Origin of the sequence: Paenalicyclobacillus ferrooxydans (assembly GCF_001399675.1) — a bacterium.
GTDB lineage: Bacteria > Bacillota > Bacilli > Alicyclobacillales > Alicyclobacillaceae > Alicyclobacillus_B > Alicyclobacillus_B ferrooxydans.
This window is the reverse complement of record NZ_LJCO01000079.1, coordinates 57,672-115,342: the sequence shown is the minus strand read 5'-3', so window position 1 is coordinate 115,342 and position 57,671 is coordinate 57,672. Positions and strand designations below refer to the sequence as shown.

Genomic DNA, 57,671 nt, shown 5'->3' with positions numbered 1-57,671 from the left:
ATCACGCTCATCACGTGCCTAACACTCGTTCCTGCCTTGATGAGCCTGCTTGGTCGTGCCCTGTATTGGCCGCGTCATCCAAAACCGGGGTCAGAACACCGCCCGTCACGAATCTGGGGATGGACTGGTACCATATCCACGAAACATCCGTGGATCACGTTGTTGATACTCGCCGTCATTCTCACTCCGATCGGGCTTTTGTTCAGCAACGACAGAACTTTCAACCCCATGATTGACATCCCGAATTCTGCTTCCGTGAGTGGATTTAACGTGGTTGCCAAAGCGTTCGGTGAAGGTCAGGCAATGCCGACTACCGTGGTTGTGCAGACAGATGTAAACCTCCGGACACCGGATGGCATGGCAACAATTAGCCAGATCTCCAAGACGCTTGCCGCTGTTAAAGGCGTCAAAGAGGTGGACAGCGCCACGCAGCCGGTTGGAAAGGTTGTCCAGGGCTTTCAGTTGGCTTATCAGAATGATCAGGCCTCATCCGGGCTGAAACAAGTAGCCAGTGGACTATCCACTCTCTCCTCGAGCCTTGGGGGCGGTACGGGGAAAGGCGGGACTTCTCAGGTCAGCAAACTGCAGAACGGATCTGCTCAAGTCACATCCGGAATCACTGGTATCGCCAATGGGGCTTCACAACTCGCCACGAACAGCAATCAACTGGTTTCCGGGGCCAAGGGCCTGTCTCAGGGCATCTCCAAAGTGGGCTCAGGGGTGTCTTCCCTGTCTTCAGGGGTGTCAAAAGTGGCCGCATCGGATCAACAAGTCGCAGGCGTTGCAAGCACGCTGGCGAACGCCATCGCAGCGTGGGCAAAGCAAAACCCATCCGCGGCACAGTCACCCTCGTGGCAACAGATCGAGCAACTCGCTGTAGCCGTAAGTCAGGGTACGAGCAAGACTGCACAAGCCACAGCTCAATTGGCGGCAGGTGCCAAACAAACAGCAGCCGCCATGCCTAGCTTACAGGGCGGTGCGAGCAAACTGGCTGGCGGTGCACAGCAGTTCTCGCAGGGTGCAAGCCAGTTGGCATCGGGCGCAAATCGGTTAGCCCCAGGCAGCCAGCAAGTCACAAACGGGATCGCAGCGCTGAATGCCGCAATGGGCACTGAGGTATCTGGTCTTAGCAAGGCATCTTCCGGGGCTTCAAAACTGGAGACCGGTGTCACCAAGGTGCAGAGCTTTTTGCATCAATCCAGACTGGCGAGCGACCCTGGTTTCTACATTCCACAAAGTACGCTCAACAACAACAGCGGTCTGAAACAGGCGATGGATTCGTACATCTCGCCAAACGGTCACATCGCAAAGTTCAACGTCATTTTGAACTCGAATCCGTACTCAATGACGGCGATTAACACCATGACCCCATTGCAGCAAGCTGCGCAGACCGCACTTGCCTCGAGCCCCATTGGGCATGGCACTGTTTATATCGGCGGTACAACGGGTATTCAGTCCAACATGAACCAACTGTCCAGTCAAGACTTTGTTCGAACGATGGCCATCGTGTTCATTGCTATCTTCATCCTGCTCGCGTTGATGCTACGCTCCATTCTGACACCTTTGTTCACGCTCATCTCGCTCGCTGCAACCTATTTCGTCACGATGGGCATTGTTCAAAACGTGGCGGTTCACCTGTTGCATCACGCAGGCGTGGCGTGGGCTGTGCCCTTCTTCGCATTCTTGTTGTTAGTGGCCCTCGGCGTGGATTACAGTATCTTCCTAACATCGCGGTTTGATGAAGAATATCGTGCCGGACACGGCCCAATTACCGCCATCCGCCAGGCCATGCGCAGTATGGGTAATGTCGTCTTTTCGGCAGCATTGATTATGGCCGGTACCTTTGGCTCAATGACCATCACAAACATGTCAACACTCGTGGAGATCGGTCTGTCAATTGTCATTGGGCTGTTTCTCTATACGTTCGTGTTGCTGGCATTCTTCACACCAGCAGTGATCGGCATCATCGGCCGTGCACACGCCTGGCCGTTCATCCGCGTAACGGACGACGCGGACCACGAAGCCGCAGACAGGCTGTCACACGGAGGGGCAGGGTCTGGACGGCGAGGCGGTTCCGGGGGTACTCCTGAACCTGAAACAACATGATGGATTCAGGAAAAAAAGATCATTCTCACATGTATAAACTTCGGCTCTGCGGACATGATATGTATCGTAAGGGAGGCTGATGTGGCATGGCGGCGATGACCTCGTAAGTGAACAGTCACAATCGTCATCTGGCTACCGTTAGGAGGCTGATGTGCGATGGCGGCCAAACTTCGAAGTTAGTAGTCACTTCTGCAACATCGTAATTCCTTACCAAAAAGAGGACGGCTTCGGCCGTCTTCTTTCTTTTTGTATGTTATTTGACGTTTGTATGGGCCTTTCACCCCGCGGCATGTACCCTTACGGATCGAGATGCACGCGCATTGTATACCCACGAGTGCAACTCTGTGAGTGCCCCAATTTGGGAGGTGAAAGCCGTTGTACACCTACACTGCGTTGGGTGATTCCATAACAGCTGGGTATAGTGCGACGTCACCATGCCTCGCGTATCCTTCACGAGTCACTGAAATGTTACGTGCTCACCGAAGTCGCTCAGTTGGAGAAGTCCTGGCCGAGGCAGGGTGGACGAGCGCAGACCTGCGATCCGCGGTTTTTGCAGCCGGCTTCGGCCCACTTGTTGCCGCTGATGCCATTAGTGTGTGGGTCGGCGGAGATGACCTCGTAGATGCCGCTCTCGGGATGCTCCAAACGGGGGGAATAAGGCGGGCTGGAACGGTGATTCCAGCAACGCTCAAACACTACGGAATGAACCTCGCTGGAATGATAGCTGGGATTCGCAAGGTCAGTAAAGCGAAGCTAATCGTGTGTACACAGTATAATCCTTTTCCAAACAGTCCTATAGCCGTTGAATCCATTCAAGGGCTGAACACAGTGACAGCTGAAGTGGCGCAGAAAACAGGCTGCCTCGTCGCGCCAGTTCACGAGTGGTTTGCCGGCCGCCAAGCGGCGCTCATCGCGGGATACCGTACAGGACAAATCGAGGACGTCTTACGCGGCAGCACCGCTGTTCATCCCAATAACCGTGGTCATAACGTCATCGCGACCAACCTACTGCCCCTTGTTATGAACTAATCGGATTGGCATCGCTCGTATCTGTTCTGCCTCGGACTGGGTTATTTGCCCATCGTCCACCATGTTATCGATCACGATTTGCTGTCGCTGACGGGCAAGGCTCAGGTTCCGAAATGGATCGTAAAGCGAAGGTTCATTCGGAATGCCCGCCAGCATGGCAAGTTCACCGGCATTGCACTGCGTTGGCGTTTGTCCAAAATATGTCTCAGCCGCATTGTACAATCCGTATGCACCGTGTCCGAAATAAATCACATTTGCGTACATGGCGAGTGTATCTTCCTTGCTAAACGTGTCATAGATACCGACAGCATAAGCGAGTTGTTTCACTTTTCGAGTGATGGTCTTCTTTTTATTGAGAATCGTGTTGTCTACCAGTTGCTGCGTAATGGTCGATCCACCCTCAACATAGCCATCTTTCTCCACATCGACAATGAAGGAACGAACAATCCCGACGGGGTCAAACCCGGGATCCCAACTGAAGCGGCGGTCTTCGGTTGCAATGACGGCCTCTCTATAGGCGGCCGGAATCGCCGTGTAGGACAACGGATGAATATGATGAAGCGCCACTTTTGCCTCGACACTGGCCTGAACACGTTGCCGAATTGGAATCCAGTGATGGAATGCGTAGTTTGCCAAGAACATCAGCACCCCTGTGAGCAGAGCCAACTCGACAAGAACCTTCAGGACCCACGCAACAATTCTCCTGAAAAATCTTACCAAGATTACCTCCCCTCCCCTATCCGCTAGTGTAACAGATGTCGCCCTGTCCAGCTCTTCTTATTGCAGCACTTGTAATCGCAGTCGCTGCAACAAAAAAACAGAGCGTCACCGGTGTTATCGAACCGGACTACTCTGTTCTTCTGCAAGTCACAACTTTGAGTTCTAACGCCACTATCGATTCGGCGTTCCTGTCCGGGACTGATTCATGCTTGGCACTAACACGAACAGCAGGACAAAGACAATCAGAAACACAATCGCGTATTTGTTTAATTGGTTCAGCCCCATCACCTCCTAGGTATGCCCACGATATAGGCTATGCCCCAAGTAAGGTAATTGGTGCTTGATACACGTGTCGAGATGTTCCCATAGCGGAATTTTCTCAGCGCGTGATTGTGCCGGTGTCCAAGTGAATCTTCATGTGTGCAATGTGAACAAAACGAACGCCGGTGTCTCGACGGCGTGCTTGCAGTGCAGCCAAACCGTTGAGAATTAACCAGCGCTCTGTCATGGTTAGATTTTTCCATCTTCCTGCGTTGACCATCATCTCGTCTACACTCCTTCGATCTTCGGACAAGCTAGTTGTAATCAGCCTATGCCGTCTAGTCGAAAAGTAGACCTCAATGGTGTTCTGCAGTCGATATCATTTTATGCGAGAGCCTGATTAGGTCCCCGCGTACACCCAGTGTCCGCTTGCATCTTTCTGAATCACAGCTGTCTGTGTTTGTGCTGAGCCGCCGTCGGTCTGTGGCACGCTTAACGTGACGAGGTATCCGTTGCCTTGCGGCAGAGCACTCTTCACCGTTGCCTTAAACCAATTATTTGTATCACCACTTGATGTCATGGACTGGAATACGTAGTCCCCACCCTTTAACGACACGTGAGAAAAGAGATTGTTCACCTGTGCCTGTGTCAGGAAGTCTAAGTACGACTGCTCCAGGTCATTCAAGTCACTCTTCGATGTAGCAACAACGGAATAAGTTGTTCCGCCAATGGTTTTTGTACTCATCGGGCCGAGCAAAGATTTTCCGGTAGTAAAATCGTCAATGGCGGTTTGCGCCGAAGCTGTAACCGAGACAAACTGATCTTTCATATCCGTCGTCACAGTCGAACTTACGCTATTTGATGCACTGTTGCTCCCAGTAGTGCTGTTTGTAGACGTATTATTTGGTGTTCCACAACCAGCTAACAGTGCAACCAATCCGATTGCAGCCGCGCCAGCTACTATAGTTTTTTTCACAGTACTTCCCCCCCGGCATGATACAAGTCCACAGTCATTCTATGGTTCCGCCGAGAAGATGTCAATAAATAGGAGAAAAGAACTAAGATTCCCTTTTCTCACAGTAATCAAAATAGGCACACTAGTTTGCTCAAAGCAAAACACCGATGATCTACGTCAATCGACTAATCGATGTCAGTCAAAAATGGATTGACCTGCCGCTCGAATCCAATCGTGCTTGTCCCCATATGTCCCGGGTAGATGCGTACGTTGTCTGCGAGCGTTAATAGGCGTTTTAAAGAATGGGACAGTTCTGTGAAGCTCCCTCCAGGAAGGTCGGTTCGTCCAACTCCCTGCGCAAACAGGGTATCTCCTGTGATCGCAACCTCTTCCTCAATTAAGCAGACGCTGCCACGGGAATGCCCGGGTGTATGCCATACTGTAAAGGAAAGGTTTCCGCATGCCAGTGTATCGCCCTCTTCCAGAAAGCCGTCCGGAGCGTTTAAAGCGGGAACCTGTTTTCCGAGCCATCGTGCCGCATCGTTCGGCAAGCTCTGCCACAAATCCATATCGGCCGCATGGACATATGCCGGGACATCGTAGGCCTTGCGAATGACATCAACGCCCATTACGTGGTCGACATGGCCATGTGTAAGCCAGACCGCTTGCACCTGATATTGATGCTCGCTGACGTAATCCATCACACGTTTGACATCGAGATCGCCTGGGTCAATGACCACAGTCGGAGCACCGTTTTCATCTGTTTCAGATAATACGTAGCAGTTTGATTGAAAAGGAGAGAGTACAAACGTCTGCAGCTTCATGTGCGTCCTCCTTTGACATGATGGTAGAACCTCTATCTCAAAGCCCTTAGAACTTCCGTTCACTATCCAGCAATATAGTCACGGGTCCGTCGTTCACAAGGTGAACATCCATCATCGCGCCAAACGTGCCTGTAGCCACTTCAATACCTAGTTCTCGAAGTGTCTGATTAAACGCTTCGTACAGAGGCTCAGCTTCACCAGGAGGCGCGGCCTCCATGTAATTGGGCCGCCGTCCTTTTCGTACATCGCCATAGAGCGTAAACTGGGACACGGATAAAACGGCTCCGCCAACGGTCAACAGATCGTAGTTCATCTTACCTTCCGCATCCTCGAAAATACGCAGATGAGCAACTTTGTCGGCGAGATAGCGAGCATCGTCGACCCCGTCACCCGCCTTGACACCCACCAGTATGACAAGCCCTTTCTCAATCTGTCCTACTGCTTGTCCCGCAACGACAACTGAAGCGGGGCCGCTTCGCTGGACTACCAATCGCACAAAGCCACCCCCGGTTTACTGGATCACACGACGCACGCTGTGTATGTCCTTAATTCTCTTTAATCGTTCGACAATGCTGCGCAGATGATCGAGGTTGCGAATCCGAATCGTCAGGCTCACGTGCGCCAAGCGTTTCTGATCGACACGCCCGCTGACCGCCGTAATCTCTGTCTTCGTCTCTGCCACCGCATTCATCACTTCATTGATAAGACCATGCCGGTCAAGACCCGTAATCTCCAGTTCGACCTGATAGGACAGATCCGGGGCCCCTGCCCACTCCACTTCCATGATGCGCCCGTGATCATTCTCAAGGGCTGTTGCGTTTGGACAGTCTGTCCGATGAACCGACACACCGCGGCCGCGGGTCACGAACCCGACGATATCATCACCAGGCACCGGATTACAGCAACGTGCAAATCGGATGAGTAAGTTGTCTATGCCTCGCACACGTACCCCGCTTGATGACGGCTGCTTTCTGTCCCGAAGTTCAAGTGTGACAGGATCGACTGTAGCTGCAGCCGGGGCATCTCGGCGACCACGCTCTACGAGTCTCGTAACGACCTGCGCCGCGCTGAGCCCACCGTATCCAACAGCAGCAAACATCTCATCCTCACGAGCAAAGTTGAACTTGTGCAAGACATCACTGAGCATCACCGGGGTCATCAATTCCTTCGGGTCAAGTCGTTGGCGAAGAATTTCTTTCTCCACCATCTCTTTTCCCCGTGTGACGTTTTCTTCACGCTTCTCCTTTTTGAACCATTGGCGAATTTTGCTCTTGGCTTGGGAGGACTGAACAATCTTCAACCAGTCCCGACTCGGACCATAACTGTGTTTGGACGTCAGGACTTCAATGATGTCCCCTGTGCGCAAACGATAATCAAGCGGCACGATTTTTCCGTTGATTTTCGCCCCAATACAGCGGTTTCCTACGTCGGTGTGAATTTTATATGCAAAGTCTATGGGCACACTGCCTGCCGGCAACCCGACGACATCCCCTTTTGGCGTGAAGACAAAGACCTCATCAGAGAACAAATCGAGTTTTAAGGTCTCCATGAATTCCTGGGCATCTTTGAAATCCTGTTGCCACTCCAGGACTTCGCGAAACCAGGCCAGTTTTTGGGAGAACTTACTATCTGCCCGACCTCCGCCTTCCTTGTAGACCCAGTGCGCTGCAATACCATACTCTGCGGTTTGGTGCATGTCCCAAGTCCGAATCTGAATCTCCAGCGGTTCGCCACGGGGACCCACAACTGTCGTATGAAGGCTCTGGTACATGTTGTACTTTGGCATCGCGATGTAGTCCTTAAAACGTCCCGGCATCGGTTTCCACATCGTGTGAATCACGCCAAGGACACCGTAACAGTCCTTGATGCTGTTGACGATAATCCGCACCGCAAACAGGTCGTAAATCTCATTGAACTCTTTGTGTTGTGTCACCATTTTACGGTAGATACTATATATGTGTTTTGCGCGCCCAGTAACCTCGACTTGAATCTCGAGTTCCTTGCATTTGTCATGGATCATCTCCATGACTTCGTTGACGTAGCTCTCACGCTCTTTGCGCTTTTGAGCCATCAGATGGACAATTCGGTAGTATTGCTGCGGATTGAGGTAGCGAAGGGCTGTATCTTCGAGTTCCCATTTGACCGAATACATACCAAGACGATGGGCAAGCGGTGCAAAGATTTCGAGAGTTTCCCGTGCTGTCTGCTGCTGTTTCTCCGACGGTTGGTAACGCAGTGTCCGCATGTTGTGCAGACGGTCCGCTAATTTTATCAAGAGAACCCGGATGTCCTTTGCCATGGCCATAAACATTTTACGGAGATTTTCCGCCTGTTGCTCTTCTGACGAGTCAAACTTGATCCGTTTGAGCTTCGTGACACCGTCGACCAAAGCAGCAACCTCGGCTCCAAACTGCCGAACAATCTCCTCGTCGGTGACCTTGGTATCTTCAACCACATCATGCAGTAAAGCAGCGGCCAGCGTTGTCGCATCCAGTTGCAGTTCGGCCAAAATCATAGCCACTGCGACAGGGTGTGTAATATAGGGCTCGCCTGACCTCCGTAACTGTCCAAGGTGCGCGGTCTGTGCGTATTCAAAGGCCCGACGGATGAATTCAGCGTCACTTTGTTTTCCATATGTCAGGTATTGCTCGACCACTTCGTCAATTGTTTTCATCGTCTGCACGCCGGCACCCCCTCTTCCGGGTTCTCTTTCTTCAATGAAAGAACTGCTCATACAAGAACTGAAGAACTGCTGATCAAGAACAGCGTGCTTAATATTGAACCAGTGTAAACACATCTAAATCGCCGAGTTTATTCCGTCCGCCAAGTTCCATCAATTCAATCAAAAATGCTCCGCCCACAACATTGCCGCCAAGCTTTTTCACTAAGTCAATCGTAGCACTCATAGTACCGCCTGTTGCAAGGAGGTCATCTGCGACAACGACACGTTGACCCGGCTGGATTGCATCAACGTGAATCTCCAGAACATCGTTCCCGTACTCAAGCCCGTATTGCACAGCAAGTGTCTGACCGGGCAACTTGCCTTTTTTACGAACGGGTACAAACCCTGCCGTCAAGGCGTACGCTAACGGTGCGCCCACGACATACCCGCGCGCCTCTGGCCCGACAATCAACTCTGCTCCCTTTTCCTTTGCAAACACAGCTAATTTATTGATGGCTTTTTGATACGCCTCGCCGTCCGCAAGCAATGGTGTAATATCTCGAAACAAAATTCCTGGCTGTGGAAAATCCGGAATTTCACGAATCAATGTCTTAAAGTCCATGCTTTCGCTCCTCATTTTACCCTGTACGCTCACTGACCCATTGTCTCTGGTCGAACTGCAACCTGCCGCAGATGACTTTGATAGGCAATGGACTCTCTCAGGTCTCGCGCCTGTGCTTGTTCAACAACATGATATTCGCTCTCATGCAAGTACGCAAATCCCAAGTCAACAAACGTGTCGAAAATTGTCTGAATCGGCATCTGGTCACTCGTCGGAAGGGACTCACGGACATCCGCTTCGACAACCTTGCGGCGCGCTTGTAATAACCGGTACACCATGGCGAAGTCTTCTCTGAGTACCGGTTTCGACAACACCACAACCGTCTCCGCCCGCAGTTGCGCTTGCTGCCGGCCCTGCCAAGTGTTCACCTCAAGATTCACGATGGCAGCAAGTGTTGTACCGGAAGACAAGTGAAATGCCCATTTTGGTGGACTGAACCAAATGAGTTTGGCACTGTTTCGTCCTTCCCTAATGGTCAGACGCAGATGTCTACCTTGGCCCATTGGCGTCACATCGACCAGTTCAACAGGGCCGACATAGAATCGATACGGCACATAGCCAGGTCCGTAAGGCCCCAACTGAACTAACCAGTTCGCGGTTTCTAAGGTCGCCTCGTGGAGCGGTAAGTAGTCGTCGGCAATCGTCTTTAAGTCCTCGGCAGGTCCGCTCAGGTTGAACTGCAAGTCATGACTACTGTCTTCTCCATCAACTAATTGACCATGTTCAGATGTAACGATGTCAGATGCCGCTCCATTTGTGTGTTCTCCAGTTTGCATCGTTTCTATCAAGGCCGTTCGAAAGGAATCGAGGTTTTCCCGCGAGACGCCGCACCCGAGTGCCGTGCTGTGGCCCCCGAAATGTTCAAGCAGATATGAGCACCGACTCACCGCCTCATGCAAGGGGATTCCCTCCGGTGACCTGCCAGAGCCACGCAATAGATGGTTCCCATCGTCTGCAAACACAATCGCCGGGCGGCCGTAGGTGTCTGACAGTTTGGCTGCGACAATACCAACTACGCCAAGCGGCCATTCTCCAGCTACAACAACCACGGGCGGTACCCCAGTGTCCGCATAGGTTGCTTCAATCGCGGCCTGTGCAGCTGCTGTCGCACGGGTCGTTTCTCTGCGCCGCTCTTCGTTTTTTAGCTCTACCTCGCCTGCCAAACGCATCGCTTCCGATTCGGTAGTCGCCAGCAACAACGCGAGGGCAAGTTCAGCACTGTCCATCCTGCCTGCGGCATTGATACGCGGTGTAATGGACCACAAAATGGACGTTTCTGTCAGCGATGAGGGGTTCACTCCTGCGACTTGGCACAAAGCCAGCCAGCCGGGTTTACTGGCACTCCGCAGAACTTCGAGCCCTTCCCGGACCAGACGTCGATTCTCCGCTCGCATTGGCATAACATCCGCAAATGCCCCAAGTGCAGCGAGTCCAAGATGCCATCGTTGCAGATCGCTGTGATTGGTCTCCTCAAGCAGTGCTTCAGCGAACTTCCATGCCACACCAGCGCCTGACAGAACAGACAGTTCGCGGTCGTCAGACAACGCATGATGTAACACAGCGATCGCTTCGTCAGGCCAGTCATCCCCTGGTTCGTGATGATCCGTCACAATCACGTCGATTCCCTGCTGCCTTGCATAACGAACGGCTTCTACCGCACGAATGCCATTGTCAACGGTGACAACCAGTTGACATCCACCTGCAATCGCCCGATCGATGAGGTCCTCTGACAGCCCATATCCATCATCAACGCGGTGAGGAATATAACAACGATAGTCTGCACCAAGCGCTTCAAGCGTTGTCGCCAGAATCGTTGTCGCAGTCACACCATCTACATCATAATCGCCTATCACAGCAATACGTTGCGACGCCGCGATGGCTTTATGCACACGGGTTACAGCAGGCGTCATTTCGGAGAATAAATAGGGACTGCGAAAGGGGATCGTTTCAGGCCTGAGCCAGTGAGGTATTTCGTCTTCTCCAACACGGGAGCAAAGCACTCTTGCAACGCGCACCGGCATCTTGTATGTATCGGCTACCCTTTTCACTGTATCGATATCTATCCCAGCCGAACTCCAGAGCGGAACAACCACGACCCATCAACCTCCAATTCACTCTTCGTTGCCACGACGGGCCTGTTGACGATAATACGGATTGACATGCACCAAGACATCGCTGACGCGGGGAAACTCTCTGATCATCCGATTTTTCACATCCGTTGCAATTTCGTGCCCTTCTGCCACGCTGATATCTGCATCAACACTGATTTTAACGTCCACAATCACATATTGGCCGTGGTCCCGAGCCCGCAACTCATCAATCCGCTCCACACCTTCAACTCGGGTGATGAATTCAACATACGGCTGGAGCTCATGGGGTTCTGTCCGATCCATTAGGAGTTGTGTGGCGTCCGCTGCAATTTCGATACCGAGCTTTAAGATGAGGACAGCAACGAGCGCACTTGAAGCTGCATCTCCATACAGCATCCAACCAACGCCAAGCCGTTTACCCGTAATCGATACGACGATCCCGATGAGTGCCGCAGCGGAGGATATAACGTCCGATCTATGGTCCATGGCTGCAGCCATCAGGCTGCGACTGTGCAGTTTTTTTCCAAGTCGTGCATTATACCGGTAAAGAACTTCCTTCGCGACAATGGCGGCGCCGGCGGCAAATGCTGCCAGTACATCTGGTTCCTCAGCCGGCCCAAACAGCGCCTTGATACCACTTACACCGACTTGCACTGCGGCACCAATCAACAGAACCGATACTGCCGCAGAAGAAATGAGTTCGGCTTTTCCGTGTCCATATGGATGGTCTGCATCCGGGGGGCGTTGTGCCACACGCAGGCCAATCATGACTGCAACAGAGCCGACCAGGTCAGCGGCAGAGTGTATGGCATCGGCAACGAGAGCTCGGCTGCCGCCCAATATCCCAATGGCCCCTTTCCCGACCATTAAAATGATATTTGCGACCAGACTCACCCAGGCCGCAACCCTGCCGCTTCTCTCGTCCGTGCTGCGTAAGTCAAAATCGGCCACAAGCGAACCTCCCTCGATCAGAAAGGCGCCCCCGAAGGAGCGCGCTTCGTTGTTGTTCGTTCATCCACTCATCAAACGGTCTCAGCCACAGGCTTCTTCGGCTTCTTTTTGAACTCCCGTGACTTCCATACAACCCAAATGGGGCTTGCAATAAAGATGGAACTGTACGCACCGCTAATCAGACCGATAATCAAGGCAAAGGTGAACGTCCGAATTGACTGACCGCCAAACAGGTACAAAAGGAGCGCAGCGATTAAAACAGTAACAACGGTGTTGATAGACCGTGTCATCGTTTGCCACAAACTCTTATTGACCATACGCTCGAGTTCTTCAAAGGAACGCGGCTTGGCTAACTTCTGATTTTCTCTGATGCGGTCAAAGATAACTATCGTATCGTTGATGGAGTAACCAACGATGGTTAAAATCGCAGCCACAAAAGTCAAGTCGACTTCGCGCCGCAACAATGCGAACACGGACATGACGATGAACGCATCGTGAAGCAGTGCAATGATGGCGGCAATAGCAAATCGGTACTCAAATCGGATCGCCACATACACGACGATAAACAGAGAAGCCAACAAAACAGCATACACGGCCTTATGAGACGTCTGGGTCGCAACGATTGGGTCGACCATCTGCGTCTGATTGCCCTGAGACTTCGGGAAGTACTGCTTCTCCAGTGCGTCGATCTTGGCGACTTGTGCAGGAGTCAACCTCTCGCCAAAACGAACAACGGCAGTGTTATTCGGAGACCCTGCGGTAGCGCTCGCGAGTGTAATCGCATTCGGACCGATAGGAAAACCATTTTGTGCAAACATGTCCCGAACCTGGCTCGTGGTGACCGGCTGGCCGAGGTCCATCTGGACTCGACTGCCTGCCTTAAAGTCTGTACCCAAGTTGAATCCAAAGAAGGCAAAGGCAAGTATACCAAGCACTGTGATGGTACCAGACAGCGCGAAAAACCATCTGCGATACTTAATGATATCAAACCACTGGTTCACTTTTGCACCACCCCTTTGCCAATTCCAAACCACCAGGGGCGGCCGACGACATTCGACTTCGTGAAGAGCAGCAACATGACACGACTGAGCAACACTGCCGTAATCAAGCTGATGACAATACTGAGCATGAGTGAAATCGCAAATCCGCGAATATCACCCTGGCCGAACCAGTACATTACGGCTCCCGCGATAAATGTCGTTGCGTTCGAGTCAATGATGGTTCGAAGAGCTCTCTTGTTCCCTGCAACGACACTCGATTGCAAACTCTTCCCGTTTCTCACCTCATCCTTGATGCGTTCATACGTAATGATGTTGGCATCAACGGCCATGCCAACACCGAGAATCAGCGCGGCCAAGCCCGATAAAGTGAGGACAACGTGGAGCCCTGAAAACGTCACCAGGACCAGGTAGAGATAGGCAACCAGTGCAACATCTGCAATCAACCCGGCTAAGCGGTACAGGCTGAGCATGAACAGGAAGATGACGATGATTGCCGCCAGACCTGCGATCATCGTAGCTTTCAGTGACGACATCCCAAGCGATGGACCAACGTTCATGGAACTCACGAGCTTCAGAGGATACGGCAACGCACCTGCGTTCAGTTCGTGTGCCAGCGTAATACATTCCTGTGGAGTCGTCAGTCCTGGCCCGTAAATTTCAGACTGTCCGTTTGACATCACGGAATCAATCTTCGGCGCCGACAAAAGGCTGCCATTCAGGAAAATGTAGACCGGCTTCTGTAAATACTTTGTCGTAATACTCTGCCACAAAGCCGGATCTTTAAAATCCAGTGTGACAACATTGTTTCCGGTCTGCGGGTCTTGCGCCCATTTGGAGTTACTCTTCAAATCTTTGCCTGATGCCAGCAGCGTCTTTGGATCTGGCGTCCATGTCCCATTCTTGTTTTGGGTGGCTTGTCCATAGAATTTCAAGTCCGCTGTAGTACCGATAACCTGTGTGTACTGTTGCTGGTTGAAGTTCCCTGCCAAATCCACACGGATAAAATCCTTGCCTTCTAATTCAATTTGAGGCGAAGAAACCCCTAGTGAATTGACGCGCAGTTCAACCGCCTGCAGGGCCGCATCGATTCCAGTCTTGGTGAGTGGTTGGCTCGGTGTGGCCTCAATTTGGTACAACAGGTCCATCCCACCCTTGAGGTCGAGTCCAAGAGGAATGGTCTTCCACAATCGGACTGACGTCCCGCCTGTCAGGCCGAGGATTACGACAACAAAGAGTAGGAAGGCGAAAAACCTGCCCCAATTCCGTTTCGTCTTCTTCAAACTTCCAGTCTCCCAACCATTGAGTCTACCCAATTCACTAGGCATTAGTATAATCAACGCGAAAAACAAGCGTCAAACCATTCCGCTTCAGTCCACGTGACGCTTCTCCAATACATGACAGAATCGCAAATGAGCCTCGCCCCGGCAATTCCTCAAAGCTTAAAGGGAGAATCGTCTCCAGTGAGCGTACCGCGATACGCTTGCATGGTCATCCAATTCATAAACTTACCAACCTGAAGCCCTAGCACGCCCGCAACCACGTCGTGTAAGCGAACTTGGCCTTTTAGTGAACTGTTTACACATTCCCATATTTCCGCAGGCTCGACTTCTTCGTAGCCGAGCAAGTGGAAATCATCAGCCTTCATTTCGCAGAGTCGTCGAATTTCATCCGTGTAATCCTCCCAAACTGCTGCCTTACCCACTTCTGGTTGCAATCCCGTTAGCTCCGTGTCCACACCTTTCTCCCCCAATTCGTACCGACGGTTGCCTACGATGGTCAGCTTACCATTTGGCGCGCTTCATGTCGATGCCTGTTAGGACTAACCCACCTAAGGTGTGCATACGTTGTAAAGACAAGCTCCGGAGGGACTGAAGATGTCACAAAGATCCTTTTTTCACGGCGCAATGGTTTTGATTGCGGCCAGTCTTGTTACCCGAGTTATGGGATTCGCGTACCGTATTGTTCTAACCCGCATGATTGGCGCGGCCGGCATGGGCCTGTTCCAAATGGTGTTCTCCGTTCTGAGTTTGGTTTTAACCTTTGTGACCGCCGGACTTCCAACGGCCATCTCAAAACTGGTTGCTGAAGCAGTGGTCCAACGCGATCGCGTTCGCGTTGAGCGCATTCTTAAGGTCAGCGCTGCTGTGATTCTCACCATGGCTGCCCTCTTCACAGCGCTCATGTGGTTTGGGCGGCGTATCATCTTTCACTATTGGCTGACCGATCCAAGGGCGTACCCAACCTATCTATGCATGATCCCGATTGTCGCCGTCATTGCGGTCTCAAGTATCTATCGGGGGTACTTCCAGGGACTGCAGGACATGTCGCCTCCGGCGTGGGCATCCATTTTGGAGCAAACCGTTCGCATCATCAGCGTTTGGATCCTCGCCGCCTACTTCATTCACTACAGTCTGTCCTATGCAGCAGCGGCTGCCATGATGGGCATGGTACTCGGGGAACTTGCTGGGCTCCTCTTTATGATTGTGTCCCAACGGTACCGTGGAAGGCTGTCAGTGATTCTGGCAGACGCCCCGACACGCAGCCTTGAAACCGCTCGGCAGACACTGCACGCCATTGTAGATATTGCAGGGCCCGTCACACTGAGCCGTCTAATTGGTTCTCTCTTATTTGCAGTCGAGCCTGTCTTGGTAACGCGCTCTTTGCTTGCGGCGGGTATCACCACGGATGCAGCCACTGCTCTGTACGGACAATATGGTGGCATGGCCATTCCACTCTTGGTGTTTCCGACGGTATTCACGTCCTCCCTTGCAGTGAACCTGGTCCCAGCAGTATCAGAGGCGATTGCAGATAACCACCGAAGTCGGGTCGGATCGAGACTGAATCAATCTTTCCTGGCAACAGCCCTCGTGGGGTTTCCCGCTTCTGTGGTGCTCACCCTGTTTGCAGAGCCTCTGTGTCGAATTATTTTTGGTGAATCGAGTGTGGGACCGATTTTAACCGTGATGGCTCCATCCGGGTTTCTGCTCTACCTCCAGGGCCCACTCACGGGTATCTTGCAGGGACTGAATCGGGCAGGAACAGTCACCATCAATCATACCGTCGGAGGCGTTTTGCGGCTCGTGCTGGTCTATCTGCTCGCCTCACAGCCTCGCTTTGGTATCTTGGGCGTAGCGCTTGCCGTAACCATCTCGATTGCCGTAACAACAGGGTTGGACATCTGGTCCATTCAACGAATGATTGGCTTCCCGGTCAACTGGATGGACACGTGGAAAAGTGCAGTTGCCACACTGGTCACATTAGCTGTACTGACAATTCTTGTCCGCAACCCGGGTACCGTCACCGCTGGCCCGCTCGCCGCGGCAATTTTTGCCGCAGCAATGGTCTATTTTGTACTCCTTTGCGCATTCGGAGTACTGACGGTGGCACGAGCGAAACGCCTGCCAAAAATCGGGAACCGGCTTGCTCGCCTGGTCTCGTGGATGCCGTTTGCGCATTAAGCAGTGACCTCTGCAGGGTGTTCTACACGTCGGATGCGACATTCAGCGCGAATGCCCGTTTTTCGTATTGGACGGATCATCTTTCGGATCGATGTACATGTATCCCAAACTATCGATAGACGCAAAAAACACCTGGTCGAGGTCAGGATAGCCACGTTGTTTCAGCTGCTGTGTGAGCCAGTCCGTATCGCGGCCGATATTGTTTAAGCTCTTCTCAACTGGTGTCCCATCAATGACAAGCGGCAGGGGAATCGTCTCCTGCTGCACGGGCTGCATTAAGTCTGCTGCAGTTAATGGACGTTTGTCTGCTTTTGGCAACACACTCAGTTTTCCTGAGTTCTCTAGGATGGCGAACTCAACGTCAGCCACCGTGGCTACGCCTTTTTCTCGCAACTGCAACAATAAGTCACTGACTGAGTAACGCATTCGCTTCATTTCTGCATCACGAATTTTGCCGTGCTCCACTAACACGACCGGCTCCCCTTCGACCAGGTGTCGAAACCGATGGTATTTCAATTGCAAAAGAGCTACAGCGATTTGCAACAACACGAGGATACCGACAGAAAGAATGGATACGTACAGTGGAATTTTCGTATCCTCCATCGGAAGGGTGGACAACTCGGCAATCATCATGGACACAACAAAGTCAAACACCGAGAGTTGCCCAATCTCGCGTTTTCCCATCAGTCGCAACGCGATCATTACAGTGACGTACAAAACCGCGATGCGCACCAAAAATTCCCACCATGGGATGTTCAAAAAAACCAGCCCCCTGTTCGCGAGTTATTATGGCCGCAAACAGGGGGCTTTAACGGTAAATCATCATCGGATAAACTCTATGAGGACGAAAAGCTGCACAAACGGTTTGCAGTGTTTGGTGCGTTGAAGGCCACTGACTGACCTTTGCTCTGTCGGAGGAACTTCTATACAGACGGTAACTCAGAAACTACATGATCGTTCAGCGTTGCAAACATTTGGCCCACAAGCTCAAATACAGCACCCGACTCCCCGACGTCTTCAACAACGTCAAGTTTCTGTCGTATGCGGACTGAAATGACAACATTGTTCGCGAACTCAAAGCGAAAGCTCTGGACGGCCCGTTTCAGACGCAGCGCAATCGCTGCCAACTCGTGGGCTGATACACCTGGCAATAAGACAAGAAACTCGTCCCCGCCAAAGCGACACGCCAATTCGTTTGTACGGAGGCACTCTGTCAGAATCAAGCTGACTCGGCGAAGGATCTCATCACCCACACCAAAACCAAAAGCAGAATTGATGAATGAAAAGTTCTCGACGTCTATGCACAAAGCGCCCCAGGACTGAATTCCCTTTTCCATTTCTTCACGTAAACGAATATTGACAAAATGGTATGTATAGAGTCCCGTCAGTTGATCGACAAACAACTGAGCGTCGAACTCCGGACTGTAACACGCCACACGGTTCCTGCCTCGTTCTTTTGCTCCCCAGTACATCGCGGAGTCCGCTTTCAAGAGCAGGTCACGGTCATCCATTGCATGATCCGGGTAACTGGCAATCCCCGCACTGACGCTAATACCCTGCAACTGGTAACCTTGAAAGTCGACAACGTGTCGGGCAATGGCAACTCGCATGGCCTCTACACGCTCATTTGCTAGTTCTGGACCGACCGGCATGAGGACTGCAAATTCCTCACCGCCATAACGAGCAACAATGGAGTCGCTTCCAGCCATTCCGCTGAGGAGGACACCAACTGAGCGCAGGACTGCATCGCCAGCAAGGTGTCCATACGTATCATTAAATTTTTTAAAGTAATCGAGATCGAGCACCGCCAAGGAAAGATGTTTTTGTGTTTTCTCTGCATCACGAATCCAACGTTCGAGTTCCTCGTAGAGGAATCTGTAATTGTAAAGACCTGTCGCTCCGTCATGCCAGGACTGCTCCTGCAGTTGCTGATAGAGCTTCGCATTCTCAATCAATACCGCCACTTGCCCAGACAACACCTGCAGGTACTCTTGATACTCACCGAACGCGTATGGGCGCAACGAATACAGTACGATGGCCCCTTGGGTCTCCCCTCTCGTCTGCATGGGAAAGACAGCGAGACTCAAATACTCTCGACCGTTTGCACCGTCGTCCTTGACCCTCACGTCATGCTTCGTGTGCGGTACGTACCCCCAGGTACCAGATTCGACAATCGACCAGATTACGCCGCCAGCGGACTTTGGGATCCCTTCGAGGTTAAAATCGTGTATCGCGGTGGTCGGATAAATAATGCTTGGCATTAAGACATCCTTTTCTTCGGACAGGGTATACACGCTCACGGCATCTGCATAGGTCACTCTGGCTGCGGTAGAAGCAGCTTGTTCGCAGATTGTGTCAATATCAAACTCGCTGGTCAGTTTAAGCACGGCTGTATGAATATCTCTGAGAACCGTCATCCGCCTGTACAAACGAAACAGTTGGCCGATGAACGCAAGTGGAGTCATCAAGACGGGGGCCAATACCGGCAACGGCCCGGCCGCCACAATGAAGAACAAAACAAACGGGAACGAGGCCAGCAGGCTCAGCCCATCGTTAGTGACTAAGGCGACGAGGTCAGAACGTACAAAGTTACGCCGAACACGAAGAATAGTTGTAATAAACAGGTGATTGACAATCATAAGTGTCAGACCACTTACGATAACGGCCACGACAACTCGCCAGTTCAACGAATCGGCAGCAACCCTCGACTGTCCAGCGACAAGGTGAAACACAAGTGCCATCACATAGGCACTCAGCGCGTACTGCCCTGCGTTAAACAGCCACGTCGACCATTTTCTTCGTTTCTGCACCAAAAACGGTGTCAGGAGCTCGGCGGCCGCTAATACGCAAATGGCAGCAGATGAAGAATACGCTGCGACGAGCCCGAGGGGAATGACAAAGATCAGAGTAGCTTCCGTTTTTCCGATCGGCACTGGTATTGCTTCCAGCACAATCGCGAGAACCAGCAGAAATAGGACTGTCCAGATGGAGAGTCGGGTGAGCCCGGGAAGATACCAGACAGCTACGAATACACCAAGTATACCAATCGCCCACTCGAGCGACGACGACCATTTTGACGTGTCACGCTGCAACATGCTCACCCACTCTATCATTTCTGACCGCCGAGGAAATTTGCTTACAATTCTAACACAGTGCACCACATGAATGAAGGACAACCTGAATAGAGATAGGGTAAAGAGAGTTTCCGTGCAGAGCTTACTGAAACTCACTTTTGAAAGAGGCCAAACGCTGATATCTCGCATATCTGCGTTCGCAGACGGTTGGAGGTGATGGAAATGAGCGGTGCAGTTCGGGGTGCGATGTCTGTCGTAAGAAGAGTACCTGTGTTATTTGGGTTGACCTATGCCCTCTTCTGGGCTGTCATCGGGGCAATTGTAATGACCCTGTGGGCGCACTTTGGCAATCTCAGCAACAGCGGGCTGGTGATTGGTGCCTATGTTGTGCACTGCATTTCAGTACTGATTGGGGCGATTGCGGGAAGTCGCGCGGCTTCGGAACGCGGTTGGTACTACGGTGGACTCATTGGCTTGATTTACGCTCTCATCATGGTCGCGTTGAGCCTCTTAGTGTACAGTTCCTTCTCGTTTGACGCTTCAGGCTTGTTCCGAGTCCTCATTATGGCCCTCATTGGGGCATTCGGCGGCATTCTCGGTGTTGCCACCCAAAGTGAGTGACGAATCAACAGACATCGGTCCCGGTACGTAGCAACGATTCCCGGGACCGATATGCTGTGCTCTACAACTGCTCGTCCTTCTGAACCTCATCATCAGGTTCTTCCACGTGACCGTGCGCATCATCCGGTTCTTCTACATATTCCGCTTGGACTGGAGCCGCCTCAACAACTCGCAGAATGGCCCGCGGATCAAGTTCTATTTCAACATCCGGAGCAATCGTGACAAATACACGATCATCCGCAATCTCAACGACGTTACCGTAGATTCCCGAAGTGGTGACCACTTTGGCTCCCGGACCGAGTTGTTTCATCATTGCCGTGCGTTGTTTGGCTTGCCGACGTTGTGGAAGGATCATCAGCGCATAAAAGACAGCCAAAACAATGACAATCAGAAAAATATTTCCCAAGTTTACACTTCCTCTCCTGCGTTTGTCTCATTATAACCGTAACGCGCATAAAATTCCTGCTTGTACAAGAGGAACCTGCCTTCGTCAAGAGATTGCCGAATCTGTTTCATCAGGTCAAGCATGAAATAGACGTTGTGGTATGTAGTCAGTCGAATGCCCAGCACCTCATCCGCCTTAAGCAAGTGTCGAATGTATGCCCTGGAGAATGTTTGGCAGACTTTGCACTGGCAATTCGGATCAAGCGGCAGAAAATCGTCGCCGTAGCGCGCATTTTTCATGACACGCTTGCCCTCCGACGTGAGCACGGTGCCGTTGCGAGCAATTCGGGTCGGCAACACACAGTCAAACATGTCGACGCCTCGCTCGACCCCTTCAAATAGATCGTCGGGTGAACCGACCCCCATCAAGTAACGAGGTTTGTCTGCTGGCAACCATGGTGTCGTCGCACTCAAGATCTCGTACATCAAAGGCTTCGGTTCTCCAACACTCAATCCGCCGATTGCGTAACCAGGGAAATCCAGTTCCACAAGCCGCTGGGCCGATTCTTTGCGCAGGTCAATATGTTCACCACCCTGTACAATGCCAAACAACCCTTGTTCATCAGGGCGGCGGTGGGCGGCTTTACAGCGGGCAGCCCAATCCAAAGTCCGACGCAATGACGTCTCGACGTACTCGCGGGTGGCCGGATAGGGCGGGCACTCGTCAAAGGCCATAATGATGTCAGCACCAAGGGCATTTTCAATCTCCATCACAGACTCCGGAGTGAACGAATGGAGACTGCCATCGAGATGAGAGCGAAAGGTCACGCCATCATCGGTGATTTTGCGCAAATCGGCCAGACTAAAGACTTGGAACCCTCCACTGTCTGTCAGGACTGCACCATCCCAGTGCATAAAACCATGCAGTCCACCGGCTTTACGGACTAACTCCTCACCAGGCCGAAGGTGGAGGTGATATGTATTCGAAAGAATAATTCCCGCACCGACCTCTGCCAGTTCCCACGGGGCCATCGTTTTTACGGTGGCTTGTGTCCCGACAGGCATAAAAACCGGGGTCTCAATCACGCCGTGCGGCGTCGTAAGGCGCCCGCGCCGTGCAAGGCTGTGTTCATCGCGGCGCAGTAGTTCGTATCGAATCGGTTGTGTCATTCGGACTGTCCTTTCCTCGTAATAAACATTGCATCTCCGAAACTGAAGAATCGGTAGCGCTCCCGAACAGCCGCTTCGTAAACGCGTTTTGTGAACTCGGTCCCCATTAGAGCCGAAACTAACATGATGAGTGTCGACTTTGGCAGGTGAAAGTTTGTGATTAACGCATCGATGACCTGAAACTGGTAACCAGGATAAATGAATATGTCAGTGTCGCCGTGACCAGGATGCACCTCCCCGCTCTGCCCCGCACTCTCCAGAGTTCGTAAAGCCGTAGTCCCGACCGCGATAACACGGCGCCCCTCCCGTTTCGCCCGATTGACAGCATCTGCAACAGTCGGATCCACATAGTACGTTTCACTGTGCATATGGTGGTCTTCCACCCTGTCCACGGTCACGGGCCGAAAAGTCCCAATCCCAACGTGCAAGGTTACAAACTGTAGGTCAACACCCTTCTCCCGCAAAGAATCAAGCAGTGATTCCGTGAAATGGAGACCGGCTGTGGGCGCAGCGACAGAGCCTTCGTCCTTTGCGTAAACCGTTTGATAGCGATCTGCCTCCCGAAGGGGTTCGTGGATGTACGGTGGCAACGGCATTTGGCCAATCTCGTATAAAAATTCTTCCATAGAACCGGACAAGGTGAAGCGCAGTCGTCGAATACCGTCTTCCTCCACACCTGCAACAACCGCTTGTCCAAGCACGTCAGTTCCTGACCCTTCCAAACCGTGATTGCTGGGAAAGATAACGACATGCCCCTCGCGAAGTCGTTTTGCTGGCTTAGCCATGGCTTCCCACTCATACGGACCAAGACGCTTTGTCAGCAACAACTCTACGTTTGCCCCTGTATCCTCTTTTTTACCGTAAAGTCGGGCTGGCAGCACTTTCGAGTTATTAAAGACCAATACGTCTCCAGCATTCAAATATCGAACAATATCTCGAAACGTACGATGTTCGATCGTTTCCACGACCGGATCCAATACCATTAACCGCGATGCGTCACGGTCCTCAAGCGGATGTTGGGCAATTAATTCATCTGGCAGTGCATAATCAAAGTCTTCTACACGTAAGTCGCTTGTCTTCCTTTGGTACAACAAAGTCCACCTCACCTAAACTGTTTCCGCTCCAATCGCGTAGCCTTCATTATACGACATAAAAGGTCAGTGCCCAAACGCACTGACCTTATCGTTTCTCTCAATATTGGAAGTTAAGAGTCCGAATGACGCTTTAGCGTGTCGCGGTGCCTAATTTCCCTGACTCCACCAATGGGAGTCCCCCTGTGAATGTTTGAACCCCTGTGTTCCGGTAAATCCCCTTGTTTGGCTGAACCCCTTTGCTCCGGTGAATCCCTTTGTTTGGTTGAACCCCTGTGTTCCGCTGAATTCCTTTGTTTCGTTGAACTCCTGTGTTCCCTTGAGCCCCTGTGTTCCGCTAAAATCCTGTGATCGATTCTGGGTCTCCAATGGTATGACGATGGTTTGATTCCCAATACGAATGGTGATGCTGTTGTTATTGGCAGACACTTTCGTGTTTCCATGACCCCCGTTCCCCTTAGCCAGCCCCGGGGGTGGTCCTGTCTTTTTCAAGGTACCATGGCCACTGACTTCTACCGTCGTCGATGGACTGTGATGACTCGGCGGCCGACTTGAACTATGACTCGTATTTTGACTAGGACTTACAGCATGATTGGTCTTTACGACATCGCTTCCATGCGGTGAACCGGATTTCGCATCGGTACTGTTGTTCGTACTGGTTGCGCCCTGCTGACCCTTGCCACTGGACGGCTGCAAGCCCGGTACAGGGTTTGACAGCGATTGTAAGACCTTTGCCAAATCAGCCGGGTTACTTGAGTCAATCTTCGACACGGCTGTTTGCGCCATCGGATCGCTCCACACTTGAACCATCTCTGAACCGACGAGGTCCAGCAGCCCTGTTTTTCGGCCTTCCTGTGCTGCGACAAGCACAGACATCAACCGTCCTGGAGGAATATCCGCTTGACTCGCCGCCTGCCAGATATCCTGTGGAACCACCACAGAAAACACCGACGGCTTGAGAGACAGAATGGCTTTATCTGCCTGAATCGCAGACTTTACGGCTGCAGTGGCTGCAGACTCTACTCTCGTTCCAGATGCCTGCTGCGCAATCGGAGAAACCGCGACAAGGATACCTGGTTGAGGTGATAAATCTTGGTGCGTACCCGCGTACGATAACACGCTTTCCGCCGCGTGCGACAACGTCATACCTTCCAGATGAAGCGAGTTGATGGCGGATACCGCATCTGACCCGATTGCATCGACTGCCTGTACACGCAAGTTCTTATCCACTTTCAGAGCAACACTTGGCTTGACATCCAAGGACACCCATGCGTAGGCTTCGGCCGTCTGCGGATGGAGTACTCCTGAGTACATCCAAACACCAGCAGCAACGACCGCCACAGCCGCCACTCCACTCGCAACAGAGCCTAGGCTGTTCCGCCACGCGGTTCGCCGTCGCCGTCTGCCGGTCTGTATTGGCACGACTCCAAATAACCGGTCGCGCCACGTGACCTCCAGTCCGACCTCCATGTCACTCTTGCGAGGGATACGGCAGAAGTCACCGTCCGGGGTCAGCACGATGGCGTCCCGGGAATTCAATTCCAACACCAAACCTCGGCGCTTCATAAACCGCACCTCCTCTATCTGGCACTTCTCTCTATCTCTTTATCACTGTATGTAATCTTGAAGATAATGGTAATCCCCGCACAACAAGATTACAATGGCAATGATATATTTTCGTTGTCGTTCGAGGGTCTTCCGAGATACAGTCACGCGTTCTTCAAGTTCCTTAAGCGGCAATGAGTTTTTGCGAAACACAAACTCTCGCAACTGCTCCTCTGCTGCAATCAGCTTTGCCACCGCCATTGCGTTCGCCCTGGCATCAGCATGCTTTGGCGCCAAATCAACCAACTCCGAGAATTCAAGGCCAAATCGCGTGAGGTCCTTGGCAAATTCGACGATCTCGTCACGACGGTCACGCTGTTCCACGATCTTGGCATGAGCGCTCACCGCTGACTCGATTTCCGCGTAGTTCACAACGTTGTCCTCTTCGTCCTGTAAATCAAATTCTGACCAAACAGCGACAGATGGATTTGGCTGCTGAGATCGAAAATAATCAATCAACCTTCGCCGGATAACCGTTTCTGCGAAGTTCAAAAAGCTTGCGTTTTTACTCGGGTCGAAGCGGTCAAGGGCTTCATTCATTGCGGTCATTGCGATGCTGAACTCATCATCGTGTTCTTTATGAATGAAGCGCTTTGCAGTTTGGGACGCGACTCGCAAAATAAACGGTGTATAGGCACTCAACAATTCGGAACGCGCCTCGTCATCACCGGTACGAGCCCGCTCAACTAAGGCATCGAGTTGCGCATGAGCTGCTGCGTTTTTTCTTCGGGTAAAAAAACCCTGCACTCGATCCACCTCGTTTCATAGGTATTCGCGACCGGACGCGTACGTTATGGGGGTTCATTCCCGGCTCTACAGACTATATCTATCCAAATTCCAGATCCAATTTGCAAAAACATTAAATTTACGTAAAACGCGAATGATTCACCGATGATCTTCGTCGAATTGTCCTTCATGGAACAGCTCAAGCAGCCTGCCGGACACCGGAAGGCCAAGGTGACGATAAGCACGTTCTGTCGCAATTCTCCCCCGTGGGGTGCGTTGAATGAACCCCATTTGAATCAAATAGGGCTCGTACACATCTTCAATGGTACCCGATTCTTCGCCGACAGCGGCCGCTAAGGTGTCGAGTCCGACTGGCCCCCCGGCAAACTTCTGGATGATGGCTTTCAGCACTTTGTAGTCGAGTTCATCGAGGCCAAGTTCATCCACATGCAATTTGGAAAGTGCAAATTGTGTTGTTTCCATACGGATCAGTGATTCTTGGCCAATCTGAACAAAATCACGAACGCGCTTGAGCAACCGGTTTGCGACTCGGGGAGTCCCCCGTGACCGGCGTGCGATTTCAACAGCAGCATCCTGGTCAATCGGCATACGTAAGATATCGGCAGTCCGCCGGACGATCTTTGCTAACTCTTCGGGTTTATAGTAGTCAAGATGTGCGATGACGCCAAACCTGTCCCGCAAAGGTGCCGACAGTAATCCCGCCCTTGTCGTAGCGCCGACCAGCGTAAACGGTGGTACGTCGAGTCGAACTGTTTGCGCGTGCGGCCCTTTGCCAATGATGATATCAATGGCAAAGTCCTCCATTGCTGAATACAGGACTTCCTCAACTGGCTTCGGCAATCGATGAATCTCGTCGATGAACAGTACGTCACCCGCTTGCAGGTTTGTAACGAGTGCTGCCAAGTCTCCCGGTCGTTCGATGGCTGGTCCGGACGTCTGTCGAAGCTGAACACCGAGTTCATTGGCAATGATCATCGACAAGGATGTCTTGCCTAGCCCCGGAGGGCCGTACAAGAGAACGTGATCGAGCGCTTCCTGCCGTTCCTTGGCGGCCTGAATGAAGACCTTCAGATTCTGTTTGACGGATTCCTGTCCGATATAATCGTCGAGGAATCGGGGCCGAATGGAATCCATGGACGCATCTTCAAGACTCCAATCCGCTGATACCATTCTATCCGTCATGGGTGTTGCCCCTCTCTAAATTCATTGCACAACCTCATGGTACCAACTGCTGTAAGGCAGCCCGAATCACTTCAGTCACGCTTTCATATCGACCTTGGGACAAAACTGCCTTTACTTTCTCTATCGCAAACTTTTCCGGATATCCGAGAGAAACAAGCGCAGCGGCAGCATCCTCCTCAAATGGATGCTGTTTCAGTTGCGTCGGGCGCATAGGTTTGGTCTGATTGACACCCAACTTGGACCATTCCAGTTTTCCAACCTTCTCCTTAAGTTCGACGACCAGCCGCTGTGCAGTCTTTTTCCCGATACCTGGGAGTTTGCACAGCGTATCCACATCTTCCTCCTGAATTGCAACAGCAAATTCGTTTACTGAGGCTCCAGACAGAATTTGCAGTGCCCCTTTTGGTCCAATACCGGAAACGCCAATCAAAAGTTCAAACCAATCCCGCAGCGATTCAGATTCAAATCCAAACAACTGTACAGTGTCCTCGCGAACATGATGGTACGTATAAACAAATGTTTCCTCTCCGGAGATGAGACTCTTCGCGTGCGGCTCCGTGATAAACACGCGGTAGCCGACTCCACTCACGTCCAAGTCTGCACTCGCAGAACTGAGATGTCTAACAATGCCGCGGAGAAATACAATCACGGCTTGACTCCCCTTCCATACCGGATCGACGGCCGCTTTACATTTTCACTGCTCTGCCTCGACACGACTTTGCGCGAAGCATGTGCATGTGTGATGGCGATGGCTAACGCGTCCGCGGTATCGTCAGGTTCTGGACGTTCCGCCAGCCTGAGCAGTAATTGTACCATATCCTGAACCTGCGTTTTGACCGCCTTGCCGTAACCCGTTACTGCGAGCTTGACTTGCATCGGTGTATATTCAACAGCTTCAATTCCCGCCTGAACGCCAGCTAGCAGTGCAACACCCCGGGCCTGCCCAACAACAAATGCCGTTGTTACGTTTTTATAGAAAAACAACTGTTCAACAGCCATCACGGAAGGCTGATATTGTTCGATGATTTTCTTCAGTTCCTCGTACAGAAATGCCAATCTCCTCGGTGTGGACCAGTCTGCGGGCGTTTCAAGACAACCATAATGAACAGGGAGCAGACGGTTTTCCTCCAGGTCAATCAAGCCAAAACCAAGTCGGGCTAGACCTGGGTCGATACCTAGAATGCGAAATCCAGACATAAAAAAATCCTCCCCCGCGACATTCTTTCGCCATGGGGAGGGGAATTTCCTACTTGTTAGTTATGGAAGTCGCCCAAACTTGGACGTGCCTATACTGTACTACCACCGGTTTGCGTGTCCTGAATAGACAGTTGACGGACGTACACCGGCATTTGCACGAACCATGTAAGGCTATGGTCGAGCTGCCAAGAAGGATGTTCAGACAAAAGCGTGTTCTCCGCGTCATCCCTCACGCCGCGAACTTCAGACTTGCCGCTGCCGTCTGGATACAGGGTAACAAAAACGGCTTGTCTCCAGCCATTTTCTCGCATCATAGATGCAGGTACGACATCAGCCTGGCCGAAGTCTGTCACCGCGGGCGTATCTGCTAAGGCTACAAAGCCATGAACGGACAGCGTCATCGCCGCTAAGGAGCCGAAGAGCACACCAAGAAGAGCTTGAACCAACCAGCTTTTTCGCGGCCAAAGACGAAATCTAAAGTGCGCTTTCATAGCACTCACCTCAATTTGATTCTGAGGGTAGGATGCCGCGCTGACTGTGAAATATGCGGAAAGACTGTACAACATTTGTGTCTGTACCGTGAAATTTGGGATCGAGGCTACTCTACAGGTTCAACCGGCTCAAAGTTCGCATAGACGTCCTGTACGTCATCGTGCGCTTCCAAAGCATCGACCAGCTCCAGCACTTGATCAAGGGTTTCCCCGGACACTGGAACCAGGTTTTCCGGCTCGTAACTGAGATTGGCTTCAGAAAGGACCAGGCCTTGCTCCTCCAACTGATTTCTGACGGCCGCAAATGATTCTGGCGCTGTCGTTATGACATACTGGTCTTCACTTTCCTTGAGGTCATCGGCACCGGCTTCGAGCGCCAACATCATTAAGTCGTCATACGACAAACTGCAATCTGACTTGTCGATGGCAATTTCACCAACTCGGCGAAACATCCACGCAACACACCCAGATTCACCGAGGTTTCCGCCGCGTTTTGCGAAAATGTGGCGAACGTCCGCCGCAGTCCGATTTCGGTTGTCAGTTACAATCTCCATCATGATGGCAGTCCCAGCTGGTCCGTAGCCTTCATAGATGAGTTCCTCATAATGAGCACCTTCGAGGGTTCCCGTCGCCTTCGCAATCGTCCGAGCAATGCTTTCCGAAGGCAGGTTACTCTGCCTGGCCCGTTCGATCGCTGTCTTTAGCCGGAAATTGGTATCGGGGTTGCCCCCACCCTCCTTAGCGGCCTGATAGACGTCCTTTGACAGCTTCGTGAACAACTGGCCGCGCACCGCGTCCTGCTTGCCTTTACGGCGCTGAATGTTGTGCCATTTCGAGTGTCCAGACATGTATTGTCCCCCCATGATTTCGTAGCAAACCCGTGTTTTGGATGAGCCGTTTGCTCAGTTCCCCCAGTCACGCAGATAGCGAAAGTCGATACCAACTGTCCTGCTCGAAATTTTAGCAATCACTGGCGGCTTTCGCTTGTATTGATTCAAGCGCATTCTTCGGACGATCAACCCCAACAACTTAGAGTCATACCCAAAGGTGGCAAGCTCATCGGGATTGATGCGTGCGTCAACCAGTTGGTACAGAATCTCATCGGCCGTATCATAGTCAAACCCAAGCTCCTGCTCATCGGTTTGGTTCTCCCAAAGGTCTGCGCTCGGCGCCTTTTCAAGAATGGAATTCGGAACACCGATGGCTTTCGATAACTGACGAACTTGTATCTTATAGAGGTCACCAATCGGATTAATCGCACTCGCTAGGTCTCCAAACTGAGTCCCGTATCCGAGCAGAAGCTCTGTTTTATTGCTGGTTCCAAGGACCAACGCATTCTGAATGGCAGATATGTCAAACAAAGTACACATCCGTTCCCGAGCCATGCGGTTTCCTCGGCGCAGATTGGATGCGGGTTCCCCAAAGATGCTGTCCATGTTCTGGAAAAATGCATCAACTGGGGCACTGATAGGCACAACGAGTGGTTTTAAGTTCAAATCCGTACAGACCTCTTCAGCGTCCTTCAGGCTGTTCGCACTGCTTGTCTTGTACGGCATCATGACAACCTGTACGTTCTCTTGACCGAGTGCATGCACGGCTAGATACGCCACCAGCGCTGAGTCAATGCCTCCAGACAGCCCCATCACAATCCGGGAAAACCCGGCCTTGGTCACCTCTTCCCGAACGAACGCAGTCAGTACGTCCAGTGTCAGCTTCGCGTTGAGATGCAGTTTTTTCTCGATAGCCTGTTTCACTCTGCATCCCGCCTTTCCCTGTGCTCGAGCAGCCGTTCAAGCTCCCGTAAGACCAAATGTTTCTTTTCGTCGCGCAAGATCGGTGTGATGTAGCGAGCCCGGCGAATCACAGACAAATCAAGCTCTGCGTAACACAGCGTCTCCGTGAGTTCAGGCGCCTCAACCAGCCACTCGCCTTCAGGGGAGATCACTCCGGAACCACCAAAGAAGTTCACACCGTCTTCAAACCCGGTTCGATTGACGAAAATGAAATATGTACCAAACAATCTTGCATACACCTGAAGTAAATCACGCCAGAACACGTGAGAACCGAAACGGTCTTGTTCAGCTACACTTCGAGCCGGGCCGGAGGCCGGAACACAGATAAGATCAGCCCCGCCAAGAGCGAGCAGATACGGACTGGAGACATGCCAGGCGTCTTCACAGATCATGAGACCGGATCGGCCGAAATCAGTAGGCACAGTCCGAAACTCCTCACCGCAGGCGAAATATCTGCCTTCGTCAAACATCCCGTAGGTTGGGAGGTAGACCTTGCGATGTTTTGCGGCAATTTGGCCGCGACGGGCATAAATCGCCGTGATATAAAACAGGTGCTGCTCGGATTCCTCAACGAAGCTGAATACCACGTCAATGTCTTGACTTGCAGCGACGAGACGTTGAATGTCGGGGTGTTTTGTTGTTCTCGCGACATCTAAGGTCAGGTCTTGCACCTGGTACCCGGTCAAGCCGAGTTCCGGAAAAACGATGAGCGCAGCATGGTTCGTTTTGGCTTGTTCAATCCACGCCAAGTGCTGCTCAAGATTAGCACTCACGTCACCCAAACGTGGTCTCAACTGACCTAGGGCCACGGTAACACGGTCTGTCACGTCTCTACACTCCCCTTTTCACAAAAGCCACCGGGTAAACCTGTCTGAAGTATCCCGACTACCACTAAGGTGCCTTGAATCCACAAGAAATACCGTTATTAGTATACTTTTGTCGAACCAAAAGTAAAAGCCACCAGCAGCGGCTTCTGGTGGCCTGTGTTTTGTACTTTGGATTCTCAAATCACTTACCCGAGCTGCCGGATAAAATCTTGGCGCTTTATTTCGCATTCCATCGCGTGATGCAGGAGTGTTCCATGTGTTGGGTGCCCTGCATGCAGCCAGTCGGTTATGGCTCGAACGAGCGTCTCTGGAAATTGTAGAAGACCCTTCATCCGAGACCGCTCATCCTCGGACATGGACGTTGATACCGCGTACAGATGAACCATCTGAAACCACTCTGACGCATCCCTGACGGCCCCAAGGTACAGCGCATGGTTACAGATCTGCAGCAGGTCACCGAGCGGATCGTCAATGGCAGCGAGATCAAAATCAATCATACCAATCCGTTGGCCGTCCCAAAGCAAGTTGTGGGGCGCCAGATCCCGATGACACCAACTGCGAGGTGACACCAAACGAAGTCGGTCACGATTGGCTGACTCGATAGCCCTTGCCATGCCATCCATGACGGGTACACTCATCGTTTGCCACTCTGGGAACTGTTCAAGAAGTTGCGACCAGACTCGTATGACGAGTTGTCGTTTGTATACCATACGGTGAACGAGCAGCGACGGACGGCTCAGCACCGAAGGCTTTCCGGCATTCATCTGTGCTGGCCCGTCTGGAATCGCTGTGATGGTATGCATACGACTCACGGTCGAGATGGCCGCAAACCGTTCCTTATCTTCACGAAGGTCCAGATGCTGCCCAGGAAGCCAGGGTTGCAGGTAGCCGATACGGTTCTCTTCTACCCGACAAAACAGGTGCTGTTGGTTGGTCATAATCGGCCCCGCCGCAAGCACCCCGCCGTCATTGAGTCGCGTAACCAACCATTCAATCTCAGGCAACTTGGTTACAGCATCACGCTGCTTAACTGGCTTCCAGACGTAACGGGTGCCATCCTCGGCTATCACACCTGTTGCAGACCGAAGCTGTTGATAGGCCTGCACGGATATGCCGTAGTGCAAGCCTAAAGCGCTTGTCAGCGCCATGTCACTATCAGCCGATTCGACGGAGTCGTCCTGGCGCCAATCGTGTCCTCGACGTGACTGGGTCAATCTCTGTGGCCGATTCCACCACTCAATGTCCCATATCGGCTGATCCTTCATCAGGCTCTCCTAGGAACACAGAAATCTCGCCCGCCTTGGCGTCTGGCCATTTGAACTCCTTCTTCGGCCAAACATCCTGTTCCTCTGCAGTGCGCCAACTGTTACCAAACGTTCCATCCTCAACGTCCCACGAAGAACTCTCGCCCCAAACGTCATTGACGGCGCCCTCGGCATCAGTTCGAAACGGGTGATGTTGGTGCGGGCCATAAGGGTCAGTCCACTCGGACGCCGCCATGGGCAATTGACCCGTGCCAGGCATCTCAGGGCTGGTTGCTCCTGTCCCATAAGGTATTGGCGCAGTAACAGATGGGTAGGCCTGCCCTGGTGTGAATGCTTCCCCGGATGTTGGTGAGATACCGGCACCCGGTGCAGCGCCTTGGCCTGGCGCGTAGCCTTGACCCGGTGCGGCGCCTTGACCCGGTGCGTAGCCTTGACCCGGTGCGTAGCCTTGACCCGGTGCGTAGCCTTGACCCGGTGCGTAGCCTTGGCCTGGCGCGTAACCTTGACCCGGTGCGTAGCCTTGACCCGGTGCGTAGCCTTGACCCGGCTCGTAGCCTTGGCCTGGCGCGTAGCCTTGACCCGGTGCGTAGCCTTGACCCGGCTCGTAGCCTTGGCCTGGCGCGTAACCTTGACCCGGCGCGGCGCCTTGACCCGGTGCGTAGCCTTGACCCGGTGTATAGGCTTCCCCTGGTGTCGGCGCGACCTCCGGAGTTGTTGGACCAGCACCGAAAGCCCCTACAGGTCCCATTTCAGAGCCCGCACTGCCTGGTGTCGTGGAACCCGCCCAGGATGGCAGCTGCGCTGGAGGTACCATGCCTGGGACGTAAAGCAGGTCACCTGGTCGCAAGGCGCGATGTGCAAGACCTGGATTCATTTGCAACAAGTGACTCATCGGCACGTTATACTTTTTTTGAATGCTTTCCCAGTTTTCCCCCGGTTTCACAGCGTGCGGCCAGACAAATCCAAAGAATGGCGGCATTGCCGGCTTGCTTTGTCCCGCTCCTGCGTCGCTGTGTCCTGCTGGCATCTGAGTTGGCGCAGCCACGCCAGTTGGGGTCCCTGTCGGAGCCATCGTTTGCATTTGTGGCGAAACATCCTGCACACCAGTCTCGCCCGCTGCATCTGCTGCTGGCTGGGTCGTGCCCATCCCGCCTTTGGCGTTTGACTTGCTCTTCGTGAGTTCGGGCACAACGATGATACTGCCCGGCTTTAACTGATTCGGGTTTCGGATCTGTGGGTTTGCCGCCAACAACAACTTGGGTCGCACCCCAGTCGCCTCAGCGATGCTCCACATTGTATCGCCGTCGCGCACCACGTACTTCTTCATGTAGTGTTACCTCCTTTACTCGCCACCGCCTGATGACGAAAAACGTGCACCGCCGATCCCGGTATACATTGATGGGCGTCTGTTACCAGCCTTGGCCTTGGGCGTTTCGTCCCTGCCAGTATATGCAGGAGCCCAGGGAGTGGTTTAAACACAACAAAAATGGGCGGTCTACCGACCGTCCACAAGGGCACTCTCGTTGTCAAAACTTTGGATAAACCGGTTCGCCAATCAGGGGGACTTTGCAGGCGGCAGCACTGGCAGTGCCCCATCCCCCTTTGCCACATACGTGCTGGGGATTTCACCATTCAGCACCACGTACGCAAGCGGGACACTCGTTTGCACTTCGACAGGCTTCGTGACAAGAGGAGCCACAGCCTGTACCTCAGCATCTACGTTCAGATACAAAGCGTGCACGCTCTGGTTAATGCCGATGGATTTTACCTCCATGTGAATACTCGAATGGGCAGAACCTACGAGGTGAATTCGAACGGGCAGTTCTGGACTAAACGGACTAAGCAAGGCACCTCCAAGGGTTTGTCCTATTGGCAAGGGAAATGTTTCGCGTGACAGGGCTCCGAGCGTTTCCTCGGATTCTTTGGTCACCTCGGCTTGCAGAATGCTGACGGCATGAAAGTCAAACGAGGTCATTCTAACGTTCCCTTCACGGTCTGTAGCCACATGCAGCATTTTCCCGGTGTCAGGAGAATGCGAAATTGCGCTCTGCAATGCGTCATTCATTGCCTCTGTAGCAGCCCGCCGTGCAACGGTATCCGCAATAGCGGCAATAGAAGGACGAACCCGTGTATCAATCAGTATCACAAGTAACAATACTACGGCAAAGATTCCCCCGGATATTTTGATTCCAAGATAACGCCGCCGCGGCCCTGAAGGCGTTTGCGACTCCCACTCAATGGAGGCACCGGAACTGCGGCTGCCACGTGAACGTCGTGGTCGAAATGTCTGCGGCAAGATTTCACACTCCTAAACGGCGAAAGGACAACTTCTGACGCGAAGAACTGGCGCAAAGAAAAAGACAACTTCCCGGTTAGTTCCGCAGGATACAATTCCGGCAAAGCTGAATGATGGCAGGTAGGCACCACTCTGCTAGCCTGTCCTTGCCACATGTATATGTAGGACCTGTGCTTGTCAGCACCGTCCTGTCGGTCGAAACCTGTCGAAAATGGACAACCAAGCCAGTTTCTTTGCTATAATCAGTGCGAATGAGAGGAGTGACCGACATGGCCGACCGCTCTAACCCGCCAAAAGGCCCAAAGAAGCGGCAAAACAAGGCGGACAAGAAGCGTGCCAAGGCAGAGGTACGACGCGGGCGCTGGGTATGGCGAATTATTGGCTACACCTTCATGTTTATCGGAGGTGTCGTCGTAATTGGCATTGGCGCTGGGGTTGGGTACGCCACAGCGTTACTAAAGGGTCTGCCCACCGTCACTGCCGCCACCTTCATTAATAACAGGGCGCCGACCGTGGTCTATGACCGAACCGGAAAAGTCATTGGGCAGTTTGCAGCGGACGGGGATCGCCAGCCGATTGCCTCAGTGAATGACGTCTCACCGTACTTGACCAAGGCATTTATCGCAGCTGAAGACAAAACGTTCTATACAAATATTGGAATAAACCCGCTGTCGATGGCCCGTGCGTTTGTGCAAGACCTCGTGCATCACCATATTCAAAGTGGAGCAAGTACGATAACACAGGAAACTGTCAAGCTTGCTATCTTTCCAGACCAGCAACGAACCATGAAACGCAAGATTCAGGAAATCGCCCTTGCAATTCACGTGAACCAAATACTTTCTAAGAATGAAATTCTCACGGACTATATGAACTGGTTGTATATGGGTCGCATGGGTAACCTCGACGTGTACGGGGTGAAAACCTCATCAAACATCCTCTTTCACAAGGACCCGAAAAACCTGAATCTGGCAGAAGCAGCTTTTCTCGCAGCAATACCCAATAACCCATCTCTGTTTTCGCCATATCAGTACCCGAGCAACACCGTGAAGCGGCAACACCTGATCTTACAACACATGCTGGCAAATGGGATGATAACTCAATCCCAATACAATCAAGCCCTGTCATTTAACATTCTGAAAGACATTCATCAACCGCAACAAGCTACATCGCAGCAGTACCCGTATCTGATGAATGACGATATTCGGCCTTTGATCGCACAGTACCTCGTCAAGCAAGGAATTTACAGTTCAGTTACTGATGCAGAAGATGCCCTGCCTACAGCAGGCTATAAAGTCTATACAACCATTGACCTGACCAAGCAAAATGACGTGGATAAAGTCCTTTCGGACAATCAGCTGTTTGGCAATACGACAAAAGACGTGTATATCAACGGAAAACTGCTCAAGGACCAAAATGGAAAACCTGTACAAGACCTCTATGAAGCTGGCGTCACGATGATTGACAATGCGACGGGAGGAATTCTTGCCATCGGCGGTGGGCGTGATTATTACAAAGATTACTACGACCACTCCGATCTGCCACGTCAACCAGGGTCTTCAATCAAACCTCTGCTCGACTACGGTCCCGCCATCCAAATGGGGAAAGTCACCGCTGCAACACCGATCATGGATGGTCCGATCTCGATGCCAGCCGGTCCAGGCCAACCACCGTGGAAGCCGCAGGACGACGAAAATTATTGGCACGGGATTGTCACAGCGCGAGAAGCACTGACCCAGTCTCTAAACGTCCCGGCAATTAAGGTTTTACAGTACATTACGCCTCAAGCAGCCGGGAAGTACTTAGAAAAAATGGGCATCACGCCACAGTCAAAGACCATCGACGGACGTTCAACGCTGGCTGCATCGGATTTGCAACAGTTGCCAACTGCCATCGGCGGTATGGCGAATGGACTGACCGTTCAGCAGATGACCAGTGCCTACACTACCTTCCCGAACCAGGGGGTATGGCGTCAGTCTTATCTGATTTCACAGATCACCGACAGCAAAGGTGACACGTTGTATCAAGCGCACCCGACGCAGACAACTGTGTTTTCATCTCAGACGGCTTATGTTATTGACAGCATGCTTCGCGATGTCGTGACCAACCCGACCGGTACAGCTTACTACGGAATCGGTACGGCGTTCCCAAAGAATTACTACATCTATGGTAAGACCGGTACCACTGATAAACAGCGCGATGGTTGGTTCGTCGGGTATACCGAGAAGTACACGATGGGCATTTGGATGGGATACAACCACCACGAGCAAATTGAAGTCTACCCGGTGAACTGGTACAACCTCAAGTTCACCTTATGGAGCAAAATTATGGCACCGGTGTTTAAAGCGGATCCGCCAACCATGCCGATTGCAGAACCACCAGGCATTGTTCAAATGGCTGTGTGCCGTGATTCAGGAGAACTGCCATCACCACTGTGTCAACAAGCCGGAGCTGTTGACAAGGAGATCTTCGTGCAAGGAACGGAGCCGACAGCGACAGACAATGTATATGTACAGGCCCTGTACACGATATTGAACGGTAAAAAGTACCTGGCTACGACGAACACACCGCAAAACGAGGTCAAACAAGGCGTGTTTGTCGACCCGTCAAAGATTCAGTTGAACCAGCCATGGCCGCTTCCATCCGGCGCCACTACACTGGACAGCAACACGTACGTGCCGACTCAACCAGACCCACGCGGCGGCACCGTACTGCAAGCGCCAAGTTCATCCCCAATGCCGACGTTGGCAGCACCAAGCAACGTACAGGCCGCAGTGGATCCAACGACGGGTGCAGTGAACTTGTTGTGGGCCCCAGTGAACACAGCAACGAGCTACACCGTGTGGCGTGCGACAGCACCGAACGGGCCGTACGTCAACATTGCTGGTCCAATTCCTGATACAGCGTACACGGACACCAGCGTACCTGCAGGTACAGCCGTTGTTTACTATCAGATTTACGCCGCTTCAGACTCGGCCATATCGCCGCCGTCACAACCGATTACGGTTCAGTTGTCAGGTAGTAATCAACCGGGATACGGTAATACGACGGGGAACAGTTCGTCCTCAGCCACCACGAATTCGACTCCACGTGGCGGGAACAATTCCGGAGGAAGCAGTGGTTCTGGGTTACCGGAGATGCTATGGCCGCAAACGGGGGAGCGTTCACGGACAAACTAAGCGGTCTTGTCGTACAGTGAAAGCCAAGACCAAGATCCATCTGGTCGATTAAACAAAGGGGGTTACACAGCCAAAGTGCTGCGTAACCCCCTTTGTATGTTGAATCACGAGGCACCCCTACGCAATAACATGATACCCCCCATCAGGGCTCGCTGAGTTGTCACTCCAAAGTGACAACGGTCGCACCGTCCCCGCCTTCCCCTTGGCCGCCGCGGACCCACTCTTTGACTTGAGTGTGCCGACTCAGGTACTTCCGTACCCCATCGCGTAAGGCACCAGTGCCCTTCCCGTGAATAATCGTCACACGCGCCAGCCCATTGATCACCGCTTCATCCAGGTACTTGTCAATGCGCGGTATTGCTTCATCGACTGTTTCACCACGAATGTCCAACTGCAGAGGCATCTGTCTCGGCAGTCCACGTTTCACGGAGCGCCCGCCCGTCGGCGCAGAAGTTCCTCCGCCTTCAGCATTTTGCAACAGCTCAATTTCGGACTGCTTCACCTTCATCCTGAGTAATCCAAGTTGCACGGTCAGTGTCTGCTCATCTTCGCTGACTTCTGCGACTTCTCCTTTTTGCCCGAGGGAGAGCACGCGGACCACCGCACCGACCCGAATTTTTTCACGCTGTTTCGCCTTGCGGACAATACGTTCGACTTCCCGAGGCAAAGCAGACTCCAGACCCTTACGTAGTTCGACCAACTCATGGTCCTTAAAGTGACCCGAGTCTTTTCGGCTTCGCAACTCTCGAATAATGCGCTCTGCTTCGCTCTGTGCCCGTTGAACAATTGCTTTGGCTTCATCGACTGCCTGACGTCGAGCCTTTTCAGTCTCAACCCGGAGTTCTTCTTCTTTTCGGAGCAGCTCGTCCTCTAAAGATTTCACCTGATGCCTGGCTTCATCGGCCTCTTGGTGAAGCCTTTCTGTTTCGCGCTGTGCCTTCTCCATACTTTGAAGCAGTGCGTCAATCCGAGCATCATCCGTGCGCACATAGCCCCTCGCTTGTTCAATCACATCTGTGTAAAGACCAAGCCGTGCGGCAATCGCCAGTGCATTTGAACGTCCTGGAATTCCTAAGCGAAGTCGATATGTGGGTCGAAGTGTCTCAACGTCAAATTCCATGCTTGCGTTCATCGCCATTGGATCGTTCATGGCGTATACCTTGAGCTCGGCGTAGTGGGTTGTTGCAACGACGCGTGCACCCACTGCTTTTAGTCGATCAAGAATTGCCATGGAGAGCGCTGCACCCTCTGCAGGATCAGTACCCGCGCCAAGTTCGTCAAGCAGGACCAGGCTTTCGTGCGTCACGTGATGAAACATGCGCACGATGTTGGACAAGTGTGACGAGAACGTCGATAAGCTTTGTTCGATGCTCTGTTCGTCACCGATATCTGCAAATATGTTGTCACACCATCCAATGTCGCATGGCTGACGAGACGGAAGGAAGCAACCGGACATCGCAAGCAGTGTCAGTATGCCAACAGTCTTCAGGGTAACGGTCTTACCACCCGTGTTCGGGCCCGTGATAATCAACATTTGATTGCGGTCCCCAAGAGAAAGGTCAATTGGAACGGCGTGTTCCTTAGCAATCAGAGGGTGTCTGGCTTGGCGCAAAATCCAAGTACTATCCTCACGCAGCCTCGGTCGTTCACAATTTTCCTTCCTTGACCACGCTGCTTTAGCAAACCACTGGTCAACAAGGGCGAGGCACTCGACATTTTGCTGCAACTCAGATCCAATTTCTGCGACGGCCCCAGAGAGGTGTTGCAGAATTTTTTCGATTTCACGCTCTTCGTCAACGAGCAATGCCCTGACCTTTGCCCCGGATTCAACCACAGACTGAGGTTCAATAAATACTGTAGCCCCTGAAGCGGAAACGTCATGTACAATCCCTGGAATCTGATTTTTGTAGTCAATTCGAACCGGCAGGCATAGGCTGTTGCCGCGCATGGCAATGACCGGATCCTGGAGATAGCGGGCGTGTGAGCGGAGCATTTGTTCGAGTTGTTGACGCATCCGAGATTCCAACTGCCGTCTTTGATTTCGGAGTTTGGCCAACTCGGAACTTGCGTGGTCCCAAATCGTTCCGTCCTCAGCAACCGCCTTACGGATTTCTTCCTCGGTTTTGCGAGCGTCATACAGAAGCTCGGAAACCTCCCGCAGCCGCGGGACATCAAGCTCTTCCGAGTCGACCTGCAGTGCCTGGCGAACCCTTCGCCCGCCTTGGATAAAGTCAACCATTCGGTTGAGTTCATCGGTTCCGAGTACCCCACCGATTTCAGCCTTTTTCAACGCGGCTCGGATGTCGGTGATCCCGCCAAACGGTACTGGTCCATATCGGTATAACATCCGAAGTGCTTCATCAACAACCGCCAGTTCTGCTTCGGCTTCTTGTTGGCGCAAGAAAGGCTCCATATCGTCAATCTGTGCCTTGCCGAGGCTGGAGGCCGCGTAAGTGCGGATTTGGGCCTTAACCTTGCTGTATTCGAGTGTTTCGAGTGTTCGTTTGTCCATCCACGTTCCTGCCTTCCACAACGCCTGAAACGGCTTCACAAGGGCGAAGCCGCAAATCCCACTCATTGTACCACATATGAAAGCGTGTCCTGGGCATATTACAGGTGAGACAGCAGAAAGGAAGGTGCCACATGAACCTGATAGGAACAATTGTTCGATTTATTGTGTCAGCGTTAGTTCTGATGTTTGTCGGATTCCTTGTTCCTGGATTCGGCGTCATGAACTTCTGGTCCGCACTCCTTGCAGCCGTCGTGATTGCCCTGCTCGGTTGGGCAATTGAGGCCCTCTTTGGCCGTCGAATATCTCCCTATGGCAGAGGTATCGTCGGGTTTATCTCTGGTGCGGTCGTGCTGTACTTAGCCCAGTTAGTCGTACCAGGAATGCGTGTGACCATTCTTGGGGCCCTCCTCGCATCACTTGTGATCGGTATCATCGACTTGTTTGTTCCAACGGAGATGCGCGGCAGACGAGACTAGAAAGATTTAGGGACTAGAAAAGTCTGTAAGAAACGAGCGGCCACAACTGTGGTTCGCTCGTTTCGTGTTAAAATTTTCATCCCGAATTATTGGTTGAATTCACGGTTTGGCTTTGGTTTTGGCTCCGCCCTTGACCTTGGTTCTGACTTTGGTTGTGTGTGATGCCAGGGTGATTGGCGTCCAGCCACTGTACAATAACCGAGTTCGACAGGTCGGCTTGAAGTTTTTGATTGTTGATGTAATGCGACACCAGCGAGGCCACGTATACAAACACGATAGCCAGAACTAAACCAGCCACCATACCCGCGAGACGGTTGACGGTCGACAATAATGGCAAGCTGAACAGTGCATCAATTAAACCCGCGGCGTAACGCAGAATCAAAAAAGATATAATGAATAGAATTGTAAATGCTACTGCTCCGGAAAAGTTCCCCAGCACGAGCTGGAACACCCCGTTCGACGGTGGTATCCACTTTGTCCCTTGCAGCATCTGATCGACAGCTGGCGTTAATACGGGTCGCAGCCAAAGTGCAACAAAATACGCTATCACAGTCCCAAAGAGGCGGGTTACTTGGCGGACCAGCCCCAGCCTGTAGCCGTTCCATCCACCGAGCACCACGATGACCACAATGACTAAATCGACAATGTTCACGGACCTTAAACTCCCCCAGACCTAGGCGAGGATTCTGGCGAAACCCTTGTATGCTCGTCCAACAAGACAAGCACTTCATGGTACTTGGACTGCAACTCTCGATTTTCTTCTCGCAACTCTCGATTTTCTTCTCGCAACTGTCGATTCTCTTCGCGCAGGCGAATCAACTCGTCTTCCAAGTTCACTGCTGTCAATACCGCAATGCGGCGCCCGTCGAGGCGAGGGTTGGCTGATGCGATTTGCTGCATGAGGCTGTCTACAGCCCGAGCCACACCCCGGAGGTGCGTTTCGCTCGCTTCTCCGCGCAAGGTGTAGTCCGTACCGCCAATCGTAACTCGGGACCTGTGTCGTGCATCATCGGCCATCGTTTGCCACCCTCCCCATACGCATCGTTATTCTAGATACGGATATAAATCCCTGCAGAACAGGAGCCTATCGTTAACTTCTGAGAACAGCTGCAAACTCACGTTGCCAGCGGGCAAGCACCCGACTTTCGAGGTGACTGACTTCCTCGTCTGTCAGCGTCCTGTCGGTTGCACGGTAAATGAACGAAAATGCCACACTTTGATGGCTCTCTGGAATTCCTTTCCCTCGATAAACGTCAAACACATTACACGATTCGAGGAGACTTTCAGTACCAGAAGATAGCTCCTCCTTGGCTGCGTAGAGCAGGTCGCCGACAGCAACGTTTTGGTCGACAACGACAGCGAGATCGCGCAAGGAAGCCGGGAACCTTGGCAGAGGTTGAACGTGATACCGCAGGTTGAGCAAAGACTCGATTGCGTCGAGGTGGAATTCCGCGTAGACAGCTCCCGCAACGCCCATTTCTTCTGCTGTTTCCGGATAGATCTCACCAACTTGACCAATCCTGATGTCATCTACGACAACTTCTGCGCTGCGTCCTGGGTGCAGGTACGGCACATTGGTCTTTCGAAATGCAGCACGGTGCCCAAGTCCGAAGGCACTTAACCAAACTTCTATGGATCCTTTCGCGTCATAAAAGTCAAACGCACGCGGACGCTGCCCAAGCTGTACCGGATACTCACCAAACCAAAGCCCTGCCCACATAGTTTCCTCGATCGGCTGCTCCGTCAGCGGCAACGACTTCGGCCGATATACACGAGCCAACTCGAACACCTGTCCGCCCAGGTTTCCATGAGACAGGTTGTATTCACCAATCTGAGCGAGACTCGGCAGCATGTGCGTTCTCATCACCGTACGTTCGTCTGAGAGAGGCATGGCAATCGGGATCATCCTCCGATACTCCGCATCTTCAGGCAAACGCATCCTGTCCAATTGTGACGGATGGGTAAAGGAATACGTGAAAACCTCTGTCATGCCAGCGCCAAGCAAGATATGACGAGTGGTTTGGTGGATCTTCTGCCGGAGAGTGCGCGTACCGGTTGTCGTGGCTCCCTCAGGAAGGGTGGACGGAATCTCGTCGTAGCCAACGAGGCGAGCGATCTCTTCCACCAAGTCGGCCTCACGCGTGATGTCAGGGCGCCGCGTGGGAACAGCAACGTCCCACTCCCTGTCGGATCCAGAGAAATTTGACGTCGAAATGTGAAATCCAAGTCTAGAAAAGACATCCTGCATCGTCTCATCAGCAATCTCGGCGCCGAGCAGTTCACGGCAGCGCGAAGGGGAGAATGCCACCATTCGGGATTCCGCAGCGGGCTCCTCCGTCCTTGCCGTGCTCGCTACATCGCCAACGATGCTCGCCCCACAAATCTGCTGGTACAGTTCAGTTGCACGGTTGAGTGCTGCTCTCACGGCGACAACATCGATACCCTTTTCAAACCGTTGTTGTGCCTCCGAGCGCAACCCAAGACGCTGCCCCGTTCGGCGGACGGACGGTGCATCAAAAGCGGCTGACTCGAGTACGACGCGGTTTGTCTTCTGTGTGACCTCCGTATTTTCACCGCCCATCACGCCTGCCAAACCAATTGCCCTGTCCGGATCGGAAATCACAATCATGTCTTGAGTCAGTGAACGTTCTTCGCCGTCGAGCGTCACCAGTTTCTCGCCGTTGTGAGCCTGTCGCACAACAATCGTCTCTTGGCGGACTTCATCAAAGTCGAACGCGTGCAGTGGTTGTCCCCACTCCAGCATCACGTAGTTTGTGATGTCAACCGTCGCATTGATGGGGCGGACACCCATTGTCAAAAGCCGCATCTGCATCCACAGCGGGGACGCAACATCGTTAAGACCGGAAAGAACCTGCGCGTCATATCTGCTGCACAAGTCCGTCGCGATCTCGATGTGCACCGGAGAACCTTCACCAGTGACAGCTCGCTTCGGCGGCTCAAACCGGATCGGCCGACCGTATAAAGCCGCAATTTCGTATGCCAGTCCCCGGATCGAGAGGCAGTCACTGCGATTTGGCGTGAGATCAATATCGAGCACAACATCGTTCAATTGAAGCAGGTCCGCCACATCTGCGCCAACGATTGTGTCGGATGGCAGAATATACAGACCCTCTGTTTGCTCCTTGGGCAGCAACTTCACTTCGAGACCAATTTCAGATGCCGAACAAAGCATACCCTGGGACTCAATCCCGCGCAGCTTCGCCTTGCCAATCTTGCCACCCGGTAGATTCGCGCCGACGACAGCTACCGGCACTTTTTGTCCAGCCGAGACATTCGGTGCCCCGCAGACAATCGTCAGTAACTCATCTTGTCCTACATTGACTTGGCATACGCGCAGTCGATCCGCATTCGGATGCTGTTCACACGCGACCACTTCGCCGACAACGACCCCGCTGACTCCTTTGACACGCGGTGCAACCCCGTCAACCGTAAGTCCGCCCCTGGTCAGTCGTTCCGCGAGTTCATCCGGACTCACTCCAGTGATGTTCACTACTTCACACAGCCACAGATATGACACCTTCATGCATGATACACTCCTTGCCTCATCGAGTCTTCAGTCGGTTTTTGATGCAGAACAATGCCTGTCGACCCTTTACACAAGCGTGCGGGCAAACTGGCTTAGTAAACGGAGATCGTTTTGGTACAGTTGTCGAATGTCCTCAATCCCGTATTTCAACATGGCGATCCGTTCCGCCCCCATACCAAACGCGAAACCGCTGTAGATTTTGCTGTCATATCCGGCCCAGTCGAGCACGTTTGGATGAACCATCCCGGCACCGAGAATCTCGATCCACCCGGTATCCTTGCAAACCCGGCAACCCTTGCCGCCACAGTTCACACACAGCACGTCCACTTCCGCAGACGGTTCAGTAAACGGAAAGAAGCTCGGACGAAGCCGGACTGCCTGGTTCGGCCCGAACACGGCCTTGGCAAACTGTTCGAGGACCCCTTTCAGGTCGCTCATCCGGATGCCTTTATCAACCACGAGACCTTCAATCTGATTAAACGCGTGTGAATGTGTCGCATCATCTTCGTCGCGGCGATAGACCCGGCCAGGAACAATCACCTTCACCGGCGCACTTGGGCACATCCGTTCCATCGTGCGAACCTGCATGGGTGACGTATGCGTGCGCAGCAACAGGTTTTCCGTCAAGTAAAACGTGTCTTGCATATCCCGGGCAGGATGGTCCTTCGGGAGGTTCAGCCGTTCAAAGTTATACTCATCGGTTTCAATTTCCGGGCCTTCGGCAATCTCGAATCCCATTCCGAGAAACACATCTTCAATCTCCTCGATGACCCTTGTAATCGGGTGCATCGCGCCACGTTTCGTCTTACGGCCGGGGAGTGTAACGTCAATCTGCTCTGCAGCAAAGCGCGCCGCAAGAGCCGCCTTTTCCAGCTCAGAGAGACGCGCGTCAAACGCCTCTTGCAACTGCCCGCGCAGCTGATTGAGCAAACTGCCGACAATCGGCCGTTCCTCTGCTGACAGTCCCCCCATCTGCCGCGATACCTGTGTCAGTCGACTCTTTTTCCCGAGAAACTCGATGCGCCACTCTTCCAGAGCTTTGACATCTGAAGTCGCTGCTAATGCCTCCACTGCACCCGCTCGCAAGTGTGCTAACTCCTGTTCGATTTCTTGAACGTTCATAACGATTCCTCCATCCCTGTGACCTTGGAACCCCATCTTTCTCAGACCTGGGTCTCGACGATCCGGTACACTGAAAATGCAAAACAAGTCCTTGCTATGTTCGACAAAGCTATGTTCATCAAAAAGAGCAATTCATCCCAAAGGGACGAATTGCTCGCGGTACCACCCTCATTGACAGAACTCACCAATCGTTGCCAAAGGCTGCGAAAACCTCTGGTGAACAAGGAGTTCAGTCCTCCTCAAAGGAATGTAACGGATTCCAACCGATGCCCCCTACTCACCTGTCTGCCAGGCGTTCAGGCGCACAACTCAAGGGTGAACTTCACCGTGACATCACGCAGCCCGCTCGCAGTCTCTGGCAAGGCCTCCCTGCAACGGATATCCCTCGGTTACTCTCCCAGTCATCGTCAAGTGCCGTATCGAGTTGTGCATAGTATAGCGAAAACACGCCCCTGCGTGCAACATTCATAACCACAACTGCTTGTCCCGTTGGTGGTAAAACCATCATGAGCGGTGCTTGAGCTTATATCCTGCGTTCTGTACTGGTCCTATCGGCGCAACGACGGACGGGTTACGAGCGCCCGGACAGCGATGTTGATAACAAGAACGATGACGAGCAGGACAAATGCAGCACTGTAGGCCAACTGATGAGACGCCGTATAGGGCATGTCGATATAGGTCCATACAATATACGTCAGATAACCGAGTTGATGATGGGTCAACTGCCAAGTCGGGTTCAGGGATGACCACCCAGCAGTATACAAGAGCGGGGCGGTTTCGCCCATCCCAATCGCGATTGCCATCAGGATGCCGGTCGCCATGCCTCCGGCAGCTGGTCGCCAAATGACTTTATAGACAGCTTGGAACCGAGTCATTCCAAGTCCCCAAGCTGCTTCCCGCAAGGACAGCGGCACTTGCTGGAGACTGGCCTCCGTGTTTCGGAGGATATACGGCAACATGATAATGGTGAGTGCAATTCCGCCAGCAATCGGGGAAAAGCCCCAGCCCCACTGCAAGACCATCAAAAGGTATCCAAAATATCCAATGACGATAGAGGGAACACCAGACAAGACTTCGGTTAAGAAACGGATGGTCTTAGCCACCGGCTTTGATGCAAACTCCGAGGTAAAAATTCCTCCCAAGACCCCAAGCGGCCCTGCAAGGATAATCGAGATGATAATCAACTCAAACGTTCCCAGAATGGCGTTTTCGAGACCACCAGCTTCACCCGACGTCACCGTCCAGAGCATGTTCCACCGAAACGATGCAACACCTTTGAGAATAATAGTCCCAACCATGTCGGCCAGACTGAACAACACAAGTGCGGTGGCGATCCACCCAAGCGTCCATCCCATCGTAGAACCGAACTTTCTTCGCTTTCGACGGAGTGCCATTACGCGGCCACCCCCGCTTTCGTGGAACGACGACGGCCAGTTCGAGTCACAAGCCAGCGTGCCAAGAAGTTTGTCAGCAGCGTGAGAACCATCAGGATGAGTGCGAGTTCTGCTAACGCGTGAACAGCCATCTGCGATGCGTCCGTCAGTGCACTGTCCAGCTGGTCAGCGATAACCGCAGCCATGGTTGAAATCGGACTATAGAGGTTATGCGGCAACAGATTCATTGCACTGCCGCTGACCATCAAAACCGCCATGGTTTCACCCATCGCCCTCCCCCAACCGAGTGCCAGGGCCCCGACAAAGCCATCTCGAATAAAGGGCATGCATATATAGCGAACGACTTCCCAGGTTGTCATGCCCAGTCCGATTCCACCTTCACGGTAGAGAATGGGCACCTGCATGAGCAGATCACGCGTCGTCGCTGTAATAATCGGCACAATCATGATGGCAAGCACTAAACCACTGGACAACAGACCCAAACCCGTTCCAACTGGTCCACGGAGGTATGGAACTACAGGTCCCAAGTGAGAGAGCCAGACGGCAAGGTTATCCCTGACCCAAGGCGCAAGCGTAATAATGCCCCAAAGCCCAATCACAACACTCGGGATTCCTGCCAGGAGTTCGACCAGAATGGATAAGATCCATTGCAAGACCCCACGAACGCGGTATGCCAATATGAGGGCAGTGAACATCGAAATTGGGATAGCGATAAGGATGGCGATGATTGACGATGCCAACGTCCCTACAATAAAGGGTAATGCGGCATATGAGGCGCCTGCTGCGGCGGTCACGCCATTCTTGTGTTCCAACGCACCGTAGAGATTTCCCATGTTCCACTGAATTCCGTAGATGAAGTGCCATCCATTAAACTTCATACTCGGAATTGCTTGAACCAGCACGATCAGCGCAATAACAACCAAAAACACGACAGGGCTACTGGCAGCAACGCCAGTAGCCACGCGGAAAACCCTGTCTGCATTTTTGGAGGCTGAACTCACCTTACGCACAAACATCAGCTCCTGTATGCAACGATAACTTCAAGCTTTCTGTACTGATTCTGCCTTGCCTATCATATCATTTGGCTAATGTCAGCTGCCAATCTGATTGATTTGCGCCTGGCTCTTTGGTGCAACTGAAGCTGGCAGCGGCAGGAAGTGGACGGGTGTCATGTACTGAGAACTGTCTCCACCGCTCGGACTGATTGCCCAGTTCAAGAACTTCTTCAGCGCAGCCGCGGTTGCACCGGATTGTTGCTTGTTCACGATGGCGTACTCGAAGTTAATGATTGGGTAGGAGTTCGCCCCCGGAGAGTAAATGAGGGAAATCCGTTCACTTGCCGGCACCTGACTGACCATGGTACTTGCAGCAGCCTGGATATTGGCCTGCGTCGGAAGAACGAAATTTCCAGACTTGTTTTGCAGGGCAGCATAACCCAAACCCTTTTGAGTTGCTTTATCCAACCAACTGATACCAACGTACCCAATACTGTACGGTGTATTTGCTAACTGGCTGACAACACCGTCGTTGCCCTTGGCACCCACCTCGCTCGCGACAGCCGGCCAGGAAATGCTCGTTCCGTAGTTCGGGCCTGAGCTGGAACCCCAAGTCTTGTTGGTGTCAGACAGAAACTGAGTGAACAAGAACGTGTCACCACTGCCGTCCGTACGACGGACAGGCACAATCGGTTTGTGCGGCAGAGATACACCCGGGTTTAAAGCTTTGATTGCGGCGTCATCCCAATAGGTGATTTTACCGAGGTATATCTGACCGAGAACGTCTCCAGTCAGCTTCAGATGGCCTTTCACGCCAGGCAGGTTATACATAATTTGCTGTGCAGAGATGGCAAGCGGAATGTTCAACATGTTTGGACTCTGTGCTATTTGAGCATCGGACATATATGCATCGGATGCACCAATTTGCACCGTACCGGCAATCGCCTGAGAGATACCCGTTCCGCTGCCAGTCGAAGCAGCAGTCAACTTCACGCTCGGGTCAACCGACTGATAGGCTGCAATCCATTGATTGTTAAACAGAGGATAAAGTAATGATGATCCGGTTTCGTTCAGCGTCACAGCACCGGATGCGCTCGTACCTGTTGCATTCCCAGAAGCGTTTCCTGCAGTGCCGGAACCCGATGTATTGTTACCAGCTCCCGTACCACAGCCAGCGAGAGAAGCAATTAAACCTGCAGCCGTTACCGAGACGGCGATCCACTTACCAGATTGTTTCATCAAATTTATCCTACCCCCTGATGGTTTGAATCACTGTTTCATTCCAAATGTAAGTTTCCCTTTCGATGAACACTTTATCAGGGGAATGTAAATCCACAATGAACCCTATGTAAAGTCTTTGTAAATTTACTAGGGAATTTGTCGAACCAAGTTTACATGAAGCAATGATTGCAATTTAAATGACTACACTTTATCGGGTGTTTCCGTTGGAAGTCCCTGCAAACGCGAGACCGTGAACCAGAAGTCACTGCCAAGACCGGGCTCACTGTCGACTCCAATCTCACCACCATGCGTCTGAACGATATGCTTCGCAATGGCCAGCCCTAGGCCTGTCCCTCCCGTTGCGCGGCTTCGATCGCGATCGACACGGTAGAAGCGTTCGAACACCCGCTCCTGATGCTCTTTTGGAATTCCAATGCCAGTGTCAGCAACATGAATCTTGACTCTATCGACATAAGACTCAGCGAACACGGTCACCACCCCCCCTAAAGGAGTGTAGTGAATCGCATTCGTAACGAGATTGAGTACAACCTGCTTAAGCTGTTCCTCCGCTCCCCAAACTACAAGGTCTGCAGTCACGGTATTTTCCACAACAACTTGTGCAGCTTGCGCAATGGGTTCAATCACCCGTACACTTGCGGCAACGACCTCTTGTAAATTGACCTTCGAAAACGAAAGTCCCCCATTCCCACTTTCAAGGCGTGTCAGCGTCAACAGGTCTGCGACCAGATTCTTCATGCGAATCGACTCGTCATGGATGACCCTTAAAAATTCGGTTTGGATCTGTGCGTCTTTCTCCCCGTCAAGCAAAGTCTCAGCAAACCCTTGAATGGCCGTAATCGGTGTCTTTAACTCATGCGAGACATTTGCGACAAAGTCGGAACGCATTTGCTCTATCCTGCGCCACTGTGACACGTCGTTACAAAGCAACAGAGCAGTGTAAATCTGACGCGGACCAGCCCCCGCAGGCGCGTCGAGGGGAATCGGGATGACTTGCACGCTGACAGTAAGACCTTTGCGCAAGTTCATTTCAGACGACCATTTGTGCCCAAACAGCAGCGCGTTGTCAATCGCTGCACCGAGCTCATAGTTATGAATGACCGTCCAGTGGTCAGTTCCAAGCACATCCGCAATTGGTCGCAGAAACATTTGCTCTGCAGCTTGATTCATCCGTTCAATCCGTCCGTTGGTACTCACATAAATAACCCCGGTTGTCATGGTTTCGAGGATGTGTGTCAAGACATCCCGTTCCTCAGACAACCGGGTAATCTGCTTTAATACGCTGTCCATAGCTTGATTCAAAACGCTGGCTGCGGCCTTCTCTTCAGCCGTTTGAACATCAGTGATGCGTCCCTCTCTACCCGCTCCGCTGCCGGCAAACGCACGAACGGTCTGTACGATGTCTGTAATGAAGAGGCGGCGTCTCCTGCTGCGCACGTAGCGCTCTACAAACAAAACAAAAAACACAGCAGCCATAATTAAGAGACCGAGCGTCATGCCATGGTTTCCCTCCAACCTAACGGCATGAAACTGGGGGCCTCCCCAGTCTCACACCTGTTTTCACAATTCAGTTCAGATCGGACCGTTCGCCAGAAATAATGTAAATAACGCCTTCTCCAATGTTGGTCGCGTGATCGCCAATCCGTTCGAGATGACGTCCGATAAACGCCAAACTCATGGTCTGCTCTGCAACACTAGGATTGTTTGTAGCGATTTTGAACAACTCTTCGACCATTTTTCGGTAGATATGATCTACTTCATCATCTTCTGGAGCCAACTTTTCAGCCAGTTCGAGACTGCTTTCAACATACGCGTTCAGGGCATCAGAGATCATCTGGTCGACAATCCCTGCCATGCGGGGAATATCCACGAGCGGCTTGACGAGCTTTTGCCCACGCAGACGGATAACCGATTTCGCGATATCCACTGCGTTGTCTCCCATTCGTTCTAAGTCAGTTGCAATTTGTAATCCGGAAACAATCTTACGCAGGTCTGTTGCAACCGGTTGTTGTGTTGCAATCAATCGAATGCATAGATCCTCAATCTCATGTTCCTCGCGGTTGATGGCCTTGTCTCCGTCCACGACGCTTTGTGCCACCTCCGCGTCCAACCCTTGCAATGCCTGAATCGATTTTCGAATCGCTTCCTGGACGTCCCCGCCCATCTTCAGCAGTTTCAACTTCAATTCACGCAGTGCCAAGTCAAAGTTATGCCGTTGCTGCATTGTCTCCCCACCTATCGTCGGCCTCCGGTTGCAGGCTCGTCCTTTGCATCAACCGAATCGCCCAGTAATATAATCCTCGGTTCTCTTGTCGACTGGATTTGTAAATATCCCCGTCGTTTCCCCAAATTCTATCAGTTCTCCATTGAGGAAAAACGCCGTCTTGTCGGCGACACGAGCCGCTTGTTGCATGTTATGCGTCACAATGACAATCGTGTACGACTCCTTCAACTGCTCAACCAGCTCTTCCACGCGGAGTGTGGAAACCGGATCGAGCGCCGATGCAGGTTCATCCATCAGCAACACCTCGGGTTCCACAGCTAGAGCACGAGCGATACAAAGGCGCTGTTGCTGGCCACCGGAGAGTGCAGTCGCTGGAGTATGTATCCTGTCTGCTACCTCATCCCACAACGCAGCCATCTTCAAGCTCTTTTCCACGCGGTCTGTAAGTTCTGTACGGTTTCGTATACCGCCAAGACGCAGACCAATCGCAATATTGTCGTAAATGGACATGGTCGGAAACGGATTGGCCTTTTGAAAGACCATACCGACCACACGCCTCACGTCAACCGGGTCCATGGTGTAGAGGTCTTCATCTTCCAATCGAATAGACCCTTCCATTTTGGCACCGGGACTTGTCTCGTGAAGCCGGTTTAAACACCGGATAAACGTCGACTTGCCGCACCCGGATGGACCGATAATCGCAGTGGCTCGGTTGGCATCCAGTTCCATCGTTATACCCTTCAGGGTCAGAGAATCTCCGTACCACGCTTTTAAATCTGTGACCGAAATTGATTTCCCCATACTCACACCTCGACTCTATGTTGAGCTTTACCTGTATTCGATAAAGCTATGCGATAGCAATCATGGTCTATCTCATTAAAAGTGAAGGCCTGCAGCGACCATTAATGAGACCACAACACCCACTACGATACAGTACACTGCAAATGGACGAAGTGCATTTGTGATATCCCCACGAAAGTAACGCATCAGGAAGAATGTGCTCAAAAAAGCTAGAATACCCGTCAAGATACCGCCAATGATTCCAAAGTGCAAGACTTGCGTCGCATGCGAATGAATCACTTTCGGTACTTCGAGGATACCAGCACCAAGGATGACTGGTGTGGCGAGCAGGAAGGAAAACTGCGCAGCGTCCTCATAGCTGAGTCCAACTGCCAAGGCCGCTGTCATTGTAATGCCCGAGCGCGAGAAGCCAGGAATCAGCGCCAGCACCTGAATCAAACCGATGAAAAAGCTCTGGCCATAGCCCATTCGCGACAGTCTTACCGTTTGCCGATGACGTTTGCGCAGACGGTCAGCCAGCAACAGAACAAAACCGTTCACAATCAAAAACAAGGCTGCTGATAGGGCCGACGGAAAGAGGGCTCGAAACTTGTGCTCAAACAGTTTCCCAACGATGGCTGCCGGAATGGTTGCAACGATAATCAACAGAAGCAGCCGTTTTTCCGCTGCCTTGCCGGCTTGAAACAAGGACCCAATCAACCGCACCCAGTCGCGCCAAAAATAGATGAGTAACGCTATCGCAGTTCCGAGATGCAACATGACGACAAAAGGAAGAAACTGGTTGTTTTGCGACACGGACACCCATCCTGCAAGGTACGGCAGAAGGACTGCATGGCCGACACTGCTAATTGGGAATAGTTCAGTAATACCTTGTACAATCGCGTACACAATGGTTTGTATCCAACTCATAACTTTCCGGTCATCCTTCCATTTTTCTCCTCGGGGAACAAAGCATCTGGCAGGCGAATCAGTTCCTTTACGAGTCAAGGTCAAGTCATCGCGGCTCAAAAGCGCCGCAAAATTCGCCAAAATGCGTCATCGCGTGCAGCGTTTGAGCACGTCTCCTTGGCAAATATCCCAGTTCAAGCGTGACATTGTCAAGGAGGACGTCGTCAGGGGAGGACGTTGTCAAGCCCTGTGGCGTGAGAACCCGACACTCGTGATTCTATAAAAATTTCATGAATTACGTATAAAGACTTTGTAAACGCTGTGTAAAGACTTCATGAACGGATCATGAATCTATTTTGATTTCTGTAAATGAGCAGTTCGCATCATCGGAGTTTTGGAAAAAAGACGTTACAATAGTGGTGAACGCCAGTTGTTTAAAAGGGGCGGTACAAATGTCGAGAGTCATTCTGCGCGATGGCAGGGTGGCGGAAGTCCGCCGTGCGCATAACACTGAGGAAGACAGACAGTTGGTGCGGGCACTGTTCGCACACGCATCTCCAGAGAGCTTGTACTACCGATTTTTCCACATGGTCCGGGAAGTCAGTGAAGACATCTTAAATACCATGCTCACCGACGATGGGAACAAGGCACTTTCACTCATCTGTGTGGCTGGCGATAAAGCAATTGGCATTGGGACATATGTTCGCCAAGATGAACTTTGTGCCGAGGTAGCTCTGCTTGTCAATGACAACCTGCACGGAAAGGGCATTGGCACCTTGTTGCTCGAACATCTGGCGCACATGGCTTGGCGATATGGAATACGCCGGTTTGAAGCGACCGTGCTCAGCGACAATCAGAAAATGCTGCAGGTATTCCACGCAAGCGGGTTCGAAAACTCCAGGCGGCGGCTCTCTGACGTTTACGAATTAACGTTGCCGCTCGCTGAAACAGAGCGAATTCGAGCACTCCAGGATACCCGCGAGAAGTTGTCCACAGCAGCCTCACTCATGCCCTTCTTTCAGCCGAAAGCGATTGCTGTCGTTGGTGCGTCGCGGGACCCTAGACGCCTTGGTCACATGTTATTCCGCCATGTGCTGGGCGGAGAATTCAGCGGTACCGTTTACCCCGTCAACCCAAGTGCCGGAGCTGTGTCAGGTGTGCGAGCCTACCCGGATGTCGTGTCGATTCCCGAACAAGTCGATCTCGCCATTATCGTTGTCCCTGCCTGGCAAGTATCCAGTGTCGTAGATGATTGTATCGCCGCAAAGGTCCGTGCCGTTCTCATCACCTCTGCTGGGTTTGGTGAATCCGGGCCAGAGGGTGTGCAACTTGAACAGTCAATCCTGGAGAAACTGCGCGGTGCTGGGATCCGTTTAATCGGCCCCAACTGCCTTGGTCTTGTGAGCACCACAGAGGATGTCCAACTGAACGCCAGCTTTGCTCCTTTCATGCCTTTGTACGGAAGCATGGCCATTGCCAGTCAATCCGGCGCCCTCGGCATTGCTATCCTGGAGGCAGTCAGTCGCAGCGGCATCGGCGTTTCGTCCTTCTGCAGTACAGGCAACAAAGCTGATGTATCCAGTAACGACCTACTCCTGTATTGGGAAGACGACGCACAGACGAAACTCATCACCTTGTACTTAGAGTCCTTCGGTAATCCACGGAAATTTAGTCGGATTGCAAGGAGGTTATCTCGCAAAAAGCCGATTCTCGTCGTGAAAGGGGCAAGAACCGCAGAAGGGGTTCAAGTTTCGCGGGCACGCACGGCTGCATTGTCCGGTCACGAATCTACCGTCGAGGCTCTCTTCCGTCAAACAGGCATCATCAGGCTTGACAGCCTTCAGGAAGTGTTCGACGTTGCATTGATGTTAAATTTTGCACCGCTGCCAAGAGGAAAGAAGATTGCTGTTGTAACCAACACTGCTGGCGGTGCCGTCATGAGCGCGGATGCCCTTGGCAGGTCTGGTCTTGATTTTGTTGGACCGCCTATCGATTTAGGCTTTGAAGCATTACCACAAGGGTACCGGGACGTGCTTCCCCATGTTCTGCGCGATCCAAACGTGGACGGCGTCTTGGTTCTCTTCAGCCAAGTTGGACTGTCTGAGGAAGAGTCGGTGTCAGCAGCCATTATTGAGGCAGTAAAAACAGTCACAGCCGAATGGGAAGCGGCGGGTATTGCACCGAAACCAGTTGTCGGGAACTTTCTTATGACGGGTGAACCTCGGCTGCGGACGATCGGAGACGACACGTGCAAAATTCCTGTCTATCCTTATCCGGAGCAAGCTGCCCTTGCACTGGCAAAAGTCTCCGAATATGCTCAGTATCTTCATCGTCCACTTGGACACATTCCTGACATGCAGGACCTTGACTGCCACCGAGCTCGTTCGGTTATCCGTACCTGGTTGGACGATGAAAACGCAGATAGTGCGTCCGAACGATGCCTCCCTCCCAGCCAGTGCCAAGAGGTATTGATGTCTATCGGACTGCCACTGGCGCCCGGAAACACAGCGGACAAACTTGACCACTGTGTCCGCGTTGTGATTACGTCACATCCGCTTTTTGGGCCGACCATGCAACTGCACCGGGACTCAGACATCGCCGGCTCTGAGAACTCTTCCTGCAACCATCTGCCGTCTGCCCCTGACAAGAGAGCGTCATATCGGTTTCTTGAACAGGCTCGCGCAACGAAACTGATTCCACTGACCGATGTCGATGCTGCCGACCTCGTGGGGCAAGTCGTGGTTCGAGCAGTGTCTGACGCAACCAGATTGGATACGGGCGATTACGATACGCTTTTAGCCGAAGCATTGTTGCGAATCTCGAGGCTCGTTGACGACGCACCTGAAATCAAAAGCATGACACTCAGTTTCGCAATGAGTGAGGGGATAGTTAGGACGTACGGCTGTACCATGCAGGTCAACCTGCCGATCTAACCAAGGTTGCAGCTTCGGCAATAAAGGAGTTCCATCCACCTTGCAAGGCCCGTTATCAAAACGAGCGGTTGGCCCTTTGGGCTCAACCGCTCTCTGCCACTTTTGCAACCCGATGCAACGACTCCGACGACCCGAGCAACACAACTCGGTCTCCATCTTGGACGATGTCCTTCGCGGATACGGGGAAAATCGTCTTATTGCCTCTCAGAATCAACAGTACTTGAACGCCGAAGCGGTGCGGGAGGTTTAATCCCTCGAGGGACTTTCCGACAAGTTCTCCGCCGGCATTGACTTCCATCATAAAGACTTCTTCGTACAGCTCAATCATCTCGAGAATGGACGAACGCGTCAATAAGCGAGCAAGTCTGACACCAGAATCGTGTTCAGGATACACAACGTAGTCGGCACCTAGCCTGTCTAAAATCTTTCCATGCGTAGCATGCGTGGCTTTTGCAACCACGTACAATCCGAAATCTTTACAGTTGATAGTTGCGTGGTTGGAGGCTGTTTCGTTGTCTCCAATCGCGACGATGACAGCATCTACGTCCTTAATGCCGGCCTCTGCTAGAAACTCGCTGTCTTCTGCGTTGCCAATGGCTGTATGACACTGGTGCGCCATCGGCTCGAGGCACTCTGCGTCTTGATCAATCAAAAGCACGTGATGGCCGTTCCGAACGAGTTCTTGTGCAGCCCCTGTGCCGAACCGTCCCGCACCAATGATACCTATCGTCTTTGGATTGCGCCGACCCAAGTTTGAAAACCGACTGCTCCCGAGTAATCCAAGTGGTCTGCTGTTGGCCAAGGTTTCGTCGCCTCATCTCTACCCGATTAAAATGCGTTCAGGAATACGTTTCACTTTGGATTGACCCTTTTGTACAAGGCTGATAAGCAAGGTTAAGATCCCAATCCGTCCCACGTACATCGTGAAGATTAAGACCCACTTAACCGGCGTGTTGACGATACTTGTAATGCCTGTCGTCAATCCGACGGTGCCAAACGCCGAGACTTCCTCGAATACGATCCGCATCAATCGTATCCTAGGCTCAAGAGCCGCGTCAATCATGGTACACCCCATGACAACACCCATTGCGAGCAAGAAGATAACGAGCGAGCGCTGAGCCTGTTCTTGAGGAATCGACCGCTCCCCAACGACAATCTCCGACCTGCCTCGTGCGGTGGATAGCGCCGTCCGGATGAGCGTGTAAAACGTCGTCGTCTTGATGCCGCCGCCAGTCGAGCCGGGAGAAGCACCAATAAACATTAAAATGGTAAATACAAACCATGTGACCTCTTTCAAATGGCCGACCGGAATCGCATCAAATCCGGCTGTGCGCGTCGTGACAGACATAAACCAAGCATTCAAGATCTTGTATGGCCACGATAACCCTTTCATCGATGCATACGACTCAAAAAAGAGGACCAGCAGGGTCCCAGCTACAAGCAAGAATGCAGTAACGCGCAAAACAATGCGGGTATGTAATGACAGTGTCCTCGTCCGCCGGAAATTGTACAGTTCAGCCAAGACGATAAACCCAAGACCTCCGAAGATGATGAGGATACTCGTCAGCAACAGTACAAACGGATCGGTCGAGAACCCCTCGAGAGAGTTTCCCCAAAGGTCAAACCCTGCATTATTAAATGCAGAAATGGAGTGAAATATACTAATCCCAACCGCACGGTCCCATGGATAATGGTAGACAAATCGAAAGTACAGCGTAAACAGGAGTGCAGCCGCACCCTCAAAAGCAAAGCTGAACTGCAAAATGGCTTTCATTAACCTGACGACACCGTGTACACCAAAGTTCCTGTCTTCAGCGATGACCATGCGGGCACCGAGCGAAATTTTACGTCCCATCAAGAGATAAAAGGATGTCGTCACGAAGGTTATGCCTGCTCCACCCACCTGAATCAGCACCGCAATAACAACATCCCCAAATGTCGT

Annotated in this window: 50 protein-coding genes (2 of these 50 cut by a window edge); 7 read left to right on the top strand and 43 right to left on the bottom strand. The window is 52.3% G+C overall.

Going from position 1 to position 57,671, the window contains the following annotated elements; all coding sequences use genetic code 11:
* Together AN477_RS18465 and AN477_RS18460 are read left to right on the top strand one after the other, a co-directional pair.
* On the top strand, positions 1–2,106 hold the 3' portion of the coding sequence (locus AN477_RS18465; protein WP_054970648.1) for an MMPL family transporter. Its footprint begins 972 nt before the window's first position; 2,106 of the gene's 3,078 nt are visible here — the last part of the coding sequence; its start codon lies beyond the left edge, outside the window; it ends in the stop codon at positions 2,104–2,106.
* Between the two features lie 375 nt (positions 2,107–2,481).
* On the top strand, positions 2,482–3,135 hold the full coding sequence (locus tag AN477_RS18460) for an SGNH/GDSL hydrolase family protein (RefSeq protein ID WP_054970647.1): 654 nt from the start codon (positions 2,482–2,484) through the stop codon (positions 3,133–3,135).
* Here the strand turns inward: AN477_RS18460 and AN477_RS18455 are convergent.
* From AN477_RS18455 to AN477_RS18405, 12 genes are all read right to left on the bottom strand, one after another.
* Positions 3,112–3,855 (bottom strand): biosynthetic peptidoglycan transglycosylase, encoded by a 744-nt coding sequence (locus tag AN477_RS18455; RefSeq protein WP_054970646.1) that lies wholly within the window; start codon positions 3,853–3,855, stop codon positions 3,112–3,114. The two genes, AN477_RS18460 and AN477_RS18455, sit on opposite strands and share 24 nt — an antisense overlap.
* Before the next feature lie 379 nt (positions 3,856–4,234).
* Positions 4,235–4,399 (bottom strand): hypothetical protein, encoded by a 165-nt coding sequence (locus AN477_RS24705; protein WP_157062050.1) that lies wholly within the window; start codon positions 4,397–4,399, stop codon positions 4,235–4,237.
* A 117-nt stretch (positions 4,400–4,516) separates the two neighbouring features.
* The gene (locus tag AN477_RS18450; protein WP_054970645.1) at positions 4,517–5,092 is read right to left on the bottom strand and encodes a hypothetical protein; all 576 of its coding nucleotides are present in this window, start codon (positions 5,090–5,092) and stop codon (positions 4,517–4,519) included.
* A gap of 164 nt (positions 5,093–5,256) precedes the next feature.
* Positions 5,257–5,895: an MBL fold metallo-hydrolase gene (locus tag AN477_RS18445; RefSeq protein ID WP_054970644.1), complete on the bottom strand. Its 639-nt coding sequence runs from the start codon at positions 5,893–5,895 to the stop codon at positions 5,257–5,259.
* A gap of 46 nt (positions 5,896–5,941) precedes the next feature.
* Complete coding sequence (gene dtd / locus AN477_RS18440) at positions 5,942–6,391, bottom strand: D-aminoacyl-tRNA deacylase (RefSeq protein ID WP_054970643.1); 450 nt, start codon at positions 6,389–6,391, stop codon at positions 5,942–5,944.
* Positions 6,392–6,406: 15 nt separating this feature from the next.
* Positions 6,407–8,569 (bottom strand): RelA/SpoT family protein, encoded by a 2,163-nt coding sequence (locus tag AN477_RS18435; RefSeq protein WP_083486456.1) that lies wholly within the window; start codon positions 8,567–8,569, stop codon positions 6,407–6,409.
* A 97-nt stretch (positions 8,570–8,666) separates the two neighbouring features.
* Positions 8,667–9,179 (bottom strand): adenine phosphoribosyltransferase, encoded by a 513-nt coding sequence (locus AN477_RS18430; protein ID WP_054970641.1) that lies wholly within the window; start codon positions 9,177–9,179, stop codon positions 8,667–8,669.
* Positions 9,180–9,208: 29 nt separating this feature from the next.
* Positions 9,209–11,272, bottom strand: coding sequence for a single-stranded-DNA-specific exonuclease RecJ (gene recJ, locus AN477_RS18425; RefSeq protein WP_054970640.1), 2,064 nt, complete (start codon positions 11,270–11,272; stop codon positions 9,209–9,211).
* A gap of 18 nt (positions 11,273–11,290) precedes the next feature.
* Positions 11,291–12,220, bottom strand: a complete 930-nt coding sequence (locus AN477_RS18420; RefSeq protein ID WP_054970639.1) for a cation diffusion facilitator family transporter — start codon at positions 12,218–12,220, stop codon at positions 11,291–11,293.
* Positions 12,221–12,291: 71 nt separating this feature from the next.
* Positions 12,292–13,221 (bottom strand): protein translocase subunit SecF, encoded by a 930-nt coding sequence (gene secF / locus AN477_RS18415; protein ID WP_054970638.1) that lies wholly within the window; start codon positions 13,219–13,221, stop codon positions 12,292–12,294.
* A complete protein-coding gene (secD, locus tag AN477_RS18410; RefSeq protein ID WP_054970637.1) occupies positions 13,218–14,501 on the bottom strand; it encodes a protein translocase subunit SecD in 1,284 nt (427 codons plus the stop codon). The genes secF and secD overlap by 4 nt, the downstream gene beginning before the upstream one ends.
* Before the next feature lie 152 nt (positions 14,502–14,653).
* Positions 14,654–14,956 carry a post-transcriptional regulator gene (locus tag AN477_RS18405; RefSeq protein ID WP_054970636.1) on the bottom strand — a complete coding sequence of 101 codons (303 nt, stop codon included), beginning with the start codon at positions 14,954–14,956 and terminating at the stop codon, positions 14,654–14,656.
* A gap of 139 nt (positions 14,957–15,095) precedes the next feature.
* On the opposite strand from AN477_RS18405, the gene spoVB reads away from it, so the two are divergent.
* Complete coding sequence (spoVB, locus tag AN477_RS18400; protein ID WP_054970635.1) at positions 15,096–16,679, top strand: stage V sporulation protein B; 1,584 nt, start codon at positions 15,096–15,098, stop codon at positions 16,677–16,679.
* Positions 16,680–16,721: 42 nt separating this feature from the next.
* Here the strand turns inward: spoVB and AN477_RS18395 are convergent, their stop codons facing one another.
* Both AN477_RS18395 and AN477_RS18390 read right to left on the bottom strand, forming a co-directional pair.
* Entirely contained in the window at positions 16,722–17,438 is a 717-nt protein-coding gene (locus AN477_RS18395; RefSeq protein ID WP_245631889.1) for a DUF421 domain-containing protein, read from the bottom strand.
* A 164-nt stretch (positions 17,439–17,602) separates the two neighbouring features.
* Positions 17,603–19,792, bottom strand: a complete 2,190-nt coding sequence (locus tag AN477_RS18390; protein WP_169787923.1) for a sensor domain-containing diguanylate cyclase — start codon at positions 19,790–19,792, stop codon at positions 17,603–17,605.
* Between the two features lie 183 nt (positions 19,793–19,975).
* On the opposite strand from AN477_RS18390, the gene AN477_RS18385 reads away from it, so the two are divergent.
* A complete protein-coding gene (locus AN477_RS18385) occupies positions 19,976–20,374 on the top strand; it encodes a TIGR04086 family membrane protein (RefSeq protein WP_054970633.1) in 399 nt (132 codons plus the stop codon).
* A gap of 61 nt (positions 20,375–20,435) precedes the next feature.
* Here the strand turns inward: AN477_RS18385 and yajC are convergent, their stop codons facing one another.
* The 15 genes from yajC to yunB all read right to left on the bottom strand — a co-directional run bounded on the left by yajC (position 20,436) and on the right by yunB (position 34,422).
* Positions 20,436–20,780, bottom strand: coding sequence for a preprotein translocase subunit YajC (gene yajC / locus AN477_RS18380; protein WP_054970632.1), 345 nt, complete (start codon positions 20,778–20,780; stop codon positions 20,436–20,438).
* A gap of 2 nt (positions 20,781–20,782) precedes the next feature.
* Entirely contained in the window at positions 20,783–21,928 is a 1,146-nt protein-coding gene (gene tgt / locus AN477_RS18375) for a tRNA guanosine(34) transglycosylase Tgt (protein ID WP_054970631.1), read from the bottom strand.
* Positions 21,925–23,019 carry a tRNA preQ1(34) S-adenosylmethionine ribosyltransferase-isomerase QueA gene (gene queA, locus AN477_RS18370; RefSeq protein ID WP_054970630.1) on the bottom strand — a complete coding sequence of 365 codons (1,095 nt, stop codon included), beginning with the start codon at positions 23,017–23,019 and terminating at the stop codon, positions 21,925–21,927. The genes tgt and queA overlap by 4 nt, the downstream gene beginning before the upstream one ends.
* Positions 23,020–23,169: 150 nt before the next feature.
* The gene (locus AN477_RS18365; RefSeq protein WP_054970629.1) at positions 23,170–24,585 is read right to left on the bottom strand and encodes an anti-sigma factor domain-containing protein; all 1,416 of its coding nucleotides are present in this window, start codon (positions 24,583–24,585) and stop codon (positions 23,170–23,172) included.
* 42 nt (positions 24,586–24,627) lie between these two features.
* Positions 24,628–25,371: an RNA polymerase sigma factor SigI gene (gene sigI, locus AN477_RS18360; protein WP_054970628.1), complete on the bottom strand. Its 744-nt coding sequence runs from the start codon at positions 25,369–25,371 to the stop codon at positions 24,628–24,630.
* Between the two features lie 138 nt (positions 25,372–25,509).
* Positions 25,510–26,553 carry a Holliday junction branch migration DNA helicase RuvB gene (ruvB, locus tag AN477_RS18355; protein WP_054970627.1) on the bottom strand — a complete coding sequence of 348 codons (1,044 nt, stop codon included), beginning with the start codon at positions 26,551–26,553 and terminating at the stop codon, positions 25,510–25,512.
* Positions 26,554–26,587: 34 nt separating this feature from the next.
* Positions 26,588–27,202 (bottom strand): Holliday junction branch migration protein RuvA, encoded by a 615-nt coding sequence (gene ruvA / locus AN477_RS18350; protein ID WP_054970626.1) that lies wholly within the window; start codon positions 27,200–27,202, stop codon positions 26,588–26,590.
* Positions 27,199–27,750, bottom strand: a complete 552-nt coding sequence (ruvC, locus tag AN477_RS18345; RefSeq protein WP_054970625.1) for a crossover junction endodeoxyribonuclease RuvC — start codon at positions 27,748–27,750, stop codon at positions 27,199–27,201. Before ruvC ends, ruvA begins: the two co-directional genes overlap by 4 nt.
* 89 nt (positions 27,751–27,839) lie before the next feature.
* Positions 27,840–28,241, bottom strand: a complete 402-nt coding sequence (locus tag AN477_RS18340) for a hypothetical protein (RefSeq protein WP_054970624.1) — start codon at positions 28,239–28,241, stop codon at positions 27,840–27,842.
* Positions 28,242–28,348: 107 nt separating this feature from the next.
* Entirely contained in the window at positions 28,349–29,089 is a 741-nt protein-coding gene (locus AN477_RS18335; RefSeq protein WP_054970623.1) for a YebC/PmpR family DNA-binding transcriptional regulator, read from the bottom strand.
* A 54-nt stretch (positions 29,090–29,143) separates the two neighbouring features.
* A complete protein-coding gene (locus AN477_RS18330; protein WP_054970622.1) occupies positions 29,144–29,995 on the bottom strand; it encodes an NAD+ synthase in 852 nt (283 codons plus the stop codon).
* On the bottom strand, positions 29,992–30,861 hold the full coding sequence (locus tag AN477_RS18325) for a nitrilase-related carbon-nitrogen hydrolase (RefSeq protein ID WP_054970621.1): 870 nt from the start codon (positions 30,859–30,861) through the stop codon (positions 29,992–29,994). Before AN477_RS18325 ends, AN477_RS18330 begins: the two co-directional genes overlap by 4 nt.
* 185 nt (positions 30,862–31,046) lie before the next feature.
* The gene (locus tag AN477_RS18320; protein ID WP_054970620.1) at positions 31,047–32,126 is read right to left on the bottom strand and encodes a phosphotransferase; all 1,080 of its coding nucleotides are present in this window, start codon (positions 32,124–32,126) and stop codon (positions 31,047–31,049) included.
* Positions 32,098–33,453, bottom strand: coding sequence for a LysM peptidoglycan-binding domain-containing protein (locus AN477_RS18315; protein WP_054970619.1), 1,356 nt, complete (start codon positions 33,451–33,453; stop codon positions 32,098–32,100). The genes AN477_RS18320 and AN477_RS18315 overlap by 29 nt, the downstream gene beginning before the upstream one ends.
* Before the next feature lie 228 nt (positions 33,454–33,681).
* Complete coding sequence (gene yunB, locus AN477_RS18310) at positions 33,682–34,422, bottom strand: sporulation protein YunB (protein WP_054970618.1); 741 nt, start codon at positions 34,420–34,422, stop codon at positions 33,682–33,684.
* A 269-nt stretch (positions 34,423–34,691) separates the two neighbouring features.
* Between yunB and AN477_RS18305 the strand changes: the two genes are divergently transcribed.
* Positions 34,692–37,598 (top strand): transglycosylase domain-containing protein, encoded by a 2,907-nt coding sequence (locus tag AN477_RS18305; RefSeq protein WP_054970617.1) that lies wholly within the window; start codon positions 34,692–34,694, stop codon positions 37,596–37,598.
* A 160-nt stretch (positions 37,599–37,758) separates the two neighbouring features.
* On the opposite strand, the gene AN477_RS18300 is transcribed toward AN477_RS18305, so the two are convergent.
* Positions 37,759–40,110 carry an endonuclease MutS2 gene (locus tag AN477_RS18300; RefSeq protein WP_054970723.1) on the bottom strand — a complete coding sequence of 784 codons (2,352 nt, stop codon included), beginning with the start codon at positions 40,108–40,110 and terminating at the stop codon, positions 37,759–37,761.
* 131 nt (positions 40,111–40,241) lie between these two features.
* Here AN477_RS18300 and AN477_RS18295 point away from each other — a divergent pair, with 131 nt between their 5' ends.
* Complete coding sequence (locus tag AN477_RS18295) at positions 40,242–40,586, top strand: phage holin family protein (RefSeq protein ID WP_054970616.1); 345 nt, start codon at positions 40,242–40,244, stop codon at positions 40,584–40,586.
* 76 nt (positions 40,587–40,662) lie between these two features.
* On the opposite strand, the gene AN477_RS18290 is transcribed toward AN477_RS18295, so the two are convergent.
* The 11 genes from AN477_RS18290 to AN477_RS18235 all read right to left on the bottom strand — a co-directional run bounded on the left by AN477_RS18290 (position 40,663) and on the right by AN477_RS18235 (position 52,817).
* On the bottom strand, positions 40,663–41,238 hold the full coding sequence (locus AN477_RS18290) for a CvpA family protein (protein ID WP_054970615.1): 576 nt from the start codon (positions 41,236–41,238) through the stop codon (positions 40,663–40,665).
* Positions 41,239–41,243: 5 nt separating this feature from the next.
* Positions 41,244–41,603, bottom strand: a complete 360-nt coding sequence (locus tag AN477_RS23930; RefSeq protein ID WP_083486436.1) for a cell division protein ZapA — start codon at positions 41,601–41,603, stop codon at positions 41,244–41,246.
* Positions 41,604–41,676: 73 nt separating this feature from the next.
* Entirely contained in the window at positions 41,677–44,130 is a 2,454-nt protein-coding gene (pheT, locus tag AN477_RS18280) for a phenylalanine--tRNA ligase subunit beta (protein WP_083486435.1), read from the bottom strand.
* Between the two features lie 69 nt (positions 44,131–44,199).
* Positions 44,200–45,240 (bottom strand): phenylalanine--tRNA ligase subunit alpha, encoded by a 1,041-nt coding sequence (pheS, locus tag AN477_RS18275; protein WP_054970721.1) that lies wholly within the window; start codon positions 45,238–45,240, stop codon positions 44,200–44,202.
* Between the two features lie 563 nt (positions 45,241–45,803).
* On the bottom strand, positions 45,804–46,649 hold the full coding sequence (gene pstA, locus AN477_RS18265; RefSeq protein WP_054970613.1) for a phosphate ABC transporter permease PstA: 846 nt from the start codon (positions 46,647–46,649) through the stop codon (positions 45,804–45,806).
* Positions 46,649–47,659, bottom strand: coding sequence for a phosphate ABC transporter permease subunit PstC (gene pstC, locus AN477_RS18260; protein ID WP_054970612.1), 1,011 nt, complete (start codon positions 47,657–47,659; stop codon positions 46,649–46,651). The genes pstA and pstC overlap by 1 nt, the downstream gene beginning before the upstream one ends.
* Before the next feature lie 81 nt (positions 47,660–47,740).
* A complete protein-coding gene (gene pstS / locus AN477_RS18255) occupies positions 47,741–48,883 on the bottom strand; it encodes a phosphate ABC transporter substrate-binding protein PstS (RefSeq protein ID WP_054970720.1) in 1,143 nt (380 codons plus the stop codon).
* A 183-nt stretch (positions 48,884–49,066) separates the two neighbouring features.
* Entirely contained in the window at positions 49,067–50,380 is a 1,314-nt protein-coding gene (locus tag AN477_RS18250) for a sensor histidine kinase (protein WP_054970611.1), read from the bottom strand.
* A 70-nt stretch (positions 50,381–50,450) separates the two neighbouring features.
* Entirely contained in the window at positions 50,451–51,107 is a 657-nt protein-coding gene (phoU, locus tag AN477_RS18245) for a phosphate signaling complex protein PhoU (RefSeq protein ID WP_054970610.1), read from the bottom strand.
* A gap of 48 nt (positions 51,108–51,155) precedes the next feature.
* Entirely contained in the window at positions 51,156–51,908 is a 753-nt protein-coding gene (gene pstB, locus AN477_RS18240; RefSeq protein WP_054970609.1) for a phosphate ABC transporter ATP-binding protein PstB, read from the bottom strand.
* A 75-nt stretch (positions 51,909–51,983) separates the two neighbouring features.
* Complete coding sequence (locus AN477_RS18235; protein ID WP_054970719.1) at positions 51,984–52,817, bottom strand: undecaprenyl-diphosphate phosphatase; 834 nt, start codon at positions 52,815–52,817, stop codon at positions 51,984–51,986.
* 431 nt (positions 52,818–53,248) lie between these two features.
* Here AN477_RS18235 and AN477_RS18230 point away from each other — a divergent pair, with 431 nt between their 5' ends.
* Complete coding sequence (locus tag AN477_RS18230) at positions 53,249–55,729, top strand: bifunctional acetate--CoA ligase family protein/GNAT family N-acetyltransferase (protein WP_054970608.1); 2,481 nt, start codon at positions 53,249–53,251, stop codon at positions 55,727–55,729.
* 82 nt (positions 55,730–55,811) lie between these two features.
* Here the strand turns inward: AN477_RS18230 and AN477_RS18225 are convergent, their stop codons facing one another.
* Complete coding sequence (locus AN477_RS18225; RefSeq protein WP_054970607.1) at positions 55,812–56,531, bottom strand: potassium channel family protein; 720 nt, start codon at positions 56,529–56,531, stop codon at positions 55,812–55,814.
* 18 nt (positions 56,532–56,549) lie between these two features.
* Positions 56,550–57,671, bottom strand: the 3' portion of a protein-coding gene (locus AN477_RS18220; protein WP_054970606.1) for a TrkH family potassium uptake protein. 192 nt of this gene lie beyond the right edge of the window; only the last 1,122 of its 1,314 coding nucleotides appear in the window; its start codon lies beyond the right edge, outside the window; its stop codon occupies positions 56,550–56,552.

Bases quoted from the DNA above. Each gene is read 5' to 3' on its own strand.
- AN477_RS18300 (WP_054970723.1), bottom strand. From the start codon at position 40,110: ATGGACAAACGAACACTCGAAACACTCGAATACAGCAAGGTTAAGGCC.
- AN477_RS24705 (WP_157062050.1), bottom strand. From the start codon at position 4,399: ATGATGGTCAACGCAGGAAGATGGAAAAATCTAACCATGACAGAGCGC.
- AN477_RS18435 (WP_083486456.1), bottom strand. From the start codon at position 8,569: ATGAAAACAATTGACGAAGTGGTCGAGCAATACCTGACATATGGAAAA.
- ruvB (WP_054970627.1), bottom strand. From the start codon at position 26,553: ATGACGGATAGAATGGTATCAGCGGATTGGAGTCTTGAAGATGCGTCC.
- AN477_RS18305 (WP_054970617.1), top strand. From the start codon at position 34,692: ATGGCCGACCGCTCTAACCCGCCAAAAGGCCCAAAGAAGCGGCAAAAC.
- AN477_RS18385 (WP_054970633.1), top strand. From the start codon at position 19,976: ATGAGCGGTGCAGTTCGGGGTGCGATGTCTGTCGTAAGAAGAGTACCT.
- AN477_RS18390 (WP_169787923.1), bottom strand. From the start codon at position 19,792: ATGATAGAGTGGGTGAGCATGTTGCAGCGTGACACGTCAAAATGGTCG.
- AN477_RS18365 (WP_054970629.1), bottom strand. From the start codon at position 24,585: ATGAAGCGCCGAGGTTTGGTGTTGGAATTGAATTCCCGGGACGCCATC.
- pstB (WP_054970609.1), bottom strand. From the start codon at position 51,908: ATGGGGAAATCAATTTCGGTCACAGATTTAAAAGCGTGGTACGGAGAT.
- AN477_RS18235 (WP_054970719.1), bottom strand. From the start codon at position 52,817: ATGAGTTGGATACAAACCATTGTGTACGCGATTGTACAAGGTATTACT.
- AN477_RS18340 (WP_054970624.1), bottom strand. From the start codon at position 28,241: ATGAAAGCGCACTTTAGATTTCGTCTTTGGCCGCGAAAAAGCTGGTTG.
- pstS (WP_054970720.1), bottom strand. From the start codon at position 48,883: ATGAAACAATCTGGTAAGTGGATCGCCGTCTCGGTAACGGCTGCAGGT.
- AN477_RS18445 (WP_054970644.1), bottom strand. From the start codon at position 5,895: ATGAAGCTGCAGACGTTTGTACTCTCTCCTTTTCAATCAAACTGCTAC.
- pheT (WP_083486435.1), bottom strand. From the start codon at position 44,130: ATGAAGGTGTCATATCTGTGGCTGTGTGAAGTAGTGAACATCACTGGA.
- AN477_RS23930 (WP_083486436.1), bottom strand. From the start codon at position 41,603: ATGGCCGATGATGCACGACACAGGTCCCGAGTTACGATTGGCGGTACG.
- AN477_RS18230 (WP_054970608.1), top strand. From the start codon at position 53,249: ATGTCGAGAGTCATTCTGCGCGATGGCAGGGTGGCGGAAGTCCGCCGT.
- spoVB (WP_054970635.1), top strand. From the start codon at position 15,096: ATGTCACAAAGATCCTTTTTTCACGGCGCAATGGTTTTGATTGCGGCC.
- tgt (WP_054970631.1), bottom strand. From the start codon at position 21,928: ATGACACAACCGATTCGATACGAACTACTGCGCCGCGATGAACACAGC.
- AN477_RS18320 (WP_054970620.1), bottom strand. From the start codon at position 32,126: ATGAAGGATCAGCCGATATGGGACATTGAGTGGTGGAATCGGCCACAG.
- phoU (WP_054970610.1), bottom strand. From the start codon at position 51,107: ATGCAGCAACGGCATAACTTTGACTTGGCACTGCGTGAATTGAAGTTG.
- AN477_RS18430 (WP_054970641.1), bottom strand. From the start codon at position 9,179: ATGGACTTTAAGACATTGATTCGTGAAATTCCGGATTTTCCACAGCCA.
- AN477_RS18295 (WP_054970616.1), top strand. From the start codon at position 40,242: ATGAACCTGATAGGAACAATTGTTCGATTTATTGTGTCAGCGTTAGTT.
- AN477_RS18335 (WP_054970623.1), bottom strand. From the start codon at position 29,089: ATGTCTGGACACTCGAAATGGCACAACATTCAGCGCCGTAAAGGCAAG.
- pstA (WP_054970613.1), bottom strand. From the start codon at position 46,649: ATGGCACTCCGTCGAAAGCGAAGAAAGTTCGGTTCTACGATGGGATGG.
- AN477_RS18250 (WP_054970611.1), bottom strand. From the start codon at position 50,380: ATGACGCTCGGTCTCTTAATTATGGCTGCTGTGTTTTTTGTTTTGTTT.
- ruvC (WP_054970625.1), bottom strand. From the start codon at position 27,750: ATGTCTGGATTTCGCATTCTAGGTATCGACCCAGGTCTAGCCCGACTT.
- AN477_RS18315 (WP_054970619.1), bottom strand. From the start codon at position 33,453: ATGAAGAAGTACGTGGTGCGCGACGGCGATACAATGTGGAGCATCGCT.